Source organism: Dactylosporangium sp. CA-139114 (genome assembly GCF_050955725.1).
In the GTDB taxonomy this organism is placed as follows: Bacteria; Actinomycetota; Actinomycetes; order Mycobacteriales; family Micromonosporaceae; genus Dactylosporangium.
This window is the reverse complement of record NZ_CP192080.1, coordinates 6,142,680-6,197,212: the sequence shown is the minus strand read 5'-3', so window position 1 is coordinate 6,197,212 and position 54,533 is coordinate 6,142,680. Positions and strand designations below refer to the sequence as shown.

The 54,533-nt window shown below is 72.2% G+C and carries 59 protein-coding genes (1 of these 59 only partly in view); 34 read left to right on the top strand and 25 right to left on the bottom strand.

Annotated elements, in window-relative coordinates; genetic code table 11:
* The first annotated feature begins 116 nt into the window (after window positions 1–116).
* The 3 genes from ACQP2P_RS27380 to ACQP2P_RS27370 all read left to right on the top strand — a co-directional run bounded on the left by ACQP2P_RS27380 (window position 117) and on the right by ACQP2P_RS27370 (window position 1,816).
* Window positions 117–1,112, top strand: coding sequence for a sigma-70 family RNA polymerase sigma factor (locus ACQP2P_RS27380; protein WP_433605457.1), 996 nt, complete (start codon window positions 117–119; stop codon window positions 1,110–1,112).
* A 273-nt stretch (window positions 1,113–1,385) separates the two neighbouring features.
* Window positions 1,386–1,550: a hypothetical protein gene (locus tag ACQP2P_RS27375; protein WP_433605455.1), complete on the top strand. Its 165-nt coding sequence runs from the start codon at window positions 1,386–1,388 to the stop codon at window positions 1,548–1,550.
* Window positions 1,547–1,816: a hypothetical protein gene (locus tag ACQP2P_RS27370; RefSeq protein WP_433605453.1), complete on the top strand. Its 270-nt coding sequence runs from the start codon at window positions 1,547–1,549 to the stop codon at window positions 1,814–1,816. The genes ACQP2P_RS27375 and ACQP2P_RS27370 overlap by 4 nt, the downstream gene beginning before the upstream one ends.
* Here ACQP2P_RS27370 and ACQP2P_RS27365 read toward each other — a convergent pair.
* Together ACQP2P_RS27365 and ACQP2P_RS27360 are read right to left on the bottom strand one after the other, a co-directional pair.
* Window positions 1,763–2,191, bottom strand: a complete 429-nt coding sequence (locus ACQP2P_RS27365) for a site-specific integrase (protein WP_433619286.1) — start codon at window positions 2,189–2,191, stop codon at window positions 1,763–1,765. The genes ACQP2P_RS27370 and ACQP2P_RS27365 overlap by 54 nt on opposite strands.
* Before the next feature lie 20 nt (window positions 2,192–2,211).
* Window positions 2,212–3,105 (bottom strand): DUF72 domain-containing protein, encoded by an 894-nt coding sequence (locus tag ACQP2P_RS27360; protein WP_433605452.1) that lies wholly within the window; start codon window positions 3,103–3,105, stop codon window positions 2,212–2,214.
* Window positions 3,106–3,195: 90 nt separating this feature from the next.
* Here ACQP2P_RS27360 and ACQP2P_RS27355 point away from each other — a divergent pair, with 90 nt between their 5' ends.
* Together ACQP2P_RS27355 and ACQP2P_RS27350 are read left to right on the top strand one after the other, a co-directional pair.
* The gene (locus ACQP2P_RS27355; protein ID WP_433605450.1) at window positions 3,196–3,591 is read left to right on the top strand and encodes a MerR family transcriptional regulator; all 396 of its coding nucleotides are present in this window, start codon (window positions 3,196–3,198) and stop codon (window positions 3,589–3,591) included.
* 108 nt (window positions 3,592–3,699) lie between these two features.
* Entirely contained in the window at window positions 3,700–4,623 is a 924-nt protein-coding gene (locus tag ACQP2P_RS27350) for an NADP-dependent oxidoreductase (RefSeq protein ID WP_433605448.1), read from the top strand.
* A 36-nt stretch (window positions 4,624–4,659) separates the two neighbouring features.
* Here the strand turns inward: ACQP2P_RS27350 and ACQP2P_RS27345 are convergent, their stop codons facing one another.
* Window positions 4,660–5,841, bottom strand: a complete 1,182-nt coding sequence (locus ACQP2P_RS27345) for a cytochrome P450 (RefSeq protein ID WP_433605446.1) — start codon at window positions 5,839–5,841, stop codon at window positions 4,660–4,662.
* A gap of 48 nt (window positions 5,842–5,889) precedes the next feature.
* On the opposite strand from ACQP2P_RS27345, the gene ACQP2P_RS27340 reads away from it, so the two are divergent.
* The 5 genes from ACQP2P_RS27340 to ACQP2P_RS27320 are packed head-to-tail and all read left to right on the top strand — an operon-like array spanning window position 5,890 to window position 11,243.
* Window positions 5,890–6,912: a 3-oxoacyl-ACP synthase III family protein gene (locus ACQP2P_RS27340; protein ID WP_433605444.1), complete on the top strand. Its 1,023-nt coding sequence runs from the start codon at window positions 5,890–5,892 to the stop codon at window positions 6,910–6,912.
* The gene (locus ACQP2P_RS27335) at window positions 6,909–7,661 is read left to right on the top strand and encodes a glycosyltransferase family 2 protein (RefSeq protein ID WP_433605443.1); all 753 of its coding nucleotides are present in this window, start codon (window positions 6,909–6,911) and stop codon (window positions 7,659–7,661) included. The genes ACQP2P_RS27340 and ACQP2P_RS27335 overlap by 4 nt, the downstream gene beginning before the upstream one ends.
* Window positions 7,658–8,833, top strand: a complete 1,176-nt coding sequence (locus ACQP2P_RS27330; protein WP_433605442.1) for a cytochrome P450 — start codon at window positions 7,658–7,660, stop codon at window positions 8,831–8,833. The genes ACQP2P_RS27335 and ACQP2P_RS27330 overlap by 4 nt, the downstream gene beginning before the upstream one ends.
* Window positions 8,830–10,371 (top strand): class I adenylate-forming enzyme family protein, encoded by a 1,542-nt coding sequence (locus ACQP2P_RS27325; RefSeq protein WP_433605440.1) that lies wholly within the window; start codon window positions 8,830–8,832, stop codon window positions 10,369–10,371. The genes ACQP2P_RS27330 and ACQP2P_RS27325 overlap by 4 nt, the downstream gene beginning before the upstream one ends.
* The gene (locus ACQP2P_RS27320) at window positions 10,356–11,243 is read left to right on the top strand and encodes an NAD-dependent epimerase/dehydratase family protein (protein WP_433605438.1); all 888 of its coding nucleotides are present in this window, start codon (window positions 10,356–10,358) and stop codon (window positions 11,241–11,243) included. The genes ACQP2P_RS27325 and ACQP2P_RS27320 overlap by 16 nt, the downstream gene beginning before the upstream one ends.
* Before the next feature lie 40 nt (window positions 11,244–11,283).
* Here ACQP2P_RS27320 and ACQP2P_RS27315 read toward each other — a convergent pair whose 3' ends face one another.
* The gene (locus tag ACQP2P_RS27315; protein WP_433605436.1) at window positions 11,284–12,201 is read right to left on the bottom strand and encodes a helix-turn-helix transcriptional regulator; all 918 of its coding nucleotides are present in this window, start codon (window positions 12,199–12,201) and stop codon (window positions 11,284–11,286) included.
* A gap of 125 nt (window positions 12,202–12,326) precedes the next feature.
* Here ACQP2P_RS27315 and ACQP2P_RS27310 point away from each other — a divergent pair, with 125 nt between their 5' ends.
* The 3 genes from ACQP2P_RS27310 (at window position 12,327) to ACQP2P_RS27300 (ending at window position 16,305) form a co-directional block, all read left to right on the top strand.
* Window positions 12,327–13,274 (top strand): aldo/keto reductase, encoded by a 948-nt coding sequence (locus ACQP2P_RS27310; RefSeq protein ID WP_433605434.1) that lies wholly within the window; start codon window positions 12,327–12,329, stop codon window positions 13,272–13,274.
* 419 nt (window positions 13,275–13,693) lie between these two features.
* Entirely contained in the window at window positions 13,694–15,577 is a 1,884-nt protein-coding gene (locus ACQP2P_RS27305; RefSeq protein ID WP_433605432.1) for a DUF4118 domain-containing protein, read from the top strand.
* Between the two features lie 71 nt (window positions 15,578–15,648).
* Complete coding sequence (locus tag ACQP2P_RS27300) at window positions 15,649–16,305, top strand: hypothetical protein (protein ID WP_433605430.1); 657 nt, start codon at window positions 15,649–15,651, stop codon at window positions 16,303–16,305.
* On the opposite strand, the gene ACQP2P_RS27295 is transcribed toward ACQP2P_RS27300, so the two are convergent.
* Complete coding sequence (locus tag ACQP2P_RS27295) at window positions 16,289–16,759, bottom strand: ATP-binding protein (protein WP_433605428.1); 471 nt, start codon at window positions 16,757–16,759, stop codon at window positions 16,289–16,291. The two genes, ACQP2P_RS27300 and ACQP2P_RS27295, sit on opposite strands and share 17 nt — an antisense overlap.
* Window positions 16,756–17,715, bottom strand: a complete 960-nt coding sequence (locus ACQP2P_RS27290) for an MEDS domain-containing protein (RefSeq protein WP_433605426.1) — start codon at window positions 17,713–17,715, stop codon at window positions 16,756–16,758. Before ACQP2P_RS27290 ends, ACQP2P_RS27295 begins: the two co-directional genes overlap by 4 nt.
* A 63-nt stretch (window positions 17,716–17,778) precedes the next feature.
* Here ACQP2P_RS27290 and ACQP2P_RS27285 point away from each other — a divergent pair, with 63 nt between their 5' ends.
* Window positions 17,779–19,608 carry a hypothetical protein gene (locus ACQP2P_RS27285; RefSeq protein WP_433605424.1) on the top strand — a complete coding sequence of 610 codons (1,830 nt, stop codon included), beginning with the start codon at window positions 17,779–17,781 and terminating at the stop codon, window positions 19,606–19,608.
* 170 nt (window positions 19,609–19,778) lie between these two features.
* The gene (locus ACQP2P_RS27280) at window positions 19,779–20,585 is read left to right on the top strand and encodes a polysaccharide deacetylase family protein (protein WP_433605422.1); all 807 of its coding nucleotides are present in this window, start codon (window positions 19,779–19,781) and stop codon (window positions 20,583–20,585) included.
* A gap of 105 nt (window positions 20,586–20,690) precedes the next feature.
* Here ACQP2P_RS27280 and ACQP2P_RS27275 read toward each other — a convergent pair whose 3' ends face one another.
* Window positions 20,691–21,995 carry a cellulose binding domain-containing protein gene (locus ACQP2P_RS27275; protein ID WP_433619284.1) on the bottom strand — a complete coding sequence of 435 codons (1,305 nt, stop codon included), beginning with the start codon at window positions 21,993–21,995 and terminating at the stop codon, window positions 20,691–20,693.
* 47 nt (window positions 21,996–22,042) lie between these two features.
* The gene (locus ACQP2P_RS27270) at window positions 22,043–24,439 is read right to left on the bottom strand and encodes a ricin-type beta-trefoil lectin domain protein (protein ID WP_433605420.1); all 2,397 of its coding nucleotides are present in this window, start codon (window positions 24,437–24,439) and stop codon (window positions 22,043–22,045) included.
* A 402-nt stretch (window positions 24,440–24,841) separates the two neighbouring features.
* Between ACQP2P_RS27270 and ACQP2P_RS27265 the strand changes: the two genes are divergently transcribed.
* Window positions 24,842–26,230 carry a ricin-type beta-trefoil lectin domain protein gene (locus tag ACQP2P_RS27265; RefSeq protein ID WP_433605418.1) on the top strand — a complete coding sequence of 463 codons (1,389 nt, stop codon included), beginning with the start codon at window positions 24,842–24,844 and terminating at the stop codon, window positions 26,228–26,230.
* 57 nt (window positions 26,231–26,287) lie between these two features.
* Here the strand turns inward: ACQP2P_RS27265 and ACQP2P_RS27260 are convergent, their stop codons facing one another.
* From ACQP2P_RS27260 to ACQP2P_RS27235, 6 genes are all read right to left on the bottom strand, one after another.
* On the bottom strand, window positions 26,288–28,273 hold the full coding sequence (locus tag ACQP2P_RS27260; protein ID WP_433605416.1) for an ABC transporter permease subunit: 1,986 nt from the start codon (window positions 28,271–28,273) through the stop codon (window positions 26,288–26,290).
* A 5-nt stretch (window positions 28,274–28,278) separates the two neighbouring features.
* Window positions 28,279–29,709 carry an extracellular solute-binding protein gene (locus ACQP2P_RS27255; RefSeq protein WP_433605414.1) on the bottom strand — a complete coding sequence of 477 codons (1,431 nt, stop codon included), beginning with the start codon at window positions 29,707–29,709 and terminating at the stop codon, window positions 28,279–28,281.
* A 247-nt stretch (window positions 29,710–29,956) separates the two neighbouring features.
* A complete protein-coding gene (locus ACQP2P_RS27250; protein ID WP_433605412.1) occupies window positions 29,957–30,727 on the bottom strand; it encodes an IclR family transcriptional regulator in 771 nt (256 codons plus the stop codon).
* Between the two features lie 92 nt (window positions 30,728–30,819).
* A complete protein-coding gene (locus ACQP2P_RS27245) occupies window positions 30,820–31,650 on the bottom strand; it encodes an alpha/beta fold hydrolase (protein ID WP_433605410.1) in 831 nt (276 codons plus the stop codon).
* A gap of 2 nt (window positions 31,651–31,652) precedes the next feature.
* Window positions 31,653–32,123, bottom strand: a complete 471-nt coding sequence (locus tag ACQP2P_RS27240) for a MarR family winged helix-turn-helix transcriptional regulator (RefSeq protein ID WP_433605408.1) — start codon at window positions 32,121–32,123, stop codon at window positions 31,653–31,655.
* 35 nt (window positions 32,124–32,158) lie between these two features.
* Complete coding sequence (locus tag ACQP2P_RS27235) at window positions 32,159–32,728, bottom strand: dihydrofolate reductase family protein (protein ID WP_433605406.1); 570 nt, start codon at window positions 32,726–32,728, stop codon at window positions 32,159–32,161.
* 217 nt (window positions 32,729–32,945) lie between these two features.
* Between ACQP2P_RS27235 and ACQP2P_RS27230 the strand changes: the two genes are divergently transcribed.
* Window positions 32,946–33,566, top strand: coding sequence for a CGNR zinc finger domain-containing protein (locus tag ACQP2P_RS27230; RefSeq protein WP_433605404.1), 621 nt, complete (start codon window positions 32,946–32,948; stop codon window positions 33,564–33,566).
* Window positions 33,567–33,599: 33 nt separating this feature from the next.
* Here ACQP2P_RS27230 and amaP read toward each other — a convergent pair whose 3' ends face one another.
* Genes amaP through ACQP2P_RS27195 form a run of 7 tightly spaced genes read right to left on the bottom strand, consistent with a single transcriptional unit; the run spans window position 33,600 to window position 36,408 of the window.
* Window positions 33,600–34,187: an alkaline shock response membrane anchor protein AmaP gene (amaP, locus tag ACQP2P_RS27225; RefSeq protein WP_433605402.1), complete on the bottom strand. Its 588-nt coding sequence runs from the start codon at window positions 34,185–34,187 to the stop codon at window positions 33,600–33,602.
* The gene (locus ACQP2P_RS27220) at window positions 34,187–34,723 is read right to left on the bottom strand and encodes a DUF6286 domain-containing protein (protein WP_433605400.1); all 537 of its coding nucleotides are present in this window, start codon (window positions 34,721–34,723) and stop codon (window positions 34,187–34,189) included. The genes amaP and ACQP2P_RS27220 overlap by 1 nt, the downstream gene beginning before the upstream one ends.
* A 22-nt stretch (window positions 34,724–34,745) precedes the next feature.
* Window positions 34,746–35,105, bottom strand: coding sequence for an Asp23/Gls24 family envelope stress response protein (locus tag ACQP2P_RS27215; RefSeq protein ID WP_433605398.1), 360 nt, complete (start codon window positions 35,103–35,105; stop codon window positions 34,746–34,748).
* Window positions 35,105–35,284: a hypothetical protein gene (locus ACQP2P_RS27210; RefSeq protein WP_433605396.1), complete on the bottom strand. Its 180-nt coding sequence runs from the start codon at window positions 35,282–35,284 to the stop codon at window positions 35,105–35,107. Before ACQP2P_RS27210 ends, ACQP2P_RS27215 begins: the two co-directional genes overlap by 1 nt.
* Before the next feature lie 46 nt (window positions 35,285–35,330).
* Window positions 35,331–35,579 (bottom strand): hypothetical protein, encoded by a 249-nt coding sequence (locus tag ACQP2P_RS27205; protein ID WP_433605394.1) that lies wholly within the window; start codon window positions 35,577–35,579, stop codon window positions 35,331–35,333.
* Window positions 35,567–35,926, bottom strand: coding sequence for a hypothetical protein (locus tag ACQP2P_RS27200; RefSeq protein WP_433605392.1), 360 nt, complete (start codon window positions 35,924–35,926; stop codon window positions 35,567–35,569). Before ACQP2P_RS27200 ends, ACQP2P_RS27205 begins: the two co-directional genes overlap by 13 nt.
* Window positions 35,923–36,408, bottom strand: a complete 486-nt coding sequence (locus ACQP2P_RS27195) for an Asp23/Gls24 family envelope stress response protein (protein WP_433605390.1) — start codon at window positions 36,406–36,408, stop codon at window positions 35,923–35,925. Before ACQP2P_RS27195 ends, ACQP2P_RS27200 begins: the two co-directional genes overlap by 4 nt.
* A 117-nt stretch (window positions 36,409–36,525) precedes the next feature.
* Between ACQP2P_RS27195 and ACQP2P_RS27190 the strand changes: the two genes are divergently transcribed.
* The 5 genes from ACQP2P_RS27190 (at window position 36,526) to ACQP2P_RS27170 (ending at window position 41,107) form a co-directional block, all read left to right on the top strand.
* The gene (locus ACQP2P_RS27190) at window positions 36,526–37,110 is read left to right on the top strand and encodes an RNA polymerase sigma factor (RefSeq protein WP_433605388.1); all 585 of its coding nucleotides are present in this window, start codon (window positions 36,526–36,528) and stop codon (window positions 37,108–37,110) included.
* 601 nt (window positions 37,111–37,711) lie between these two features.
* Window positions 37,712–38,014 (top strand): MerR family transcriptional regulator, encoded by a 303-nt coding sequence (locus ACQP2P_RS27185; RefSeq protein WP_350627042.1) that lies wholly within the window; start codon window positions 37,712–37,714, stop codon window positions 38,012–38,014.
* Between the two features lie 501 nt (window positions 38,015–38,515).
* On the top strand, window positions 38,516–39,346 hold the full coding sequence (locus ACQP2P_RS27180; RefSeq protein ID WP_433605386.1) for a DUF4397 domain-containing protein: 831 nt from the start codon (window positions 38,516–38,518) through the stop codon (window positions 39,344–39,346).
* Window positions 39,346–39,966 carry a class F sortase gene (locus ACQP2P_RS27175; RefSeq protein WP_433605384.1) on the top strand — a complete coding sequence of 207 codons (621 nt, stop codon included), beginning with the start codon at window positions 39,346–39,348 and terminating at the stop codon, window positions 39,964–39,966. The genes ACQP2P_RS27180 and ACQP2P_RS27175 overlap by 1 nt, the downstream gene beginning before the upstream one ends.
* A 187-nt stretch (window positions 39,967–40,153) precedes the next feature.
* Window positions 40,154–41,107: a ketopantoate reductase family protein gene (locus ACQP2P_RS27170; RefSeq protein ID WP_433605382.1), complete on the top strand. Its 954-nt coding sequence runs from the start codon at window positions 40,154–40,156 to the stop codon at window positions 41,105–41,107.
* Window positions 41,108–41,152: 45 nt separating this feature from the next.
* Here the strand turns inward: ACQP2P_RS27170 and ACQP2P_RS27165 are convergent, their stop codons facing one another.
* Complete coding sequence (locus tag ACQP2P_RS27165; protein ID WP_433605380.1) at window positions 41,153–41,503, bottom strand: hypothetical protein; 351 nt, start codon at window positions 41,501–41,503, stop codon at window positions 41,153–41,155.
* On the opposite strand from ACQP2P_RS27165, the gene ACQP2P_RS27160 reads away from it, so the two are divergent.
* Complete coding sequence (locus ACQP2P_RS27160; RefSeq protein ID WP_433605378.1) at window positions 41,472–41,978, top strand: TetR family transcriptional regulator; 507 nt, start codon at window positions 41,472–41,474, stop codon at window positions 41,976–41,978. The genes ACQP2P_RS27165 and ACQP2P_RS27160 overlap by 32 nt on opposite strands.
* Window positions 41,979–42,093: 115 nt before the next feature.
* Here the strand turns inward: ACQP2P_RS27160 and ACQP2P_RS27155 are convergent, their stop codons facing one another.
* On the bottom strand, window positions 42,094–42,369 hold the full coding sequence (locus tag ACQP2P_RS27155) for a DUF2795 domain-containing protein (protein WP_433605376.1): 276 nt from the start codon (window positions 42,367–42,369) through the stop codon (window positions 42,094–42,096).
* 153 nt (window positions 42,370–42,522) lie between these two features.
* Between ACQP2P_RS27155 and ACQP2P_RS27150 the strand changes: the two genes are divergently transcribed.
* The 8 genes from ACQP2P_RS27150 to ACQP2P_RS27115 are packed head-to-tail and all read left to right on the top strand — an operon-like array spanning window position 42,523 to window position 49,238.
* Window positions 42,523–43,059 carry a chemotaxis protein CheW gene (locus ACQP2P_RS27150; protein ID WP_433605374.1) on the top strand — a complete coding sequence of 179 codons (537 nt, stop codon included), beginning with the start codon at window positions 42,523–42,525 and terminating at the stop codon, window positions 43,057–43,059.
* Window positions 43,056–43,889: a CheR family methyltransferase gene (locus ACQP2P_RS27145; RefSeq protein ID WP_433605372.1), complete on the top strand. Its 834-nt coding sequence runs from the start codon at window positions 43,056–43,058 to the stop codon at window positions 43,887–43,889. The genes ACQP2P_RS27150 and ACQP2P_RS27145 overlap by 4 nt, the downstream gene beginning before the upstream one ends.
* Window positions 43,882–44,352 (top strand): hypothetical protein, encoded by a 471-nt coding sequence (locus ACQP2P_RS27140; protein WP_433605370.1) that lies wholly within the window; start codon window positions 43,882–43,884, stop codon window positions 44,350–44,352. Before ACQP2P_RS27145 ends, ACQP2P_RS27140 begins: the two co-directional genes overlap by 8 nt.
* Window positions 44,349–45,377, top strand: coding sequence for a protein-glutamate methylesterase/protein-glutamine glutaminase (locus ACQP2P_RS27135; protein WP_433605368.1), 1,029 nt, complete (start codon window positions 44,349–44,351; stop codon window positions 45,375–45,377). The genes ACQP2P_RS27140 and ACQP2P_RS27135 overlap by 4 nt, the downstream gene beginning before the upstream one ends.
* Window positions 45,370–46,401: a methyl-accepting chemotaxis protein gene (locus ACQP2P_RS27130; protein WP_433605366.1), complete on the top strand. Its 1,032-nt coding sequence runs from the start codon at window positions 45,370–45,372 to the stop codon at window positions 46,399–46,401. The genes ACQP2P_RS27135 and ACQP2P_RS27130 overlap by 8 nt, the downstream gene beginning before the upstream one ends.
* A gap of 13 nt (window positions 46,402–46,414) precedes the next feature.
* Window positions 46,415–46,783, top strand: a complete 369-nt coding sequence (locus tag ACQP2P_RS27125; protein WP_395908106.1) for a response regulator — start codon at window positions 46,415–46,417, stop codon at window positions 46,781–46,783.
* Window positions 46,780–47,067, top strand: a complete 288-nt coding sequence (locus tag ACQP2P_RS27120) for an STAS domain-containing protein (protein WP_433605364.1) — start codon at window positions 46,780–46,782, stop codon at window positions 47,065–47,067. Before ACQP2P_RS27125 ends, ACQP2P_RS27120 begins: the two co-directional genes overlap by 4 nt.
* Window positions 47,064–49,238: a chemotaxis protein CheW gene (locus ACQP2P_RS27115; RefSeq protein WP_433605362.1), complete on the top strand. Its 2,175-nt coding sequence runs from the start codon at window positions 47,064–47,066 to the stop codon at window positions 49,236–49,238. The genes ACQP2P_RS27120 and ACQP2P_RS27115 overlap by 4 nt, the downstream gene beginning before the upstream one ends.
* Here the strand turns inward: ACQP2P_RS27115 and ACQP2P_RS27110 are convergent.
* A complete protein-coding gene (locus ACQP2P_RS27110; protein ID WP_433605360.1) occupies window positions 49,145–50,836 on the bottom strand; it encodes a methyl-accepting chemotaxis protein in 1,692 nt (563 codons plus the stop codon). The genes ACQP2P_RS27115 and ACQP2P_RS27110 overlap by 94 nt on opposite strands.
* Window positions 50,837–51,071: 235 nt before the next feature.
* Between ACQP2P_RS27110 and ACQP2P_RS27105 the strand changes: the two genes are divergently transcribed.
* The 3 genes from ACQP2P_RS27105 (at window position 51,072) to ACQP2P_RS27095 (ending at window position 54,184) form a co-directional block, all read left to right on the top strand.
* The gene (locus ACQP2P_RS27105) at window positions 51,072–52,082 is read left to right on the top strand and encodes a hypothetical protein (RefSeq protein WP_433605358.1); all 1,011 of its coding nucleotides are present in this window, start codon (window positions 51,072–51,074) and stop codon (window positions 52,080–52,082) included.
* A 131-nt stretch (window positions 52,083–52,213) separates the two neighbouring features.
* Complete coding sequence (locus ACQP2P_RS27100) at window positions 52,214–52,459, top strand: DUF6401 family natural product biosynthesis protein (protein ID WP_433619282.1); 246 nt, start codon at window positions 52,214–52,216, stop codon at window positions 52,457–52,459.
* A gap of 159 nt (window positions 52,460–52,618) precedes the next feature.
* Window positions 52,619–54,184, top strand: a complete 1,566-nt coding sequence (locus ACQP2P_RS27095; protein ID WP_433605356.1) for a tannase/feruloyl esterase family alpha/beta hydrolase — start codon at window positions 52,619–52,621, stop codon at window positions 54,182–54,184.
* Window positions 54,185–54,254: 70 nt separating this feature from the next.
* On the opposite strand, the gene ACQP2P_RS27090 is transcribed toward ACQP2P_RS27095, so the two are convergent.
* On the bottom strand, window positions 54,255–54,533 hold the 3' portion of the coding sequence (locus tag ACQP2P_RS27090; protein ID WP_433605354.1) for a DUF1931 family protein. It continues 171 nt past the right edge of the window; only the last 279 of its 450 coding nucleotides appear in the window; its start codon lies off the right edge, out of view; it ends in the stop codon at window positions 54,255–54,257.

The following is a 54,533-nucleotide window of genomic DNA, read 5'->3' as shown; positions in this document are numbered from 1 at the left end:
ACGTCGCACAACGGGAGAGCGCGGCCGCGATGCAAGCCGCCGCTGCACCGGGTCACCGCGTATCCGGTGGCGTACGAGGTGGTTGCGGCCTACGACGCTCGATCCGGTAAGGGCCGGTGTTACCTTGGCCGCTCGGTGCGGGTCATGGTAGCGGACGGGGACCCTGCGAGCGCGAGGACGGGACGATGCACGACGACGAGTGGCTGGCCAGTGCGTTCGAGCAGCACCGGCCGCGCTTGCGGGCGGTGGCCTACCGGATGCTCGGCTCGTTCGCCGAGGCCGACGACGCCGTGCAGGACACCTGGCTGCGGCTGAGCCGGTCCCAGGGCGCGCAGGTGCACAACCTCGGCGGCTGGCTGACGACCGTGCTCGCTCGGGTGTGCCTGAACCTGCTGCGTTCGCGCACGCAGCGGCGTGAGGAGTCCCTGGACGCGCACCTGCCCGATCCGATCCTCGCGTTGCCGGCGTCGCCGCTGCCGGACGAGCAGGCCGTGCTGGCCGACTCGGTGGGGCTCGCGCTCATGGTGGTGCTCGACACTCTGAGCCCCGACGAACGGCTCGTGTTCGTCCTGCACGACATGTTCGAAGTCCCGTTCGAGCAGATCGCCGGCATCGTGGGACGGACGCCCAACGCGGCGAAGCAGCTTGCGAGCCGGGCCCGTCGCCGTGTCGCCGGCGCCCAGATCCCGGCCAGTCCGGACGTCGTGCGGCAGCGGGAGGTCGTCGACGCGTTCTTCACCGCGGCCCGGCGGGGTGACTTCGAGGCGCTCGTCGCGGTACTGCACCCGGACGTGCAGCTGCGCACCGACACCGGCACGCCCGCCACGTCGATGCTGATCCGTGGCGCCGCCGCCGTCAGCCGCCAGGTCGGTCAGGGCCTCCGCGGCCTGCTCACCGCCCCGCCGGCACAGCTGCACCCCGCCGTCGTGGCCGGATCGGCCGGAGCGATCCTGACGATGCACGGGCGGCCGGTCAGCGTCATCGCCTTCACCGTCGCTGACAATGCCATCCGGCGCGTCGACGCGATAGCCGACGTCGAAAGACTGGAGCGGATGCTGCCTGGCTTCAGCCCTTTGCCAACCGGGCAACGAGACCGTCGGCCTCCAGCTTGAGGTACCGGCGCATCGGCCGCCCGTTGAGCAGGCCGACGAGCGGCGCCGCCCAGCCGGAGACGGGCCAGGATGAGGTCGATGCGGCAGCGGCGTCGTCGCCGGCGCGGACCCGGTGGTCGCCGACCAGCCGGATGCCGGGCAATGTCGAGGACCATGTGCAGCCGTCCGCCGGTGCCCTTCTGCGTCCCGGCGGCGGCTCCTGCGGCAACGCACCCACGCGCCCGCGCCGGACGAACGGCATCGACGACGAGACGGCGACGGGAGAAGCTCGACATGACAGATCAGCCGGAGAGACGGCCCACGTTGGAGGGTCTCGACCTGGGACCAGGGGAGTACTGGACCCGCAAGCGCCAGTTGCCGTTCATGGACGGCGCCGCGATACAGCAGGTCTTGGAGGAGTACGGCCCGGTCGCCCGGCGCCTGCTCGGCAAGGAATGACCAACCAGCCGCAACAGCGTCCGCCCGAGGCGCTGCCTCCGGAGGTCCACGAGCGGACCTACGTCAATCGGGTTCGCCGCGAGAACCTGGATGTCACCAGCACGGGCGCCGTCCGCGAGCCGGTTCCACCATCAGAACAGATCCAGGTCATCGTGCTCAGCGGACGCCCGGCGGTGGGAAAGTCCTCGGTGATCGCGCGATTGACGCGCTCGTTACCACGCGAACCGGTGATTGCCGTCCCGCGCACGTTGCGAGCATGGCTTTGATGGTCTCCATGCTGACGACGTTGGTGACCGGGTTGTTGGCGGCGGCGTCTTGATGCCCGCGGTCGGATCGTCGGTGCGCTCGCCCTCAGCCGCCGTCCAGCGGAAGAAGTTCCTCAAGCCGGCGAACCATGACCCGGCCGTGCCGCTCGTGGTCGTCTCCCGGACGTGGACCACCCAGCGGCGTACGAGTTCGCGCGTCACGTCCGCGGGCGCGAGCTCTGGATCGATGGTGTGCAGCCATGTGCCGAAGGTGGCGAGGGCCCGCCGGTAGCTTGCGAGGGTGTTCTTCGCGTATCCGTCAGCGCGGAGGGCGAGCTCCCACGAGTCGCCGAGCGTGTCGCAGTCTGCGTGTGCGGGCTGAGTCGTCGAGGGCAGTCTGGACCTTGAGCGGCATGCTAGTGGCTATCCTGCGGCTCGCTTGGCATTGTGGCTGGTAGAAGCTCTATAAGTTCCGCCGCGTTGCGCTGAGCGTAGTCCCGGTAGCAGTTGTTCATCAGGACGTGGGTCTCGGCGGTGCTCGCGGCCAGGGCCTGGAGGCGTGGGGTCCACGCCGACAGTTCCGCGTCGGAGTACAGGTAGCCGAACTTCTCGTGGATGTCCTTGCTCGTCCAGCGCTCGCTGTGCCCGTGGAAGCGCACGACCGCCAGATCGGCGGTGGCCTCGACCACCGGCGGGACCGACGAGCGGTGGCCCTGGGGCATGTCGACGACCACGTACGGCAGGTCGTGCGCGCGCAGGAAGTCGAGCGTCTCGCGCTCGTTGTCGCCGTCGAACCACGACGCGTGGCGGAACTCGATGGCGGCGCGCAGGGGTTTGCAGCGAGCGGCCACCTCGAGCAGGGTTTGTTTGTTGTCGCGGCGGATCGTGAACCACGGCGGGAACTGGAACAGCACCGAGCCGATCTTGCCGGTCAGCGGGTCGAGAGCGGACAGGAAGCGCGCCCAGACCTCGTCGACGACGGCGGGCGGCAGGTCGCGCGGGTACACGTTCGGCTTGTCCGTGTCGGGGCGCAGCTCGCGGGGCAGCGCGCTCACCTTCGTCGGGTGGCCGGTCAGCAGGCTGAAGGCCTTGATGTTGAACGTGAAGCCGGGCGGGGTCCGCGCGGCCCAGAGGCGGGTGGTCTGCGCGTTCGGCGGGGCGTAGTACGTCGCGTCGACCTCGACCAGGGGGAACTGGCGCGCGTAGTAGGCCAGCCGCTCCTGCGCGGTCGTGGCCGACGGCGGGTACCAGCCCGACTCCAGCAGCGTCCGGTCGGTCCACGACGCCGTGCCTACCTTGATGTCGCCCATCAGCCCCGCTGTTTCCCGCGGCGGCCGGGGCAAACGTCAGGCGGACGGCGTGTTGGCTAGTTGACCGATCATGGACGTAGGCTCTCAAGGATGCGGATCGGCGAGCTGTCACAGCGCACGGGCGTGAGTCCGCGCTCACTGCGGTACTACGAAGCGCAGGGCCTGCTCACCAGCTCACGCTCCGGCGCCGGGCAGCGTCACTATGCCGATGCCGAGGTCGAGCGCGTGTCGCTCATCCGGCAGCTGTTCGACGCGGGCTTGTCGAGCCGGGTGATCGCGACGGTGCTGCCCTGCGTGGAGACCCCCGGCGATGCGGGCGTCGTCGAGCTGGCGTTCGCGACGATGACGCGCGTGCGCGACCGGATCGACGCCGACATCGCGCACCTGATCGAGACCCGAGCTGCGCTGGACGCGCTGATCGCGGCCAACAGCCGGCACCGGGCGGAGCTGTCCACGGCGCCGCAACCGCTGGCACGGTCGGCCTGAATGCTGTGACCCGCGCCTCAGCCGGTTGCCCCTGACATCGGTGTGAGCGGTGAGGATGGCGGCAGAGCCCGGAACCACCGCGGCCGGTCACTCGAGAGGCAGCAGAAGATGGGGCAGGCGTGGGGTTTCGGCAGGCACGGCGGGCCCGAGGTGCAGGAGTTCTTCGATCGTCCCGATCCCGTCCCCGGCCGCGGCGAGGTGCTGATCCGGGTCGACGTCGCCGGGGTGAATCCCCTCGACCACATGCTGCGCTCGGGTCTGGTCCCCGGGCTCGACGGCGGGCGTCCGTTCCCCCGCGTGCTGGGCATGGAGGCAGCGGGGACCGTGCTCGCCCGGGGCGAGGACGTCGACGGGCTCGAGCTCGGTGACGCGGTCTTCGGCTTCGCGCTCACCGGTGGCGGCACCTACGCCGAGACGACGGTGCTGTCCGCACCGAACACCGCCCGCATCCCGGCGGGTCTGTCCGCGACCGTGGCGGCGACGCTGCCGGTGGCCGGGACGACCGCGGTGGATGCGCTCGACCAACTCGGCCTCCCGGCCGGGGCCACGCTCCTGGTCAACGGGGTCGGGGGCGGGGTCGGCCTCGCCGTCGCGCGGCTGGCGGCCGGGCGCGGGCTGCGGGTGATCGGCACCGGCAGCAGCGCCAAGCGCGAGCACGCCGAGACCGTCGGGGTGCAGTTCATCGACTACGCCGCCGGTGATGTTGCCGCCGCGGCGCGCGAGCTGGCTGCGGGCGGCGTCGACGGCATCGCCGACCTCGTCGGAGGCGCCTCGCTGCGGACGGTCGCTGCGCTCGCCCGGGACCCCCGCAACGTCGTCGCCGTGGGTGATGCGTCCGTGTCCGAGCTCGGTGGGCGTTTCGTCGAGCGCCGCCTCGACCGTGAGAACCTGGAGCGGTCCGCCCGGCTGGCCCTCGACGGACTCCTCGCACCCGTGATCACCGCGGTCCATCCGCTCGCCGACGCCCCGGCCGCCCTCGCCACCGTCGAGCACGGTCACACCTCGGGCAAGGTCGTCATCAAGGTGGCCTGAGCGGCGGCGCAAGCCTGAAGAAGGCCGGTGCAAGCCTCAGGACAGGGCGATGCGCAGGCGGGCGTACGTCGGGATGAGCACTCGCCGCCCGTAGCGGCGCTCCACGATGCGCCAGGGGCGGCCGGTCGCCAGCAGCGCCCGCAGCAACGCGGTTAGCTCCGCACGGGCCACCGGCGCGCCGAGGCACAGGTGCCGGCCGGCGCCGAACCACAGCTGACGGTTGTCGGGCAGGTACTCGCGGTCGAGGTCGAAGCCGCCCGGCGCATTGTTCGCCGTGTACGTCAGCATCAGCACCCGCTCTCCCGCGCGCAGCCGCCGGTCGGCCACCCGCACGTCGGCGCTCACGGACCGGCCGATCACCGGGGCGGGGGTGGTGACCCGCAGGCCTTCGCGGACCGCGTCGGCGATGCGGTGCGGCTCGGCGCGCAGCCGCTGCTGAGAGGCGGTGTCGTGCAGCAGCGCGACCGTACGCGCCATCGCGCTCGCCGCGGTCTCGGTGCCGGCCACCATCAGCAGTACCGCCAGGCCCTCGGTCTCGCGCAGCCCCAGGCCCAGCTCCCGGCAGCGGCCCAGCAGCCGGTCGGCGGGCGCGTCGCGCCACGCGGCGGCGACCCCGCCGGTCATCCGGGCCACGATCGCGCGGGCGGCGGCGACGGTGGACTCGGGCAGGTGCGTGGAGGCGGTGCTGCCCAGGGCGAGCGCGGCCAGGCGCTCGCCGGTCTCGAAGATGTCGCGGTACGCCGCGTCGTCGTCCGGCGCCGCGACGTGCAGGCCGAGCAGGTCGGCCACGATCCGCCCGACGACGACCCGGCCGAGGTCGGCGATGTCGACCGTCTCGCCGGCGGCCAGGGCGGCGGTGCACTGCTCGAGCCGCGGCCCGGCGACCCGGGCGACCAGCGCCGCCGCGTTGTCTTCGGTGAACAGCTCGCGGGCCTTCGTGCGCAGCGCGTGGTGCCCGGCGCCGTCGAAGGCGTCGTACACCCAGTCGCCGAGGACCTGGGCCCACAGGTGGCCGACACCGCCCTCGCCGAGCAGCGTGAAGTGCTCGGGGTCGTTGAGGATGCGCCGCGCGGTCACCGGGTCCGCGACCAGCCAGCCCAGGCCCGGCATCCGGCGGATCGGGCGGGCGAAGCGGCCGAGCGTGAGCAGCACGGGCAGTGCGGGCCGGCTCGCCGCCAGTAACCGCAGCTCATGACGCCGGGCAAGATCGAGGGCCACGCCGCCACGCTATTACAATGACGCACTGGCCGAAGTGGGGGTAGGGGTGTGGAGCGACGGATCACCGCGCTCGGCGGGGTCGCGGTCCACCTGCCCGAGGACCGGCTGTCCAGCCGAGACGTCGAACGGCGCGTCGCCGCGCTCAGCGACGGGTTCGCCCCGCCGGCGGGGCTGATCCGCCGTCTCACCGGCGTCGAGCACCGATACCTGATGCCGGCCGACTGGCAGGCCTCCGACCTCGCCGTCGCGGCCGCGCAGAAGGTGCTGGCCGACACCGGTACCGCACCCGCCGACGTGGACCTGCTCATCTTCGCCTCGGCCAGCCAGGACATGGTGGAGCCGGCGACCGCGCACATCGTGGCCGAGAAGCTCGGCCTGGGCTGCCCGGTGTTCGACGTCAAGAACGCGTGCAACAGCGTCCTCAACGCGATGGAGGTCGCCGACGCGTTCATCGTCTCCGGACGGTACCGCCGGGTGCTCATCGCCTGCGGGGAGTCCCCGTCCCGGGCGACGCGCTGGCGGGTGCCCGGCATCACCGCGTTCCGCACCGCGTTCGCCGGCTACACCCTCTCCGACGCCGGCGCCGCGCTGCTGCTGCACGCATCGCCCGCCCGGCTGGGCGGCCCCGGGATCCTCGGCTTCGGCGCCGCCGCGAACTCGAGCGTGTGGGACGTCGGCACGCTGCCCGCCGGCGGCTCGGCGCACCCGCGCGAGGAGGAGTACACCTATTTCCGCATCGACGGCGGGCGGCTGCGCGACGCGTTCTGCGCGCTCGGCCCGCAGGTGCTCCACGACACCGTGGAACGGCTCGGGCTGCGCTGGGACGACTTCGCGGTCGTCGGGGTGCACCAGGTGTCGCTGGCGTTGCTGGAGGCGGTGCGCTCGGGCATCGGCGTGGCCGCCGACCGGCTTGTGGTGACCCTGCCCGAGCACGGCAATCTGGCCTCGGCGAGCCTGCCGCTGCAGCTGTCGCTCGCGTTGCGCTCCGGCCGGGCCGGCCCCGGCGACCTGGTTGCCCTCGTCGGGCTCGGCGGCGGGATCAGCCTGGGCATCGCGGTGATCCGGCTGTGAGGCTGTGGGTGGTGGTGCCGGCGTACAACGAGGCCCCGGGCATCGCCGCGACCCTGGAGGCGCTGGCCGCGCAGGCCGACCGCGACTTCACGGTCGTGGTCGTCGACAACGGCTCCACCGACGGCACCGCCGACGTGGTCCGCGGGTTCGCCGGGCCGGTCGGTGCCGGGCCGGTGCAGGTCATCGCCGAGGCGCGCAAGGGCACCGGCGCGGCCGCCGACTCCGGCATGCGGCACGCGATCAGCCACGGCGCCACCCACCTGGCGCGCACCGACGCCGACTGCCTGCCGCACCCGGACTGGATCGCGCGCATCCGCGCCGCGTTCGGCGACGGCCTCGAGCTCGTCGCCGGGCAGCTGCTCCCACGCACGGACGAGGGGCCGCTGCCGCGCCGGTACCGGTGGCTGCTCGTCGGCGCCGTCGAGGTGGCGGCGTGGTTCGGCAAGTTCCGCCCCGCCAACCGTGACCCCGCCTATCTGGGCCCGTACGTCATGGCGCCCGGCTGCAACATGGCCATCGAGGCCGGGCTGTACGAGCGGGCCGGCGGCTTCCCCCGCACCGCGATCGAGGAGCTGCACGAGGACCGCGCACTGGTCAACGCGGTGCGCCGGCTGACCCCCGCCTACGGGCTGCGCCGCGACGTGAAGGTCCGCGGCTCGACCCGGCGGGTGCGGGCGTGGGGGATGCGCCGGACGCTGGCGTGGTACGCCGACCACCGTTATCGGCCGTCCATTGTAGACATTCGATGACCGCCCGATGGGAGCGGCGCATCCAGCTCGCGGCGCACCCGCTGACGTACCCGCTCGCGCGCGCCCTGGCCCGGCTCGGCCCGGTGGTGCGGGTGCCGGGGCTCGGGGTCGTGGTCAACGACGCCGCGACCGCGCGGGCGGTGCTCACCGACACCGACACGTTCAGCAAAGCCGCGCCGGGTTCGCCGGCCGACCTGTGGACCCCGGTCCTCGGCCGCAGCGTGCTGCTGAACATGGCCGGCCCCGACCACGCCCGGCTGCGCCGCCAGCTGTCCGGCCTGTTCACCCCGGCCGCGGTGCGCGGGCTGTGCGAACGGGTGCTCGCCGCCACCCTGACCGGCATGACCCGCCGCCTCGCCGGCGGGGAGGGCGTCGACGTGGTCACGGAGGTCCGCCGCTGCGCGGGTGCGGTCATCGCCGAGCTGGTCGGGTTGCCGGCCCGCGAAGCCCGGGACGCAGCCCGCTTCGACGAGATGTTCGCCCGCGGCACGGAGGTCACGTCGATGGTGCGGCTGACCCGGCGCGGCCTGACCCCGCGCCAGGTCGTGCGAGCCCGAACGGTCATGGCGGAGCTCACCGCGCCGGCCGTGGCCGCGTACCGCGCCGCCGACGCGAGCACCGTGCCCGGCCGGATGCGCGAGCTGGGCCTGACCGAGGACGAGGCGCGCGGCGCCGTCGCCGCGTTCGTCCTCACCGGCACCGAGACCCTCGTGTCGTTCGTGCCCCGGCTGGTCGCGCTCGGCATCGACAGCGGCTGGCTGGCCCGGCTCACCGACGATCCGTCGCGGTCGGACGCGGTTGTGGCCGACGCCCTGCGCTACACGGTGCCGTCGCCGGTCATGCTGCGCGGCGTCACGGTCGCCGGCCGCGTCGGCCCGGTCGCCGTCGCCCCCGGCGACCGGGTCGTCATCATGACCCTGTCCTGCGCCCGCGCCTACGGCCCGTTCGACCCCGAACGGCCGCACCCGGCGGAGCTGCGCCGGCTGTGGTTCGGCGCCGGCGCGCACTTCTGCCTCGGCATGCCGCTCGCGCTGGCCGAGATCCACGCCTTCCTCGACGCGATCCTCGACGCCTGGCGGCAGGCCGGCCCGCTCGTCATCCGCGAACGCCGGGCCGCCGCGCGCGTGCTCATTCCCGGGTACGCCCGGCTCGTCCTCGGCCGCCCGTCGTGACCGACCTGCTGACCGCGCTGCTCGCCACCTGCGACGCGCGCGGCGACGCCCCGGCACTGCGGGCGGACTCGGCGCGCCTGACCTACCGCGGGCTGGGCGCGCGGATCCGGGCGACGGCGGCGGGGCTGCGCGCCGCCGGGCTGGCCGACGGCGACCGGGTGCTGTTCTCCGTACGCCCCGAGCCCGCCGGCGTCGTGCTCGCCCTCGGCATCGTCGCGGCCGGCGGCACCGTCGTCTTCGCCGACCCCGGCGCCGGCCCCGAACTGTTCGCCGCCCGCCTCGCCCACACCGCGCCCCGCTGGGCCGCCGCCGAGTCGCTGCTCTACGGCGTCAGCGCCTGGCGGGTGACCCGCCGCCTCGCCCGGCGCCGCGGCGTGCTGCTGCCCGCGTACGACCGCCTGCCGGTCCGCCACGTGTACGCGGGCCGATGGCTGCCCGGGGTGCCCCGCGGCGCGCTGAGCGCGGCCCGCCTCGCCCGCTATCCCGGGATGTCCGCAGTGGACGACGCCGCCGGCCGGGAGGCGCTCATCGTGTTCACCTCCGGCACCAGCGCGGCACCGCGCGCCGTCGTGCACACCCGCGGCTCGCTCGGCGCCGGCCTGTCCGTGCTCGCCGGCCGCTGCGCCGTCGGCCCGCACGACGTGGTGCACACCGACCAGCTGATGCTGGGCCTGCCCGCGCTGGTCGCCGGCGCACTGTGGACCATGCCGCCGTACGGCCTCGCGCCCGCCGCCGACCCGGTCCGCTACGCCGCCGGCCTGAGCGGGGTGAGCCACACGTTCTGCGTGCCCGCCGACTTCGCCGCGGTCCTCGACGCGATCGACGCCGGGCGGGTGGCCGCGCCGGCCGGCCTGCGCCACGTCCTGCTCGGCGGCGCACCCGTCGGCCAGCCGCTGTTGCGCCGGGCCCGGCAGGTGCTGCCCGGCACCGAGATCCTCAGCGTGTACGGCATGACCGAGATCCTGCCGGTCGCCACCGCCACCGCCGAGGACAAGCTTGCCCATCGCGGCCCCGGCGACCTCGTCGGCGCGCCGCTGCCGGGCGTGCGGGCCCGCCTCGCCGACGACGGCGAACTGCTGGTCCGCGGGGCGAACCTGTGCGCGGGGTACCTCGGCGAGCCCCCGATGACCGAGCACGCCACCGGCGACCTGGCCCGCCTCGACGGCGACCGGATCGTCCTCATCGGCCGCAAGAAGGACATGATCATCCGTGGCCGGGTGAACATCTACCCCGGCCTGTACGAACCGGCGATCGCCCGCCTCGACGGCGTCGCGCAGGCCGTGCTCGTCGGCCTGCCGGGCCCGTTCGGCGACGAGCGCGTGGCCCTCGCGGTGGTGCCCGCCGACCCCGAGGACGCCGCCGGCGCGCCGGAGCGCCTCGCCGCCGCGGTGCGGGCCGCGCTGCCCGCGGTGCTCGACGCGGGCGCGCTGCCCGACGAGGTGTACGTCGTGCCGGCCATCCCGGTCACCGGCCGCACCAGCAAGCCCGACCGCGACGCCCTGCGAGCCATGCTGGAGGCGCGGTGCGCGTCGCGGTGACCGGCGCGGCCGGGTTCGTCGGCGGCGCCGTGGCGCGGGCCGCGGCCGGCGCCGGCTGGCAGGTGCACGCGTTCGGCCGCGCGCAGTGGGACATCGACCGCGGCCCGCTGCCGGACCCGCCGGCCGTGGACGCGGTCGTGCACTGCGCCGCGAGCGTCAACGACTGGGGCCCGGCCGCGCCGACCTGGCGCACCAACCTCGACGGCACCCGGCACGTGGCGCAGACCTTTCCCGGTGTACGCCTGGTGCAGATCTCCTCGGCCAGCGTCTACGACCCGTTCGTGCCGACGGTGTGCGCCCGCGAGGATGCGGCCCCGGTCTCGCGGTACCTGACCGCCTACGCCGCGTCGAAGGCCGCGGCCGAGCGCTTCCTCGCCTCCCGGCCGGCCACGGTGGTGCTGCGCCCGCACGCGGTCTACGGCCCCGGTGACCGGGTCCTGCTGCCCCGGATCCTCGGCGCGATCCGCGGGCGCAACCTGTGGATCGTCGGTGACGGCCGCACCCGGCAGTCGCTGACCGCGATCGGCAACCTGGTCGGCGCCGCGCTGCGCGCCTGCGAGCCCGACGCCCCGCCCGGCGTCTACAACGTCGCGGACGCCGAGCCGGTCGCCGTCGCCGACGCGCTGCGCGAGCTGCTTGCCGCCCGCGGCCTGCGGGTCGGCATCCGCACCCTGCCGGCCCGCCCGGCGTGGGCCGTGGCGGGTGCGGCCGAGGCGGCCTGGCGCCTGGCCCGCCGCAGCCGGCCACCGCGGCTGACCCGGTATGCGATCGCGCACCTGGCCATGGAGCGCACCCTCGACCTGACCGCCCTTCGCACCCGCATGGGCCTGCACCCGGCGCCGACGTCCTTCGCCGGCGCCGAGACCTGGTGAGCCGCGGCAGCGGGTCTCGCCGGCGCAGGGGCGCCGTGGCTCATGAGGTCGCAGCGCCGCTCTGATGCGGCGGGTCGGCCGCCCGAGACGGGGTGGCTGACCAGCTGGCGAGGAGTTTGAGCCGGTCTTCGGACGCGGTGCCGGGTTCGGCGGTGTAGATGATCAGGTTGTGCACGGCTCGGCTGGACAGGGGCAGGTCGAGGTGCTGGAAGGTCAGTTCCAGGTGGCCGACCTCGGGGTGCCGGAGTCGTTTGATGCCGTCGTGGCGGATCAGGACGTCGTGCGCGGCCCAGTGGGCGCGGAACTCGGGGCTGAGGGTGGACAGCTCGCCGATGAGGTCGCGCAGGGCCCGGTCGCGGGGCTCGCGAGCGGCCTCGGCGCGCAGCAGGGCGGCGGTGGCGTTGCCGGCGGCGTCCCAGTCGACGAAGAAGTCGGGTGCGCCGGGGTCGAGGAAGATGTAGCGGGCGATGTTGGGCCGGCCGTGCTTGTCGATGGTGGTGCTGCCGAACATCGGCGCGTACAGGGCTCGGGCCAGGGGGTTGCCGGCGATGACGTCCGTGCGGCCGTTGCGCACGAACGCCGAGGACATCGTCATCGAGTCGAGCAGCCACTGGACCCGCGGCGGGACCTCGACGTCCCGGCGACGCGATGGCGTGCGACTGCCGGCCCGCGATGCCTGGGCCAGGTCGAACAGGTAGGTCCGTTCGTCGTCGTCCAGGCGCAGGGCGCGGGCGACCGCGTCGAGGACGCCCTCGGACACGCCGCCGATATGACCCTTTTCCAGCCGCGTGTACCACTCGGTGCTCACGCCGGCGAGGACGGCGACCTCCTCGCGCCGCAGCCCGGCGACCCGGCGGCGGGCGCTGGTCGGCAGTCCGGCCTGTGCCGGGGTGATCCTGGCGCGCCGGCCGGCGAGGAAGTCCCGAATCTCGTTGCGGTTTCCGGGCTGCTGGTCCATGTCGTTCACGGTATCCGCTGGTCACGGCGCGAAGGGGGTAGAGGTTGTACCCCCATGAACGCGACCTTCTCCGGCGGCGGCGATCGCGGTCTTCTGGGATCGAACCTGTGACGGAGGTAGGAGACATGACGAGCAAGACGCTGACCGTGCCGCCGGTGGCGATGGGCACGTGGGCCTGGGGAGACAGTGGTGAGGCGGGCGACGGTTACTTCGGCAGTGAGCTGACCGCGTCCGGCCTGCGTGAGGTCGTCGAGAAGGCGCAGGCGAGCGGGTTCACCTTGTGGGACACGGCGGTGGTGTACGGCATGGGGCACTCGGAGACGGTCCTCGCCCAGGCACTGCAGGGCTACGCCCGCAGCGAGTACCAGATCTCGACGAAGTTCACCCCGCAGGCCGCAGGCGACGGCGACGATCCGGTCGCGGAGATGCTGGAGCAGAGCCTCGACCGATTGGGTACGGAATATGTGGATCTGTACTGGATGCACAACCCCGCCGACGTGGCCCGCTGGACCCCGCTGCTGATCCCGCTGCTGCGCAGCGGCAAGATCAAGCATGTCGGCGTCTCGAACCACAACCTGCGGCAGATCGCGCTGGCCGACCAGATCCTCGGCGAGGCCGGCTTTCGGGTGGAGGCGGTCCAGAACCACTACAGCCTGCTGTACCGCGGCTCCGAGCGCGCGGGCATCCTCGATCACTGCCGCGAGCACGACGTGCGGTTCTTTGCCTACATGGTCCTCGAGCAGGGAGCGCTGACCGGCAGGTACGGCCCGGCCCACCCGTTGCCCGCGGGCAGCAACCGGGCGGCCGCGTACAACGGCATCCTGCCCAAGCTCCAGGCGCTGACGGACCGGATGCGCGCGATCGGCATGGACCGGGGCGCGTCCCCGGCTGACGTCGCCACCGCCTGGGCCATCGCCAAGGGGACCACCCCGATCATCGGCGTCACGAAGGCGCGGTACATCGACGGGTTGGTCCGGGCTCGCGGCATCGAGCTCGCCGCGGAGGAGATCGCGGAGCTGGAGGCGCTGGCCGACGCCGCGGACGTCGACACGCGCGGCTGGTGGGAGCACTGATCGGGCGGGCGACGGCGGCCCGGGCGGCCTCGAGGACCCGGGCTCGACGGCGAGGAGGTTCTGCTCGATGATGCGGCTCACCGCGAACGCCGCGCACACTGTGGTTGCGGATCAGGCCGGCCCGGCGGCACCGAGCGCGAAGCCCTGCGCCGGGCTGTCCTTGCTCAAGGCGCCGGCGTCGATCCCAAGGACGCCGGGGCGGCATCCGGCCTGCTTCAGGCCATGCGGCAGATCGGGGCGTCGCTGGGTCTGGCCATCCTGGTGACCGCGCCGAGGTGAATCATGGGATGATCCGCCGCGCCCCGACCGCGACGAGGCCGGGGTTCGATGCCTGCCGCCCTAGCATCGACTGGTTGCCTCCGGCCGCTGCACCTGCCCAGCCCGGCCGGATTTGCCGCGTTCGACCAGAGGACCGATTGATGCGCGGACGCCTTGCGTCGTGGCTGGTGCGGTTCAGCCGGCCGTCGACCGCCGTGGGGATCGCGGTCGGCGGCGGGTTCACCGTCGTGGAGACGCTGCTGGTCGTGCCGCTGCGGCAGGTTGCCCCGACAGAAGCTCTGGCCCTCGTCTACTTGCCTGGTGTCCTCGTGGTCTCCGTGGTGTGGGGGCTGTGGTCGGGTGTGGCGACGTCGATCCTCGGCGCGCTCGCGTTCGACTACTTCCACACCCCGCCGATCGGGCGCTTCCAGGCCGGGGACTGGCGGGACTGGCTCGGGCTTTCGGTGTACCTCATGGTCGCCGTGGTCTCCGGTTCGCTGGCGCAGCTGGCCCGCGTGCGGGCGCTCGAGTCCGTCGAACGAAAACGGGAGGCCGACGCGGTCGCCGAGATGACCCGGCTCATCCTCGGCGCCGACGATGTGCGCGCGGTACTGCCGGAAGCCTCCGATCGGATCGCGTGCGCCATGCGGCTGCCGTATGCGGCGATCGTGCTCGACCCGGTGCCGCGGCGTGAGGGCCAGATCCAGCTGCTGCTGGACCCGGGCGCGCTCGTGGTCCCCGCAGACGTCCCGGACCGTGTCCTGCGGCGCCTGCAGGACGGGGTGGTGCCCGGGCTGGCGACCGTGCTGCGGGCCGGGCGGTCCCTGCAGGCGAACCGGGCCGGGCTGCAGGCGCTCCTCGCCCAGCAGGCGGCGTTGCGCCGGGTGGCAGTCCTGGTGGCCAACGGCGTCGCCTTCGCCGAGATCGTCACAGCGGTCGCCGCCGAGGCGGCCGACCTGTTCCACGCGGACGCCACGCGGGTCTGGCGCTGGGACCGTCCCGGGTCGGTGACCGGCGTCGCCGAGTACAACAGGGAGCCAGGATCCGAATCGACGGTGGGCAGACAGGTCGGCTTCGCCGGTGGCGTCGCGGAGCTGGTGCTGCGCGGCTCCCGTCCGGCCCGCTTGGACTCGTATGAGGGCCGCAGCGGCGCGCTGGCCGATTTCGCCCGCGCGGGGGGCATGCACGCCTCGGTCGGCGCGCCGATCGTTGTCGAGGGCCGGGTCTGGGGCGTCGTCGTCGCCCTGTGGCGCCGGGCCGGCGCGCCGCCACAAGGCATTGAGCATGAGCTTGCGAAGTTCACCGAGCTCGTCGCGACCGCGATCGCCAACACCGAGAGCCGGGCGGAGCTCACCGCGTCGCGGGCCCGCCTCGTCTTCGCCGCGGACGAGGCCCGCCGCGGCATCGAGCGCGAGCTGCACGACAGCGTGCAGCAGCGGCTCATTTCGCTCGGGCTGGAGCTGCGCTTCGCCGAGGCGATGATCCCCAAGGAGTTCGGCGAGGTACGGTCGCGGTTGTCGGCCACCTCCGCGGGGCTGTCAGCCACGTTCGAGGACCTTCAGCGGATCGTCCGCGGCATCCATCCGGCGCTGCTGTCCCAGGGCGGACTGGTCCCCGCGGTCAAGGCGCTCGCCCGCCGCAGCGCGGTCCCGGTGGCGGTGCACGGGGGGCCGAACCATCGCCTGCCCGGCTACGTCGAGGTCGCCGCCTACCACGTCATCTCGGAGGCGCTCGCCAATTCGGCCACGCACGCCGACGCCTCGGAGGTCTCCGTGGAGATCGACGTCGTCGCGGACGAGTCGGCGGTGGACGGGTCGTCGGCCGGTGAGATCCTCACCGTGACGGTCCACGACGACGGCGCCGGCGACGCGGACCCGAACCAGGGCGTCGGCCTGGCCGGCCTGCGCGACCGGGTCGAGGCGCTCGGCGGCACGTTGACACTGGCCAGCCCGGCCGGCCGTGGCACGTCCGTCAACGTGAAGCTGCCCACGGGCGGCCAAGGCCCGCAGGATGCGCAGGCCGGCCGGTCGATCGGTGGAACGTGACGAAGCGGAAGCCGGTCCGCGCGCTCATCCCGCGGGCGTCGCGACTTGTGGCGGCGTGGCAGAGTGATCCCGTGCGTGCCGTCGACGTCGCGGTGGTGAGCGCGGCGCCCGCCCTGCTGAGGCTGCTGGCCGGTGACCGCGAGACGGTCCATCGTCCGGGCGGCACCACCGTCGTCGCGCGCATCGGCCCGCTGCTCGTCGCGGTCGAGCCGCCGTCTGCGTCCTCGCCGACCAGCGGCGTGCCGTACGCGCGTCGCCGGTTGTTCGCCGGTGTGGCCCGCGGCTTGCCACCGGTGCGCCCCGGCGACGTCCTGGTCCCCGCCGAGGTCGTCGGGCGGCCGGCGTACCGGCCCGACGCCGAGCTGCTCGCCCTGGCCCGAGCGATGCGGCCCGACGACTGGACTCCGGACCACTTCGCCCACAGCCCCGCCGTGCACCTCGGATCCGTGCTGGGCCGGTCCGAAGCACGCTCGCTGCCGGCCGGCGGCTTCTCGCTCATCGTGCTCGGCGCGGTCGATGCCGGCACGGACCCGGTGCTGCGAGCGGACGCCGTCGACGCGGCGGCGGCCTTCACACTCGCGCTGCTGCGCCGCCTCGCGGCCGACAGCCACGTCGCGGGCCGGCCCGGCAGGGTGTCGCCGAATCCGGCCCACCGCGTCAGCAGCGGCGTCACGCTCAGTGACATGCGGGACGGCGACTGCGGCGGCGGCGTCACACGTCCCGGCTGACGGGAGCTGTGGCCGGGATGGTCAGGAACACGGTGACCGTGCACCCGGGGTTGCGGTTCACGACGGTCACACCGTCGCAGAACTGCCGGCACAGCCACAGGCCGCGCCCACCCTCGGCGGTCAAGGGAATCGGACGGGTGCCGACCTCGTCGGGGTCCGCGATGCCGGGCCCGTCGTCGCTGACCTCACACCAGACCGCGTCGCCGTCGCTCCACAGCCGCAGCCGGCCCGTACCGGCCGCGTGTCGGATGCTGTTGGATGCCAGTTCACTCGCCACGACCAGCAGCCGGTCGAGCGTCGGTCCGGTCAGGCCCCATTGGGCGCCATGCGCGCCGACCGCTGCGCGCATGGCGTAGAGGTTGTCGGCATCGACGGTCAGGCTGAGCACCGCTGCGGCGGCGTCGGCGGCGCCGGGCGACTCGGCAGGCCGGTTGTCCCCGATTGTGTCGCTCATGCCTGGCGCCGTAGGTCGAGTTGCGTGGCCTGGCCGGCCCCGATGGCGTCGAACACCGCGGCGACCGGCGGCCGGCAGGTGACGATCATGCGGCGGTCCGTGGGGAGGGTGAGGGCGGCCTTGGCGACGATGGTGGCGCTGGCGACGTCAATGAACCGAAGCTTAGCCAGGTTCAGGTGAATCACGGAATCGAGTCGAAGCGCCTCGGCAAGGGCCTGCTCCAGCGGCTCGGCGTGGGTGAAGTCGAGCTCACCGGCGATGCGGATGCCCGCCGGCCGGTGCTGGCGGCAGATGCGCAGCAGGGGCGTGTCGTGGTATGCCAGCGCGGCGACGGCTCGGCCGTGCGCCTCGGTGACGAAGGCGAGCGACACCGGGTCGAACCGGTCCCGGTCGTACTGACACATCGCCGTCAGCCGTGCCCCATCGAACAGGTGGGCGCAGTGGCGTTCGAAGGCGATGAGTTGCTCGGCGGAGGCGACCGGCCGGGTCGCCCAGCTCATGTCGGCGCTGACCCGCAGCCCGCGGAATCCTCGGGCCGTGGCGTCGGCGAGATCCGAGGCCAGCGCGGCGATCATCTGCTCGGCGTGCGGCTCACCGCCCAGCCAGTCCGCCTGCCCGGAGCGAAGGTCGAGCTGGCCCCGCTCGATCGCCCCGTGCACGTCGACCTCCCGCAGCGCGAGGTCGAGCGCAAGGTCGTCAGGCGTGCTGGCGTCGGCGAAGCAGACGACCTTCTGCCCGCGCAGCAGGCCGGCGGTGACGAACTCGGCGACCACGTCGCTGCACTCGTCGTGATCGGTGAACGTCAGGCAGGCGTGGTCGCCGTCCTGTAACTCGTCGACCCTGACCGTATCCGCCATGACCACCGCCGCGCTCGATGCATCCGACACCGACCGGGGCCTTACCCGATCGTCGAGGAACGCAAACGAGGACGTACGGCGCACCACGGCCCGAGCCACGAGGGGATGAACCTCCTGGCCGTGGGTAGCGTCGCGAGCCGGGACTCGCTGAGGAGGGGCCGCATGGCGGATAGCTCGGACACGTCGGATACCGATGAGGGTGACCTTGCCTTACTCCGGGCGTATGAGCCGGTGGTCCGGTACACGGCGGGGGAGCTGTTCCTGCCCACAGCCGTCGGAGCCTACGTCGGCCGGGCCGCCCTGTGGCGACGGCGCCCGGGTGAACGACGCGACGAATGCCTGGCTCAGGCCGGGGAGCTGACGCTCGAGCGGTTGGCCGAAGCGGGGGAGCGGTTCGCCGGGGACGGGCTGTACCTGCGCCTGGTCGACCGCCCGATGCGTGGTGGCGAGTACCGGCGGTGGCGCCGTGATGCGGCGCAGCCGTCGTTCCGGCCGAGCAGCCGCTTCGCCGCCGTCGGGCTGTTCGCGCGGCTCGTCGACGCCGGACTCCGTGTGTCCCTGCTCGTGCGAGGCACGGTGCCCGGCGGCACCCGGGCGGCGGCGCACCACCTGTACGCCACGCACATGCAGGGCAGCGATCATCCCTACTACGCGAGAGTGTTCCGGGACGGCGGCTACGTCGCGCTGCAGTACTGGTACTTCTACCCGATGAACGACTGGCGCTCGACGTTCAGTGGCATCAATGACCACGAGGCCGACTGGGAACAGGTGACGATCTTCCTCGCGGAGACCCTCGGCGGCTCCTTGTGCCCCGCCTGGGTGGCGTTCTCGGCCCACGACGAGGTCGGCGACGACCTGCGCAGGCGCTGGGACGACCCGGACATCGAGTTCGTCGGCACGCATCCAGTGGTGTACGCGGGGGCCGGATCGCACGCCGGTGCCTATTTGCCCGGTGAATACGTGACGACCGTTGCCCTGGCGTGGCTCAACCGTCTGCGGGCCGTATCGCGGCAGGTGCTCCGGGCTCTGCCCTGGACCGGGGACGCGCCGGAAACGAGCGCAGGGGTCCCGTTCATCGACTACCACCGCGGCGACGGCGTGGGCATCGGGGTCGGCGAGCGCAGCGCCTGGCATCCGGTGCTCTTTGACGATGACACGCCGTGGGTCCGCGACTATCGCGGCTTGTGGGGGCTGGACACGCGCGACCACTTCGGCGGCGAGCGGGCACCGGCCGGCCCCCGCTACGAGCGGGATGGCGCGGTCCGGTCCGGCTGGGCGAATCCGGTGGCCTGGGCCGGCCTCGACGAGGAGTACCCGACCGCCGAGCACGGTGCCGTGTTGCTGGAGCGTCGCGCGAGCCGGCTGGAACGTCGCCTTGCCCGGCTCGCCGCCGAGATCGACGGCCGCCGTCGGGCGGCGCGTGAGTCGCGCGCCAGCAACCGGGCCAGGGCGGCCTTCGCGAGCCACACCGGCGCAGACAAGCCCCGCCGGCCCCGGACCGGCCCCGACCGGCACGGCGTAGAAGCCCTCGCGCGGTTGCGCACCGAGCAGACCGCCCTGCGCGAGGAACTCGACGCGATCGTCCGGGCGGGAACCCGGCCGCCCATCGATACTCCGCACGCCCACCTGCGCCGCCGCGCTCTCCCGCTCACCGCCGACACCCCACGCCAGCGGTTCCTGGCGATATGGTCGGCGGCATCGGTGTCGGTCATGCTGGCCGGGATCGCGCTCGTCGTGATCAGCCCACCCGTCGGAGTGCTCTGGTCATCCGCCGGTCTCATCGCGCTCATGCTGGCGATCGAGGCGGCCGCACGCGGCCGGCTGGTGCGGTTCACCGCGACCATGGGCGCGGCCGGTGCCGTCGTGTTCGCCGTCCTGGGCGCCGTCGAGGTCGTCGTCCGCAACTGGCGAGCCGGGGCGGCCGCCGTGCTGATTCTCGCATCATGCGCTCTGCTGGTCGCGAATCTGCGCACGTGGATGATCAACCGCTGAGCGGCATGGAGCCACGGCGGCGCGGCAGGTCTTCCCGGCGGCGGCGTGCAGCGCGTCATCAGGGTGGGCGGATCGGGGTAAACCCCGGGGCCGGACCGGCAGCGCGGAGGATGATCGCCGGTGCTCGCCGTGACACGATGCCACAACGGATCGATGGGGGGAGCGGCGAAATGGTGCTGTCGCGGCGGCAGATCCTGGCCGGAACAGGGCTCGCGGTGGCCGGGATGGCCGTCGGGGCGCTCGGCCGGCCCCTCGCCCAGGACGTGTTCGGCCTGAACCAGCCGCCGCTGGCCGGGGGCTACGCCTCGGCCGCCGACGTGCTGACCGACGCGGAGTCGCCGAGCACGACCATCACCTACCACGTGCGCACCGACGAGCCGGTCGTCGCGTTCACCTTCGACGATGGGCCCGCGCCGGAGTGGACGCCGATGGTGCTCGACGCCCTCGACGCGTGGCAGGTGCCGGCGACGTTCTTCATGGTCGGGCGCAACCTCAGCCAGCACGCCGCCGTCGTGCGCGGCCGGCTCGACCGGCACGAGGTCGGCAACCACACCTGGTCGCACGCCGACCTCGCCACCCTCGACCTCAACCAGGCCACCGCCCAGATCAACCGCGGCGCGGCGGCGATCCGCACGGTCACCGGCCGCACCCCGACCCTGCTGCGGCCCCCGTACGGCCACCTCGGCGGCTCCACCATCCTCGCCGCCGACAAGCTCGGCTACCGGCTCGTGCTGTGGTCGCAGCAGATGCGCGAGGCGCAGTACGAGAAGAACCCCCAGGGCGAGGTCCGCGACATCGTCGACACCGTCCGGCCCGGCTCGATCGTGCTGGCCCACGACGTCGGCGACCAGCGCCGGCTGGTGGCGCTGCGCCACCTCGGCGAGATGTTCGCCGGGTTGCGCGCCCGCGGCTTCCGGTTCGTGACCGTGTCCGAGCTGCTGGCCCTCGGCGCGGACGGCTCGGCCACGCGGTCCTGACGTCAGCGGCAGCGGCCGGCTCGGCCCGGGCCGGCCGGACGAACGCGGCTGGCCCGGGCCGGCCGGTGCCCCCGTTGTGGCGCACCGGCCGGCCGGGACCGGCGGTCAGGGGCTGGTGCAGGTGATGCCGCTGGGCGCCGGCGTGCTGGGGCCGGTGGCGGTGAAGCCGAACGTCGTCGTCGCGCCGGCCCCGAGGGTGCCGTTGTAGGCGGCGTTGCGGACGGTGACGTTGCCGGTGGTCCCGGTGTTGGTGCCGTTCCAGAGGCTGCTGATCGCCTGCCCGCTGGCCAGGGTGAGCCGGGTGGTCCAGCCGCTCAGGGTCGATGAGCCGCCGTTGGTGACCGTGACCTCGCCCTGGAAGCCGCCGGGCCAGCTGTTCACGGCCCGGTAGGTCGCGGTGCAGGCACCGGGCTGGCCACTGGGCGGCGGGCTGCTGCTCGGCGGGGTGCTGCTCGGCGGGGTGCTGCTCGGCGGTGGCGACGACACCGGCGGGCTGCTCGGCGGCGTCGTGTTCTGGAACTGCGAGAAGAACTTCCAGATCTCGCCCGAGGTCCACGTCCGGGCGTCGTTCGGCGAGCCCGAGCCGTCCACGGGGCTCGGGGTGTGGTCACCGTCGAACGCGGCCCACTGCACCGGGTATCCGGCCCGGCAGCCGGAGTACGCCGTGGTGATGTGGGTCAGGCTGCCCTGTGCCGGCTCCCGCGGGCTCTGCGCGGTGCAGCCGTTGTTGCGCACGAACGTGTCCCGCAGCGAGCGGCCGTTGCTGATGTTCAGCACGCTGTCGTGGGTACCGTGAATCCCGAAGTACGCCACCGGCTGGGTGCCGCCGTTGCAGCCGCTGAGGTTCGCCCCCGACAGCACCGTGACCGCCCGGAACACCGTCGGCCGCGCACACGCGATCGCGTAGCTCATCGCGCCGCCGTAGCTCCAGCCCAGGGCGAACACCTGGGTCGTGTCCACGCACAGCCCGCCCTCGACCAGCCGGGTCAGGTCGTCGACCAGCGTGAGGTCCCGCCCGTTGGTGTTGGCCCAGCCGTTGTCGATGCCCTGCGGCGCCACGAAGATGGCGCTGTTGCCCGACAGCGGCTGCAGCCCGTAGAAGCCCGCCGACGACACGTTCTGAGCCGTGCCGTTGAGCCAGTGCAGCGCGAAGATCAGCTTGTAGGGCCGGCTGCTGTCGTAGTTGTCCGGTACCCGCAGGATGTAGGTGCGGTTCTGGCCGCCGCTCTGGATCGTGCGGGTGCCGCTGGTCAGCGCCGGCGCCTGCCCGCACCCGGCGGTCGTGGCGAGCACGCCGCTGGTGGCGGCGGTCGCTGTCGCGCCGCGGCCGCTGAGCGCCTGGCCGGTCGTGACCGCGACGAGCACCGCGAGGGCCGCGAGTATGGGCACCGCGTGTCGACGTTGCAACACCGTCTCCTCCTTGTCGTTGCCGGTCCGCCATGCGGGCCGGATCTGGCTCAGTTGCGGATCCACTGCTGGTTGCTGCCGCCGTTGCAGGTCCACAGCTGCACGGCGGTGCCGTTGGCCGTGCCGGCGCCGTTGACGTCGAGGCACAGGCCGGATGCGACACCGGTGATCGTGCCGTCGGTGTTGACGCGCCACTGCTGGCCGGAGCTGCCGTTGCAGGTCCAGATCCTGGCCCGGGTCCCCGAGGCGGTGCCGGGCACGTCGAGGCACTTGTTGCCGTAGACGGTCAGCTGGTTGCTCGAGGTGGCGCTCCACTGCTGGTTGGCGCCGCCGTTGCAGTCCCAGATCTGCACGACGGCCCCGTCGGCCTGGCTGGCGCCGTTGACGTCCAGGCACCGGTTGGCGGCGGCGCTGCGCAGCTCGCCGGTCGGGCTGCCGGAGCCGCCGAGCGGGGTGACGGACAGGTTGTCGAACTGGGCGGTGACGCCCTGGCCGGTGCCGTAGCCGACCTGGCCGGCCACCCAGGCGGTATCCGAGACGCTGCCGACGGTCGTGCCGTCGATCGCCGCGGTCAGGCTGCTGCCGTTGACAGTGAGCGACAGCGTGTGCCAGCGCCCGGTTCCCAGGGCCGTCGTCGAGCCGGAGGCCAGTGTCCGCCAGTTGCCGCTGGTGTTGTTGCTGCGGATCGACCACGCACCGGAGTCGGTCACTCGGAAGTAGTAGCCGTTGAGGTTCTGCGGGCCCTGGTGGTTGTAGGTGTTGCCGCGCGCGACGAGCTGGGCGTAGCCGGACTTCTCGAGCATGACGTCGGAGGAGAAGGTGTAGTTGCGCCAGGTCAGGTCGCCCAGCAGCGTGTACGGCTCGGCCTGGCCGCTGGTCCAGTAGATCGGTGCCTGCTCCGACATCTGGCGCACGCACTGCCCGGTCCGCCCGCCGCCGCAGCCGGTGACCTCGAACGAGCCCTGCTGGTCCATGAGGTACTTCGCCTCGCGCCCGGTCGCGTAGCCGTCGAACGTGTCGCTGTAGGGCAGCTTCAGGTTGCCCGCCGCCGGACTGGCCGCGGTGCCCTTGCCCTGCCCGGACGTGGTCGTGATGCTGTACACGTAGCCGGGCTGGACGGTGAGCGAGAAGCCGCCGCCCGAGGGCGTGATGTCACTGCCGCGGACGAAGAAGTCGGCGGCGTTGCCGGAGCGGACGTTGGTGGACCACACGTGCACGGTGCCGGTGGACAGGCCGCCGGTCACGGTGAAGTTGAGCGTCTGGGCCGCGGTGGCGTCCATCGTCTCGATGACGGTGCTGTAGTCGCCGGAGCCGGGCGCTCGCAGCGAGACGTAGCTGCCGTTGGTGCGGTTGCCGCCGATGTAGCCGCTGGAGCTGTCCAGGTAGCGCCAGCCGGAGGCGGTGAACTGCGTCGTCTGCGCCATCACCCAGGCGTTGCGCCCGATCGAGTAGGCGCCCGACCAGGGCTGCCCGGCGACGGCCACGCCGGTGGTGGACCATGGGATGTTCGGCGTGATGGCCGCGATGACCGGCCAGTTGATGTACGCCGTCATCTTGCCGTCGATGTAGCCGCGGTTGATGCCCCGGGCGAGCGCGGCGGCGCCGGCGTTGTAGTCGTCGGAGCCGTTCTCGCTGGCCCACAGCGCCTTGCCGGTGGCCACGGCGTTGCCGGAGCTGGGGCAGCTGCTCTGGGCACTGCGGTACCCGCACACGTAGTGGCTGCCGAAGACCGACACGGCGCCGGCGAAGGCCGGGTCCCGCAGCGCCTCGTCCGCGGCGGCCCAGCCGAAGTCGTCCGACGCGACGAGCTTGACGTTCGGGTAGCCGCGGGCGTTGAGCGTGGAGCGCAGGTTCTTGTACCAGCCGGCGTTGTACCCCTTCTCGTTCCAACCGCCGAGATAGTCGATCGTCAGCCCGTGCCGGCCCGCGCAGTCGAGCCATGCCGTCAGGTAGTCGATCGCGTCATTGGTGAAGAAGGTGCCGTTGCCGACCCAGCCGGGAGCGCCCCAGGCCAGGCCCACCAGCCGGATGCCGGGGTTGCGGGCCTTGGCCTGCTCCATCAGCCACCACTCGTAGCCGCGGTTGCAGTCGATGACGCCGCGGGTGTGCTCGTGGCTCGGCTCGGCACCCGAGGTCGAGTTCGTGTCGCCGCCGATCTCGACCTTGAGGATCTGCATCGCGGCGCCGTAACCGGGCTTGAACAGGTAGTCCAGGATGTCGCTGCGCTGCGGCTCCGGATAGTCGACCAGCAGCCGGCTGTTGCCGCCGCCGCCGCTGACCGCGCCGATGCCGTCCAGCGTCCGCCCGGCTGATGCCCCGTTGATGGTGATCGCCGTCGCCGCCTGCGCCGGTGAACCGGCGCCGACGAGGGTGCCGGCGGCCGCGAGCACGATACCGGCCAGCGCGGCCAGGGCACGGCGGCCGGGCCGGTGATTTGTTCGCTGCATGCGAATACCTCGCAGTGTCGAGAGCGGTAACTCGCATGGAGTCTTGTCGATTTCGCGACATCGACGACAGGTGTGGGGCGAAATCCGCGTGTAATACGCGGCCGACCGTGAAAGTTGCACGCTGCGGGAGGCCGCTCGGGAAAAAGTGTTATGGACGGCGCGAAGGGAGGGTCGGCGCTCCCGCGTCAAGGGAATTGCAGCCGGACGGCCATGCAGGGGCCTGACCGGCCCCGGCCCAGCGCCGCGGCCACCATTCCCGGCCGTCGCAGATGCCCCTGGGGAAGTTACATTCGCCAATTGCCGTCGTCATCGCCGAATCGTGTCGGCCCCTTGAGTTGAGGCGCGTTCTCTGGCACTGTCGGCGGTGCTGTGAGCGCTCACACGCCAGCCCTGGGAGAACCCGTGAAGCCGCTGCATCGACTGCTGCTCGCCGCCGCAATGACCTTGGCCGCCGGGCTCGTCACCGGGATCGCCGCACCCGCCTTCGCGGCGCCGGTCACCATCACGCCCGGCGCGGTGTGGACCGACACCGCCGGGCGGGCCATCCAGGCGCACGGCGAAGGCATCACCAAGGTCGGCGGCACCTACTACTGGCTCGGCGAGGACAAGACGAACGGGTCGCCGTTCCAGAACATCACCTGCTACTCGTCGAGCGACCTGAAGAACTGGACGTTCGTCGGCAACGTGCTCACCCGTCAGGCAAGCGGCGACCTCGGCCCTAACCGCATCGTCGAGCGGCCGCACGTCATCTACAACGCCGCCACGGCCACCTACGTGATGTACATGCACATCGACAACACGAGCTACTCGGAGCGCAGGGCCGGCGTCGCGACGAGCCCGAGCGTCTGCGGCCAGTACACCTACCGGGGCAGCTTCAAGCCGGCCGGCCACGACAGCCTCGACGACACCCTGTTCCTCGACGGCAGCACCGCCTACCTGCTCAGCGAGGACCGCACCAACGCCAAACTGCAGATCTACCAGCTCTCGGCGGACTTCCTGAGCGTGACGGCGCTGGTCAAGACCCTCAACCAGTACGAGTCGCCGGCGATGGTGAAGATCGGCGGCACGTACTACCTGTTCGGCTCGCACCTCACCGGCTGGAACACCAACGACAACCAGTACGCGACCGCCTCCTCGATCACCGGCACCTGGAGCGCGTTTCGCAGCTTCGCACCGACCGGCACCAACACCTGCAACTCGCAGACCACGGCGATCCTGCCGGTGCAGGGCAGCGGCGGCACCGCCTACCTGTTCCTCGGCGACCGCTGGAACCCCGGCAACCTGCCCGACTCCCGCTACGTCTGGCAGCCGCTCACCATCAGCGGCACCACCGTCACCATGACCTGCCGGTCGAGCTGGAGTATCGACACCGCGACCGGCACGGTCGGCCCGGGCGACGGCGGCGGCGGCACGGTGCTGCGCGGCACGGGGTCCGGCCGTTGCCTGGACGTGCCCGACCGCTCCACCACCGACGGCACCCGGGTCGCGATCTGGGACTGCAACGGCGGCGCCAACCAGTCGTGGACGTACACCACGAACCGCCAGCTGACCGTGTACGGCACCAAGTGCCTCGAAGTCGCCGGCCAGTCCACCACACCGGGTGCGGCGGTACAGATCGCCACCTGCACCGGAGCCGCCAACCAGCAGTGGGCGATCAACGCCGACGGCACCGTCACCGGCGCCCAGTCCGGCCTGTGCCTCGACGTCACCGGCGCCGCCACCGCCAACGGCACCAAGGTCGAGGTCTGGACCTGCAACGGCGGCAGCAACCAGTCCTGGAGCCGCACCTGATCGGCGCCTCGCGGCTGGGCCGGACGGCTCCAGCTGCCGGTGATCGAGCAATCGGCGTCAGCCCTTGACCGCGCCGGCGGTGAGCCCCTCGGTCAGGTAGCGCTGCCCGAATGCGTACATGACGACGACGGGGATGCTGACGAGCAGCGACGCGGCGGCGAGCTGGCCCTGCGGCACCACGTCACCGATGATCATCGACTGCATGCCGACGGGCAGCGTCTTGTACTCGTCCTTGGTGATGAACACGAGCGCGAACAGGAACTCGTTCCAGGCGTTGGTCAGGGTGAACATCGCGACCGCCAGCAGCCCCGGCCGGGCCAGGGGCAGCACGACGCGGCGCAGCGCCTGGACGCGGGTGCAGCCGTCGACCAGCGCGGCCTCCTCCAGCTCGACCGGGATCGACGAGAAGTAGCCGGTCAGCAACCATGTGGCGAACGGCAGCGTGAACGTCGGATACGTCACCACGAGGGACCACAGCGAGTCGGTCAGCCGCGTCCCGATCAGCAACTGGTACAGCGGGATGAACAGCAACGCCCCGGGCATCACGTAGGTGAGCAGCACCGTCACGGTGAACCCCTGCGCGCCGCGGAACCGCAGCCGGGCCAGCGCATACCCCGCCAGGGCGGCACAGACCAGCGCCACCGCGGTCGAGGCCACGGACACGAGCACCGTGTTGAGGTACCAGCGGCCGAACGGCTTCGTGGTGAACAGGTCGCCGAACTGCTCCAGGGTCCACGGCGTCGGCCACAGGTCGTGCACCCGCATGACGATCTGGCCCTCGGACTTGAAGGCGGTGACCGCGATCCAGTACAGCGGGGCCAGCACGAACACCAGCAGCGCGGCCAGCGCCAGACCGGACCCCAGCCGCGACACCACGGCCGACGCCCGGCGCTGGCCCCCGGCCTGCAACGCCGAGGTCACCCGGCCGACCGCCGCCGCGATCAGCGCGATCACGCCCAGCACCACCGCGGCCTTCCAGAAGATGTGTGGCGACGCCCAGGCCAGCAGGCCCGTGACGACCGCCGCCACGACCCACGGCACCGCCCTGCGCACCGCCGTGGGCCGCCCGCGGGGCTCGGCGTCGGCGTCCCGGCGCAGCAACCGGACCAGGAAGAACACCAGCGCGCCGATGACCGGCAGCATCACCAGCGTCACCGCCGCGCCCGCCCCGTACTGCAGCTGCAGGATCGCCTTCGAGTAGGCCACCAGCACGTACGGCGTGGTCGCGTCGCCCGGGCCGCCCTGGGTCAGCAGCCAGATCAGGTCGAAGTTGTTGAACGTCCAGATCGACGACAGCGTCACCGTCACCGTGATCACGTGGCGCAGGCCGGGCAGCGTCACGTGCGAGAACCGCTGCCACGCCGAGGCGCCGTCGACGGTCGCCGCCTCGTAGCGGTCGGCCGGAATGGCCTTGAGCCCGGCCAGGAACGCGATGGTGAAGAACGGCACGCCCTTCCACACGTTGACGAGGATCACCGACGGCATCGCCAGGGCCGGATCGGACAGCCACCCGGCGGGCCACTCGTCGACCAGGTGCACGGCGGCCAGCAGCGGGCCGATCCCCGAGCCGGTGAGCAGGGCGTTGACGCTGCCGAAGATCGGGTCGAGCAGGGAGCGCCAGCTGAACGCCGTCACCACGGTCGGCACGACCCACGGGAGCAGGAGCAGACCGGCCAGCAGCGCCCGCCCGCGCCGCCGATGGTGCAGCAGCAGGGCCGCGGCCAGGCCGAGCACGACCTTGAACACCTCGGCGTACGTGGTGAAGACGAAGGAGTTCGTCACCCCGGTGCGGAACTGCTCGTCGCCGGCGAGGGCGAGGTAGTTGTCCAGGCCGACGAAGACGCTGTCCGGGCCGTGCCGTTCGGTGGTGCTCGTGACGATCGAACGGGCGATCGGCACGAGCACGAGCGCACCGACCAGGACCGCCGTCGGCGCGAGGAACAGCGCCGCCAGCCGCCAGTCGCGGCCGAGGCGCCGCTGGGCCGCGGTGAGGGAGCCGGGCCCCGGCGGCGCGGACGGCCGGCGCGCCGGTGCGGTGCGCACCGTGGTCACTGCGTCAGGCCCTGCTGGTTGAAGATCTGCACCATCTTCGTGTGCGCGGCCTGCACCGCCTGGGCCGGCGCCGTGCCCTGGATGACCTGCTGCATCATGTCCGTCAGCACGTACGCGCCGACGGCCGCCTGCTGCCCGGCACTGGCCTTCTGCGGGAAGTTCAGGCCGTTGCTGGTGGACAGTGGCAGTGCCTGCTGGGTGATCTTGCGCATGATCGGGAACGCCGGGTCGCCGCTGGTGAAGAACGGGTCGGCGTCCCAGACCTTCTCCCAGGCCGGCAGCGCGAGGCCGGGCGCCTCCTTCGCCACGCCGACCAGGGCCGGGGCGCTGACCAGGTACTGGGCCAGGAGCTTGGCCAGCGCGGTGTTCTTGGCCCCCTTGAACACGACGAACCCCTGGGACTGGCCGAGCAGCAGCGGCTTGTCGGTGGCCGGGCCGGTGCAGTCGGCGAAGACGTGGGTGTTGTCGTAGACGGGATTCTTCTTCGTCTTGGAGTCGGCGTAGACGCTGAACTGGTTGCGGGTGTAGCCGAGGATGCCGGCCAGCCAGTTCTCGTTGTTGCTGGAGTCGGTCCAGGAGGCCACCCCGGGCGGCAGCATCGGCTTGTACTTCGGGTTGGTGTAGATGTCGCCCAGGAACGCCACCGCCTGCACGGTCTCGGGGGAGTTGAACGTGACCTTCCGGCCGTCGTTGGAGGCGATCGACCCGCCATACGCGTTGATCAGCGCCTCGATCATGCCGTTGGCGTCCCCGGACCGGTTCACCGTCATGCCCCAGCCGAACCGGCGCTTGCCCGGGTCGGAGATCGCCAGGCACAGGTCCCGCAGCTCCTCCCAGCTGTACACCTCCTTGGGGGAGATGCCCTTGTCCCGCATCCAGTCCTTGCGCAGGAACGACCCGATGCCGATGAAGTGGTACGGAATGGCGAACCATTTTCCGTCGAAGACGCAGAAGTTCTTGGACTCCGCGGTGGGCTCGCCGTAGATGGCGGTCAGGGCCCGCACGACGTCCGACACGTCCTCGAGGTCGCCCAGCGCCTGGAACTGGGCGACGAACCGCGAGTCGGTCATGAACGCCAGGTCGCGGGCCGTGCCGCCCTTCACCTCGGCGTCGATCTTGGCCACCACGTCGCCGGCGTCGGCCTGGACCAGGCTGTTGCCGATCGTCGTGCCGGTGGCGTCGGCGAACTTCTTGATCGAGCTGTTCAGGGCCGCGTTCGCCGCCTCCGAGTACAGCTTCTGCGACAGCATGCCCATCGACGTGCCCTTCAGCGACGCCGCCGCGTCGAGCAGTTCCTTCGGCACCTCGGCCGGCGCCTGCGGGGCCGGTGTCGTGCCGCCGCCGCACGCGGCCAGGCCGGCCGCGCCGAGCACGCCCGCCCCCATCGCCAGAAAGCTGCGCCGGGTCCACAATGGATGGTCTTCCATGGCCGTTCGCCTCCTCCACGTTCCGAAACTCTCGGGGCATTTTCGATATGTTTCGGATGTGCGCCGAACGGTACGACGATGAAATGGCAACGGTCAATACCGAAATTCCCTGCGGCGTCTCAATGAATGCATTTATCGCAGAAGGCATTGGCGCATGCACCCGAGGCGCCGCGCTGTTCGAAATTTCGAACACGGTTCGATATTTCGATCCGAGTGGTGGCGACCATAGAGGACCGAGTGAGCAGTGTCAATGCGTGGGCCGGTCGCGGTACCCGAGCCGGGCCGACAGCTCCGCGGCCCCGTCGCGCACCAGCCGCGTCCAGTCCGCGTGCGTCGCGGGCGTCCAGCGCATGATCGGCGCCGAGATGCTCATCGCCGCGACGGTCGCACCCGTGTGGTCGCGCACCGGCGCGCCCACGCAGCGCACCGCGCCGTCGGACTCACCGTTGTCGACCGCCACGCCCGCGGCCCGGATCTCGTCGAGCTCGGCCCGCAGCCGCCGCGGGTCGGTGATGCTGTCCGGGGTCATGCCGGGCAGCTGGGCCGGCAGCCGGGCGTCGAGCTCGGCCGGGTCGAGGCTCGACAGCAGCATCTTGCCCACCGCCGTGCAGTGCGCGGGCAGCCTCCGGCCGACTGCGGACACCATCCGGACGGGGTGGGTGCTGTCGGCCTTCACGAGGTAGATCACGTCGGCACCGTCGAGCACCGCGGCGTGCACGGCCTCGTGCGAGGCGGCGGCGACGCTCTGGGCCACCTCCTGCGCCTCCCGCACCAGGTCCAGCCGTCCGGCGAACGCGGCGCCGAGCTGGAACAGTGGCATCCCGAGCCGGTAGCGGACCGGCTGGCCCGGCACGGAAACCAGGTAGGAGCGGGCGACGAGCGTGACGAGCAGCTCGTGGACGGTGGTGCGCGGCAGGCCGAGGCCCTCGGTGATCTCGCGAGCCGAGAGCTCGGGGCGATCCAGGAACAGTTCGAGAATGTCGAGGGCGCGGGTGACCGCCGGTACCACGCGGGGCATGTGGGTATCCTTTCGCAGCGTTTGCGTCCGGATATTGTCCTCGGCCATCAGCGCGGACGATGCTGCCGCGCTGCCGCATGCCGGCGGTCGGCTCAGCGGAGCAGGAACGCGGTGACGGCTTCGGCCACCTCGGCCGCGCCCTTGTGTTCTGGTCCGAAGTGGTCCAGCTTCGGGAATGTGCGGACGCGGGCGGACGGCAGGACCTCGGTGAGCCGGTCGAAGGCGGGGGCGACGTGCGGCAGTCCGCTCTTGCCGCCGGCCATGAGCAGGACGTCCGCGGACACCTCGCGGTAGTTGGGGTAGCTGTCGTCGAGCCGGCCGACCTGCTCGTGTTCGTGCAGGTTGGCCTCGAGCAGCTGGAAGATCTTCGCTCGTTTCGCGCCGCGGAACGCCAAGCGCAGGATGGCGGCCATGAGCCATCTGGGGTTGCGGCGGGCCGCGGCGGGGCCGGTGCTCATGGCGAAGGTGGCGAAGGCGTCGAACGGGCGCCCCTGGTCGAGGAGCCGGCGGTACGGTGCCGTCCAGTCCATCGGGAACAGTCCCTGGACGCTGACGCCGGGCTCGTACAGGGCCAGCTTGGCGATGCCCGGGTCGCGGCGGGCCGCCTCCAGGGCGACGAGCCCGCCGTAGCTGTGGCCGAAGACGTATCGGGCGCCGGTGGCCGCGCGCACCGCGGCGAGGTCGGCGCATTCGGTCTCGATGCTGTAGCCGGGGCCTTGCGGGCCGCTCCCGGTCCGTGCGCGCCGCTGGACGGTGTGGACGGTGAAGTGGGTGGCGAGCGCGGTGGCGAGTGCGGTGTAGTCGCCGGCGTCGTTGAGGGCGCCGGGGATGATCAGGATGTCCGGCCCGGTGCCGGTGGTGTGGTAGCTGATCGTGGTGCCGTCGGGGGAGTTGGCGGTACGCACGGTGGTCGTGGCGATCATGGTCAGCTCCTCGGGATGTGGTGGGTGTCGCGGTGGGCGGCCCGGGTGCCAGGGCTGTCGAGGGCGGCGTTCAGCTGCCGGGTGTGGGCCAGGTAGGTGTCGAACGGCACGCCGGTGGACTCGACCAGCTCGGTGAGCCGTCGGATCAGGTCGGTGCCGGCCTGTTCGACCAGCGCCCGGCCGGTGTCGGTGAGGGCGATCTGCCGGCGGTTGCCGCCGGCGGGGTCGGGCGCCACGGTGAGCAGTCCCGTTTCGGCCAGAGCGGCGACCATCCGGCTCATCGACGGCTCGGTCACGGCCAGGCTGTCGGCCAGCGCCCGCTGGGTGGACACGCCCAGCTCGCCGAGCATGACCAGGACCATGAACCGCCGGTAGGACAGCCCGTGTCCGGTGCGCAGGATCTGGTCACCGGCCCGTTCGAGGCGGGACAGCAGCGTGTGCAGCTCCAGCCCGAGATTCTTCGAGTGGTTCACGCCGCTAGCTTAGCATTCTAAGTTAGAACTGCAAGTTACTCGCTCCGCAATGGCGGCCGCCCGACCTCGTACCGCAAGCAGGCGAAGTCCCCGTTGCGCCTGACGTCGTGCAGCGTCAGGTCGAGCGGCCGCGGCAGCAGCGCGGCGCCCGATCCCAGCGTTGCGGGCGCGACGGCCACGAGCAGTTCGTCCAGCAGCCCGGCGTCGGCGAACTGGCCCGTGAGGTCGCCGCCGCCCATGACCCAGACGTTGCGGCCCGCGGCGGCCGCGACCATCTCGGCGTGTACCGTCGCGACATCACGGCTGGTGAAGACGATCGGCGCCGACGAGCGCAGCCGCGGCAGCTCGCGATGGGTGAAGACCCAGCACGGCTGGTCGTACGGCCAGGCGGGGTCCGCCGGATCCGTGCCCGGGCTCGCGTGCGCGACGATCCACTCGTAGGTGTTCGCCCCCATCGCGATCGCGCCGACCGAGGAGATGAACGCGCGGTAGCCGGGCGGACCGCCGTCGTCGCTGCGGGCGGTGAACAGCCACTGCAGCGAGTGGTCGCGATCGGCGATGAAACCGTCGAGGGTGGCGGCGACGTAGTACTGGGTGAGGCTCATCGGTCCGGCTCCTTGTCGGGTTCGCGTTTGGACCGCGGCTCAGTCGACGGCCGCGGTGAGTGTCGGCCGGCGGGCCCGCCAGGTGGGCACCGCGGGTCCCCGGGGGCGAGCGGCAGGCCACGCGCATCCCCGTCGGCTCATGACGAGCGCCCTCCCTTCGGCGACGGATGTAACCGATGTAGCCTTCGTCGTCAGTGACACCGTAGGGCGAGATTGGGTGACCGGTCAAGTGAAGTTAGACAGTTACACCGATGCCGGCGTGATCGTCTCCATCGATCTCGTCAACCAGCTGACGGCCGCTGGCGGCCATGCCGTGCCCGCAGCCGGAGACGAACTGGGCGCGCTCACGCGGATCCTCGCGTTCGATCCGCCGTCGCTGGCCGCTCTGGGCGCGGATGACGTGCCCGGCTTCGTCGCGCTGGCCCGGGTGCTCCGCGAAGTCTTCGACGACCTGCGCGGCGATGATGTCGATGCTGCCGCGCAGCGGCTCAACACCCTGCTCGCGCGCTCGCCGGCCCAGCCGCACCTGGCCAAGGAGGAGGGGCGCTGGCGCCTGCATCACCATCCGGTCCACGCCGAGCTGGTTGCGATGTATACGGCGATCTGCGCCGAGGCGCTGGCCCGCGTCGTCAGTGCCGGGGACGCCGACCGGCTCGGCACCTGCCAGGCGCCGGACTGCGGACGGGTCTTCGCCGATGTCTCCAAGAACGGCAGCCGCCGCTTCTGCACCACGACCTGCCAGAACCGGGTCAAAGTCACAGCCTTCCGCCGCCGCCGCGGCGGGGCCGGCACGCCGCCGGCCGAACAGCCACTGGACCAACGACGTCAGCCACGGTGACCTGGCCCCCAGCAACCCCGGCCAGACCACGCGTCAGCTGACCCGGGGGCCGCCGTGCCTTGCGGTGGTGACGTCCAGCCGGATGGGCAGGGCGGGCGCGTCGAGAGCGTGCCTGGCGTGGGTGAGGGCGTTGTCCTCGATGTTGTGCCGCAGGCCGGCCAGGTCGGCGTCAAGGTCGGCGTGGACGGTGACGGTCAGCCGCGGGTGGGCCGGGTTGCCTTCCACGTGGGTGCGGGCGGAGCTCACGCCGCGGTACTGTTCGATCTCGCCGGAGACGGCGTCGCGCAGCGCGGCGGAGATGAGTGTGGTGCGGCCGGCGGCGCGATCGCCGGCCACACCGCCGGCCACGCGGATGCCGGCGAGCCGCCCGGTGGAGAACAGGATGGCGTGCAGCCAGCGCAGCGCCAGAAGCGCGACGACGATCGCGAACACCGCCACGGCCGGCCACAGCCAGCGGCGTTGGGCGATGGCGAAGCGGACGACGTCGTTGTCCACCAGGGTTCGGTGCGCCGCGCGGGCGCCGAAGAACTCCGCCCCGAGCAGCAGTCCGGTCACGCCCATGCCCAGCAGGATCAGTCCGAGGACGGCCAGCGCGACGCGGTTGGTGCGGTCGGCGTGCATCAGTGCGCCTTGGCGGAGATGCGCACGGTCACTTTCGGGGGCCGGTGCAGTTGGAGCGCGTCGAGGCGGGATCGCGCGGCCTGCGTGACGCTGTCGCGCAGCGAGGCCGCCGGTACCGCTTCGCGGGCGATGGACTTCGCGTGGACGCGGAGGTGCCGGCGCCGGATGGTGACGTCGGCGTCGTCGACGCCGTCGACGTCGGTGACCGCGTCCCGGACCGTCTGCCTGACGCAGCGGCGGGTGTACGCGGCGTCGGTGGCGGGGTTGTCGCTGTCGGTCCTCAACCTCGCCGGCCGGCGCGGCTTGAGCTCCATGCCCAGCAGGGCCAAGCCGACCACCGCGAGCAGCACGCAGATGAGCCGGACCTCACCACTGGCCCACGTCATGTGGCTGCCCCACCGGTACACGGCGAGCCAATCCACCGCGATGGGCCGGTGGCCCGTCAGGACCGCGACGACGTCGACCACGATCACCACCGCGCCCGCGACGAGCGCGAGGCTGACGATCAGGGCAAGCAGCCGGTTGACCAGTCTCACAGCGCCCTCCTGCCCATGGTCGTCACCGCACCCGCAACGACGGGATTCCCGTGGCCAGGTCGGTCACGACGATGCGGACCTCGGCGATCGTCAGGCCGGTCAGGGAGGTCAGCCGTTCCCGCACGTGACGGCGGACCGCGGCCGTGACCCTCGGCACCGACGCCGGCCAGCGCACGCTGATCTCCAAGTCTATGACGGCGACATCGCCCGCGACGCGGGCCGATGCCTTGGGCCTGGCCCGGCCAAGGACACGCCGGGCAGTGGCCACGGCGTCGGGCAGTTCCAGCGCCGCACGTGCGGCGAGCTTCGCCACCACCCTCTCGGCGACGGTGATCGAGCCGGGCGGCTGCTCGGCCGCATGGAGCTGCGGATGGCCCGGCATCACTTGCCGCTGCGGGTGATGCGGTAGCTGCGCAAGTCCACGTCGCCGGCGACCACCTTGGCAACGCCGTAGCCGACGGCCGTGAACAACGCGACGATCAGCATCTGGCCGAAGCTGCCGAAGGCCACCGCGAATCCCAGCGCCATGCCGATCGCGGTGCCGAAGGCGATACGGTTCATACCCTCACGTCCCTGGAGAAGGCCTCTCTGCGGAAATGCGGATCGGCTAGCGGACCCGTGTCACCCGGCTCACCCGGCGCTGCCGGGCCAGGACCCGCAGCAGCCGGACCAGCAACGGCCGACGGCGCACGACGGTCACCCGGACCCGCCGGGCCGCCCCCGCCGCGGCAGGCTCGTCGAACGCCGCCAGGCCGGCGATGAACACCGCCGCGTCACCGCCGAGGTCGGGATGGTGGGCCCGGATGAAGGCCCGTCGCCGCGCCCGGCGCTGCAGGTCATCGCTCAGTGCTTCCACTCCACCGTCTCCCGGCCCGCCGGCCCGGCAACTGCCGGCGGTGGGTCGGTCAGGTCGGCGATGACGACGTCGACGCGCCGGTCCGCCGCGAGCGTCCGCAGCGCCTGGCGAACCTGCACGGCGACCTCGGCGGCGGGCACGCCCCACCGCGCCCGGATCGCGATCTCCAGCCGGTGCGGCCTGATGCGCACACCGCCGACCCGCTGCCCGGGCAGGTAGGTTGCCGGGCCGCCGAGGAGACCGGTGACCAGGCCGGCGACGGCTGGGCAGGTGTCCACCGCGGCGGCCACCGCCGCCACGTCGACGCCGTGCACCACGGCCCGCGGCGAGGCGGACGCGGTGGTCATGACACCCGCGACTCGCCGGATGCTTCGTCGGACTCGGGCAGGTGGACGTCGTCGACGTTGACGTTGACCTCGACGACTTCCAGCCCGGTCATCCGCTCGATGGTCTGCTTGACGTTGCGCTGGATGCCACGGCCGAGATCGGCGATGCCGACCCCGTATTCGACGACGACGTCCAGGTCGACCGCGGCCTGCGTCTCGCCGACCTCGACGCCGACGCCCTGGGCGACGTTGGGCCCGCTGCTGCCCGGAATTCTCTCGCGCAGCGCTCCGAACGCGCGGCTGGTGCCGGCACCCATGGCGTACACGCCGGCGACTTCCCGGCACGCGATACCGGCAATCTTCTGTACTACGCCTTCGGCGACGCTGATCTTGCCCTCCTCGGTGGCGAGCCGGTTGTGCTGCGTCGGGCCCTTGACGTCCGTGCCGCCGCGGGCCGCCGGCCTCGTCTCGCCGGTCCTCGGCGGGTTCTGGGTCTGGGTCATGAGACGTGCGCTCCTTCGTGATCGAGGGCCACCGTCATGTGTTAGACACCCGAGCCGGCGAAACCTCGCGCACCGGCGGCAGGTTTTCTCTATGTGCTCGCGGGCACCTCAGCGACCATGGGCCCCCGTTCCCCGGACGTCAGACGGCAGGCCCGGACCGTGGTCGGCCCCACCGACGACACGATGCTGGTGCGGCGCGCCCGGGACGGCTGCCTCGACGCATACCGTGTCCTCGTCGAACGCCACGCCCCGCGCGCCTACCGGGTCGCCCTCGGCGTGGTCGGCAGACACGAGGATGCCGAGGACGTCACCCAGGAGGCGCTGCTGGCCGCCTGGCTCGCCCTGCCGACCTTCCGAGGCGACGCCAGCTTCGCCACCTGGCTGCACCGCATCGTCGTCACGCGGGCGCTGAACAGGAGCACCCGCGCCGCGCGGACCCGCCCGCTGGACGCGATGCCCGAACCGGCCGATCCGGCCCGTGGCCCAGCGGAGCAGGCCGAACAGCACCTGGCCGCCGTCGCGGTCACCGAGGCCGTCGCCGGGCTGCCCGCCGCGCAACGCGTCGCACTTGTCCTCTACCAGTTCGAGGGGCTCAGCTACGACGACATCGCCGCGATCACCGACAGCACCGTCCCGGCGATCCGCAGCCACCTGTACCGCGCCCGGCGCACGCTCGCCACCAGGCTGCACGACTGGAGGTGACGGCCGCGTCCCGGCCACCCCTCCGGGAACTTCGGTGGATCACCCAGAGAATCTGGGCTCAAGACACTAGACATGCTCTCCAGGGCCGGCTAGTCTTCTTAGCGTAGAGAACAGGGAGTACGAGAAACGCTGACGAGCCGCCCCGACAGTTGGGCGGAGAGCTGAGCCGGCAACACCACGGTTCGCTCGGCACGGTAGTACGAGGTAGAAGCCCCGGATGTTCGGGGTGCAAGTGGGCGGGCCGGAGATTCGTTGGCGGCGTCGCCCGGAGAGCAGCTCCGCCGGCGGTGGGTTCGTGAATTTGCGTGGTCCCCAGCATCGGCGGAGTGCAGCAAAGAGCAACACAAGAGAAGACAGAGGAAAGGGAGGGCTCTGCACCGTTGGATCGCCCGCACCGGCAGCAGTTCAGCTGGGCGGACACCGTTGTTTCCATCGAACGAGAGGTGGTCACCGGTCACGCTTATGCGATCCTCGCACCCGACGCCGTCTGTGGCGTACGGGGCGGAAAAGACAAGCCGACGGATACGTCGGTAGATGGTGTTCGACCCATAACCCTTGGGCCCCGGCGCGACAGTGCCGGGGCCCTCGACTCGGAGGCGCTATGGCCCAACCCGATGACCTGTTCGGCGACGAGGATTACCCCGCCTACACGATGGGCCGTGCCGCGGACATCGTCGGCACGTCACAGGACTTCCTTCGCCGTCTTGACGAGCTGAAACTCATCACCCCGCAACGCTCCGCCGGCGGACACCGCCGGTACTCCCGCTACCAGCTGCGCCTCGCCGCCCGCGCCCGGGAAATGGTCGACCAGGGCACCGCCGTCGAGGCCGCCTGCCGGATCATCATCCTCGAAGACCAGCTCGAGGAAGCGCTGCGTATCAACGCAGAACGCCACCCCACCTGACCTCCATCCGGCCCGACCAGCATTCCACCGGCCGCTGTGGCTCGGGTCTCCAGCGACATCCACGCATCGCGGTGCGGCTCAAACAACGCAGACCGTGTGCGTCCGGGTCGGCGGCCAGCGGTACGTCGATGGGGCCGCACCAGGCCTACCCGGACCGACTGTTCGTCCGGTGCCGCCAGGAGGTCCAGACCGGCGCTGCCGGGCCGTTGCCATCCGGGACGCGCCGTTTGAGCGTGACTTCACCGCGAAGCGCCCGAACGGAGCTGTGGGTCACCGTCGACGCGCTGCTGGCGACCTGGGGGTGTTGCCGTTGTCGCCGCCGGCGGCGACGACCACGATGCCGGCCTTCTCGGCCACCCGAAGTCAATTCGTGTCGCGGCCCTCGGCTGGATGCGATTCGTGGCATGTTCCACCGGCTGAATCCGCGACGCCCTCCGGCGCACGAAGGACACGGCGACAGAGCAAGCCGCTCGCGTGTCCGGAACCTGGAAGGGCTTCCCCATGAGCATTCGTCTGACGTTGCGCCGCGCCGCTGCCGGAGCCGGGGCGCTCGGGGCCGTCGCCGCCGCCACACTGCTGGTCGCGCCGCCGGCGCATGCGGCCGGGCCGAGCAAGGTGTCGGTGGTGCACGGGATCCCGGGACAGCCGGTCGACGTGTACGTCAACGGCAAGAAGACCCTCGACAACTTCCAGCCGTCGAAGGTCGCCGGCCCGCTGGACCTGCCGGCCGGCAACTACGACATCGTCATCGTCAAGCCCGGCGACCCGGTCACCAGCCCGATCATCAAGGTCGACCAGGCGGCCGTGCCCGCCGACGCGAACATCAGCCTGGTGGCGCACCTGACGGCCGACGGCAAGCCGACGTTGACCCCGTTCGTCAACGACACCACGACCCTGGCCCCCGGCAAGGCCCGGCTGGTCGTGCGGCACACGGCGGCGGCCCCGGCCGTCGACGTCCGCGCGGGCGGCCAGCCGGTGTTCAAGAACCTCACCAACCCGAACGAGGCCAAGGCCGACCTGCCGGCGGGGACCGTGCGTGCCGACGTCGTCCTGGCCGGGACGAGCACGGTGGCGATCCCCGCTGCCGACCTGAGCCTGGCCGAGGGCACCTCGACGATCGTCTACGCCGTCGGCTCCGCCGAGGGCAAGACGCTCGGCGTGGTCGCCCAGACCATCACCGGCCTGCACGGCACGCCCGGCGGCGTCCCCTCCGGCAGCGGCGGCGCGGCCGACCGGGGCCCGGCCGCCTGGGTGTACCTCGCCGGCGCCCTCGGCCTGCTGACCGCCCTGGCCGGTGGCTTCGCGCTGCGGAAGTCCCGGGTCCGGGCCTGATGTCACGGACCCGGGCTGCGGCCTGGTCCGCCGTCGCCGCCGGCATTGTCACGATGCTGGCGGCGGCGGTGACCGCCTGCGCCCAGCAGCCGGCACCCCCGACCGGCACGCCACCCACCGTGGCCAGCTCGGCGGGTCCGGCACCGCAGGTGAGCGCCGCACCGGCGGCTGTCGCGCCGACCGGCCTGAACATCGACCGGCTCAAGCTCGACGTCAAGGTCGCCCCGGCCGGCGTCGATGACAAGACGGGCGACTTCGCCGTCCCGCCCAGCGTCGACGTCGTCGGCTGGTACAAGTGGGGCCCGGCGCTGCATGCCACCACAGGATCGATCGTCATCGCCGGCCACGTCGACAGCGCCGAGCAGGGGCCCGGCGCCTTCTTCCACCTGCGCGATCTCGAACCCGGCGACCCGGTCACCGTGACCGGTTCCGACGGCAGCACCCGGCGGTTCACCGTCACCGCCCGGGAGGTGTACCCCAAGGCGAAGATCCCGCTCGAGCGGTACTTCGCCCGCGACGGCGCTGTGCGGCTCACCCTCATCACGTGCGGAGGCCCGTTCGACGCGAGCACCCGGCACTACCGCGACAACGTCGTCATCACCGCCCAGCCCGCGGCGTGACGCCCGGCAGCCCCGGCCCCACTTCGCTGGGCGTCGGCACGCAACGGCCTGGCAGTGGCCACCTGGCGCCTCCTTTGACAAATGGAGATTGTGTCCATATCTTCGAAGTGGAAACAATCTCCATTTTTAGGCCTCATCGACCGTGACCACGTCACCGGCGACCGGGGTCATGACCGTGAGGCGCGGTATGAAGGTTCTGATGTTCGGCCGGGGCGTTGTCGCCGTGGCGTACGGGTGGGCGCTGGAGCGGGCCGGGCACGAGATCGAGTTTTACGTACGCCCCGGTCGAGCGGCGAAGTACGCAACGACAGTCGACCTCGAACTGCTCGACGCGCGGCGCCGGCTGCGAGGGCGGCGCGTCACCGAGAAGTGGCCGGTGCGTTACCGCGAATCGCTGGAGCCGGACCACGACTTCGACCTGATCGTGGTGAGCGTGCAGCACTACAGTTTCGCTCAGGCCGTGTCCTTCCTGGCGCCGCGCGTAGGCAAGGCAACGGTGCTCGTCTTCAACAACCTGTGGGTCGAGCCGTCGGCCGCGGTCGACGCCCTGCCCGCCAACCAGGTGGCCTGGGGCTTCCCCGGCGCTGGTGGCGGCTTCGGCGACGACGGCGTGCTGCGCGCCGCCCTGCAGCCCGTGACCTTCTTCGGCACCCTCGGCGCACCGCCGACCGAGCGCGAGCAAGCCGTGCGCACGGCGTTTCGCCAGGCCGGGTTCAGAACCCGGGAGAGCACCGACTTCCGGGGCTGGCTGATGATCCACTTCATCCAGAACGCGGGCCTGCACACGCAGAGCTTGCAACTGGGCTCCCTTGCCGCGCTGGCCGGGAAACCACGCCACGTACGCGAGGCGATTCTTGCCACCCGCGAACTCCTGCCCCTCGCCGAGGCGCGCGGCGTCGACCTGCGGCGACATCGCAGCGACGTGCTGCCGTTCACGGCGCCCATCTGGCTGGCAGCGCCGGTGCTCAGCTGGCTTTTCGGTCACTTCCCGCCGGTGCGCACGGTGATGGAGGCGCACGCCAACCCCGACGAACTGCGTGCGGTTTGCCGCGACACCCTGGCCGAAGCGCGCCGCCTGGGCGTATCAGTGCCGCGGTTGGAGGCAGCCGAGCCCTACTTCGCTGCTGGAAACGACATTTGACGGCACCACGCTGTCGTTTCCGCCGACGCTCCCTCCGCCGATGAGTCAGTCCAGGTCGGCGAGGTCCAGCACCAAGCGGTACCGCACGTCGCCGCGGCCGAGCCGGGTGAGGGCCTCCCCGACGCGGGCCGAGGCCAGCAGCTCGATGTCGGCGGTGATGCCGCGCTCGGCGGTGAAGGACAGCAGCTCGGCGGTGTGCTTGGTGCCGCCGGTGCCCGACGAGGTCAGGTTCTTGCGCCCGAAGGTCAGCTCCATGATGCGCACCGGAGTCTCGATCGGGGCGCCGAGCACGTTGAGGGTGCCCTCCAGCGCGAGCAGGCGCAGCAGCGGCGAGAGGTCGTGCGGCGCGGCGATGGTCTCGAGGATGAGGTCGAACGGCATCGCCGGCGCGCGCATCGACCGCATCATCGCGGCGGCCCAGACCAACAAGGCGCAGTTGTACGGCTACTTCGGCAGCAAGGACGGCCTGTTCGACGCGGTCATCGACGACCGCACCGCGCGCATCCTCAGCGCCGGGCCGTTCGACGCCGACGACCTGCCCGGCTGGGCCGTCGGGCTGTACGACGAGAACCTGCGCCACCCCGACCTGGTCCGCCTCATGGCCTGGCTGCGGCTGGAGCGGCGCCCGGCGGGCCGGCTGGGCGACCAGCGCTACGACGACGCGAAGCTCTCGGCGATCACCCGGGCCCAGGCGGCCGGCCGGGTGCGCGCCGGCGACCCGTTCGACCTGTTCGTCCTGGTGCTGGCCATGGCGATGGCCTGGTCGCCGGCGAGTGGCAGCTACGCGGCCACGCCGGAGGAGCCGGAGGCCGACCACGACCGCCGCCGTGCCCTGCTGCACGACAGCGTCCGGCGCGCCGTGACACCGTGACGCCGCGCCATCGGCGTGAAGTCGCGAAGCGGACGCTGTCCGGACGGCCGGCGATCCGGTCGGCCGCGCGAGACGGGGTTTGGCCCAACGGTGGTGCTCGAGCCCTGCGGGGGTGTTACGGCCCGGGCCGGCGCAGGTACTCAGCAATGTGCTGGTGCTTGCGGTCGCGGGCCTTCGCCCCCTTCTCCGCGGGCGTCTCCTCGGCGATCGGGGTCTTCACCGAGCGCGCGACCTCTTCCTTGTTGCGGTAGACGACCGGTGGCATCCCGCGAATCGCCTTGAGGACGTCGGGTGGTGCACCCTCCCGCTCCGCCTCCCGCAGCAACGCATCCCTGTCCGCCGGGTAGTCAACCGCGTTCAGGTACCGCAGTACCTCCTGCGTAGTAGCCATGTCTGGTGCGGTACCCAGGAGGGGCCGCTCAACCCCTCCCGCTCGGGATGCGCGGGCACGCGATGCGTGCTCGCGCCGGAAACGCTACAGACCGGCCCCGGCGCGCCGATCAGCCGGAAGGACGAGATCGTTGCGCACAGAACGGGCAGGCCGGTGAGTGTCACCCATACCGCCACCGAGGACGCGGAGCGCCCCGGAGGTCGCGAGGCCGGGCGATTCCTGACGTTCACGCTGCACGGCGAGGCGTACGCGCTGGACATCTTCCACGTCATCGAGATCATCGAGTACCGGGCGCTGACCGCGGTGCCGATGGCGCCCGACTTCGTGCGCGGGGTGATCAACCTGCGCGGCCGGGCGGTGCCCGTTGTCGACCTGGGCATCCGGTTCGGCCAGGGTGCCACGGCCGTTGCCCGGCGTACCAGCATCATCATCGTGCGCAGCGGTGACATCGGCGGCACCGACGGCCAGGACGTCGGGATCCTCGTCGACATGGTGAACAAGGTCGTCGGGTTCGGCCCCGGCGACGTCGAGCCGCCGCCGACGTTCGGCACCGGCATCCAGCCCGAGTTCATCAGCGGCATGGCCCGCCGCGAGAACGACTTCATCATCGTGCTCGACCTGGAGCGGGTCCTGTCGCCGGCCGAGTTCGCCGCGATGTCCAGGGCCGGCCGCGAGGACGACGGCCCGTGACCGGGTCGCTGGAGGCGCCACCGGAGATCACCGGCGCCGACTTCGCCGCGATCAGTGCGCTCCTGCAGCAGCGGACCGGCATCCGGCTCCAGCCGGGCAAGGAGACGCTCGTCATGGGGCGGCTCAGCAGGCGGCTGCGGCAGCTGGGGATCGCCGGCTACGACGAGTACGTCCGGCTGCTGCACGCCCCCGACGGCCGCGAGCTGCGGCAGGCGATCGACCTGCTCACGACCAACGAGACGTCGTTCTTCCGCGAGCCGCAGCACTTCGACTACCTGCGCGACGTGATCGTGCCCGCGCACCGGCCGGGGCGCATGTTCCGGCTGTGGAGCGCGGCCAGCTCCAGCGGCGAGGAGGCGTACACGGCCGCGATGGTCCTGCTGGAGCGGCCCCCGGCCGGCGGCTGGGAGATCCTCGGCACCGACATCTCGACCCGGATCGTGACCGGGGCGCGCCGCGGGCTCTACCCGCTGGAGTCGGCCGGGCGGATTCCGCAGGAGCTGCTGCGCCGGTACTGGCTCAAGGGCCGCGACGAGTACGCCGGGCTGATGGCGGCCGGCTCGACACTGCGGGAGCGGGTCGCGTTCCAGCACGCCAACCTGCTCGACGACCTGAGCGACCTGGGCCTGTTCGACGTCATCATGCTGCGCAACGTCATGATCTACTTCGACCATCCGACGAAGGTGGCGCTGGTCGCGCGGCTGCAGAAGATGCTGTACCCCGAGGGCCACCTCGTCGTGAGCCTGTCCGAGACGCTCAACGGCATCCCGTCGCGGCTGCGGATGGTCAGCCCGTCGATCTACCGGCTCCCGGCGGGCACTCGTGACTGACGACGTGTTCCTGTACCCGGGTGGGTTCCACTTCGCGCGCGCCGGAACCCGCATCTCGACGCTGTTGGGCTCGTGCGTGGCCGTCTGCCTGTGGCATCCGCGGCGGCGCATCGGCGGTATGTGCCACTTCATGCTGCCCAGCCGCCACCGTGGCCCGGGCACGCCGGGCGACGGCCGCTACGCCGACGGGGCGTTCGAGCTGTTCCTGCGTGAGCTGACGGGGACCGGGACGAGCCCCGCGCAGTACCAGACGAAAATCTTCGGCGGCGGCGCGCAGCTGACCGAGGGCCGGGTCGCCGGCGCCAACGTGACGGCCGGGCTGACGCTGCTGGAACGGCACGGCTTCGCGGCCCCGACGGGGGACGTCGGCGGCGGCGGAGCGCGGTTCCTGCGCTTCGACCTGGCCACCGGCGATGTGTGGGTGCGCCGCAACGAACGCTTCGAGCTGGACGTGGCGTCGTGAGCATCCGCACGCTCATCGTGGACGACTCGGCCGTCGTGCGCCAGGTGCTGTCGGCCGTGCTCGGCGCGGCGGCGGGCATCGAGGTCATCGGCGCGGCCGGCGACCCGCTGCGCGCCATGACCCTGATGCGGCGCAGCTGGCCGGACGTGATCGTGACCGACATCGAGATGCCGGGCATGGACGGCCTGGCGTTCGTCAAGCAGGTGATGTCGATCCGGCCGACGCCGATCGTGGTGTGCTCCTCGCTCGTCGGCCCGGGCGCCCGGGCCGGGCTGGAGGCGCTCGCCGCGGGCGCGGTCGCCGCCGTCGCCAAGCCGGCGAGCGGGGTGAAGCGGTACCTCGAGGACGACAGCGGCCACATCGTGCCGGCCGTGCGCGCCGCGGCGGCGGGCACGGCGCGGCGCCCGCAGCGTCCAGCGGCCCCTCCGGCGGACCCGGCCAGCGCGCCCCGCCGGGCGGAGCGGCGGATCGTGGCGATCGGCACGTCCACCGGCGGCACCCAGGCGCTCGAACGCGTCCTCACCGCGCTGCCGGCCCGCCCGCCGGCCGTCGTCGTCGTGCAGCACATGCCGGAGAAGTTCACGGCCGCGTTCGCCGAACGGATGAACGCGCTGTGCGCGGTCGAGGTACGCGAGGCCGCCGACGGCGACCGGGTCCGTGACGGCCTGGTGCTCGTCGCGCCCGGCGGCCGGCACCTGGAGCTGCTGGCCGACCCGCTGGCCGGCTACCGGGTGCGGGTCTTCGACGGCCCGCCGGTCAACCGGCACCGCCCGTCCGTCGACGTGCTGTTCCGCTCGGTGGCCAAGGCGGCGGGCCCGGACGCGCTGGGCGTGATCATGACCGGTATGGGCGACGACGGCGCCCGCGGCCTGCTGGAGATGCGCCGCGCCGGCGCCGCGACCGTCGCCCAGGACGAGGCGACCTGTGTCGTGCACGGCATGCCGAAGGAGGCCGTGGCGATCGGCGCCGTCGAACGCGAGGTGCCGCTTCCTGCGATTGCAGAGGTGATCCGTAACCATGGCTGAGGTCTGGTACGTCATTGTGGCCCTGCTGGTGGGCCTCGGGATCGGCTTCGCGGCCGGCCGGCGCCGCCCGGCGCCGCCGCCGTCGCCCGGCCCGGCTCCGGACGCGTTCCGCCGCGGCGTCGGCGAGTTCGCCGAGGCGGTGGCGCCGGTGTGGTCGGCCCAGATCGAGTCGTCGCGGGCGCAGATGGAGGCCGGGATCGGCGCCGTCACCCAGCAGTTCAGCCAGATCGTCGACAACGTCGACGCGGTCCTGGCCTCCTCGGCCGACGCGCTCGGCCCGCACGGCGGCGGCGCGGGGTCCTTCGACCGCGGCCGGGAGCGCCTCGGCAACGTCGTGCACATCCTGGACAACGCGATGCGGGCCAAGCGCCAGGCCGTGCACGATCTGGCCGGGCTCGCCGGGTTCAACGACGAGCTCAGGCAGATGACCGCCGACGTGGCCCAGATCGCCGCCCAGACGAACCTGCTGGCCCTCAACGCCTCGATCGAGGCGGCCCGGGTCGGCGCGGCCGGCGCCGGCTTCGGCGTCGTGGCGCTGGAGGTCCGGCGCCTGGCCGACCGGTCGCTGCAGACGTCGGAGCAGATGGCCGAGAAGGTCGGCGGCATCGGCTCGGCCATCGCGGGGGTGCTGGCCGGTGCGGAGGGCGACGCGGAGCGGGAGAGTGTCGCGGTGGCCCGGGCCCACGACGACGTCCAGGAGGTCATCGACGACCTGCAGGAGGTCGTCAACCGGTCGCGGGAGTCCTCGCAGCGGCTGGAGCGGGCGGCGGTCGAGATCCGCTCGTCGATCTCCGACGCGATCGTGAGCCTGCAGTTCCAGGACCGGGTCGGCCAGGTGCTGCAGCACCTGGAGGACAACATCAAGAGTCTTCCCCGCCACGTCGCCGAGGCTCCGGACGCCGGGCCGCGGGCGCAGAAGCTCCTGGCCGAACTGGAGCACACGTACACCATGCAGGGGGAGCTGCAGGCGCACCGAGCCGGTGCGGTGACGGAGGCTCCCACCTCAGAGATCACGTTCTTCTAGGAAGGTGGCACGCATGTCCAAGACCGTTCTGATCGTCGATGACTCGGCCTCGGTACGACAGGTCGTCACGATCGCGCTGAAGGGCGCCGGTTACGAGGTCATCGATGCCGTCGACGGCCAGGACGCGCTGCGCAAGCTCGCCGGCAAGCGGGTCCACCTGATCATCTCGGACGTCAACATGCCCAACATGGACGGCATCACCCTCGTCGGCGAGGTCCGCAAGCAGCCCGACCACCGGTTCACGCCGATCATCATGCTGACCACCGAGTCGCAGGAGGAGAAGAAGCGCCAGGCGCAGGCGGCCGGGGCGAAGGCGTGGGTCACCAAGCCGTTCCAGCCGGCGCAGATGCTCGCCGCCGTGTCGAAGCTGATCGCTCCGTGACCGGCCCGGTGCCGGCCCGGCTGGAGATCGAGGGCGAGCTGACCATCATCTCGGCGGCCGAGCACCACGAGCGGCTGCTGCGCTTCCTCACCGGCGGCCCGGACCTGGAGATCGGGCTGTCGGGCGTGATCGAGCTGGACACCGCCGGGCTGCAGGTGCTGCTGATGGCCCGGCGCGAGGCGCAGCGGCGGGCACTGCGGCTGCGGCTGACCGACCACAGCCCGGCCGTGCGCGACGTGCTGGCCCTGGCGTGGCTGACCCCGGACCTGGAGGCGGCGGCATGAACGACGACGACTTCCGCGATGCCCTGGACACGTTCCTCACCGAGGCCCGCGAGCTGGTGCAGGACTTCGAGGAGGGGCTGCTGGAGCTCGAGTCCGCGCCCGACGGGCCGGAGGCGGTCCGGGCACTGTTCCGCGCGATGCACACGCTGAAGGGCTCCGCCGGGCTGTTCGGGCTGCACCACCTGGTGTCCTTCACGCACGTGCTCGAGTCGGTCCTCGACGAGCTGCGCGAGGGCCGGCTGCAGGTCAGCGCCGGGCTGGTGAGCGCGCTGCTGCCCTGCGCGGACCACATCACCGCCCTGGTCGACGCGGTCGCCGAGGGCCGGCAGGAGCCGACCGCGGCCGAGCAGGAGGTGAGCGCGCGGCTGCTCGCCGGGCTGGCGCCGTTCCAGGCCGGCGGCGTGTCGCCGGCGCATCCGGCCCCGGCCCCGCCGTCCGGGCCGCGCACCTGGCTGCTGAGCATCTGGTTCGGGCCGGACTGCCTGCGCAACGGGATGGATCCGCTGTCGTTCGTGCGGTACCTCGCCCGGATGGGCACCGTCACCCGCCTGGCGACCCGCACCGACGCCCTGCCACGGGCCGACGAGGCCGACCCCGAGGTCTGCTACCTCGGCTTCGACCTGGAGTTCACGAGCGACGCGTCGAAGGCCGACATCGAGAGCGTCTTCGAGTTCGTCCGCGACGACAGCACGATCCGCATCCTGCCCTCCGACGAGGCCGCCGAGGTCATCGCGGCGCTGGAGGAGGAGGACCGGCTCGGCGACCTGCTGCGCCGCGGCGGAGTCGTCACCGACCGGGAGCTGGCCGAGGCGCTGGCCAAGCAGCACACGGGGGAGTCGGCGGGCCGCCCGCTCGGCGAGATCCTGGTCGAGGAGCAGATCGTCCAACGGCCGGTGGTCGAGGCGGCGCTGAGCAAGCAGCGCAAGGCCGCCGAGGGCCGGGTGCAGGACACCCAGACGATCCGGGTGTTCGCCTCCCGGCTGGACAGGCTCATCGACCTCGTCGGGGAACTGGTGATCGCCCAGTCCGGGGTCGCGCTGGTCGACGGCTACTCCGAGGAGCAGGCGCACGTGCTGCGGCTGGTCGAGGAGGTCCGCCACACCGCCCTGTCGCTGCGAATGGTGCCGATCGGCACCACGCTGCGCCGCTTCGAGCGGGTGGTCCGCGACGTGTGCGTCGAGCTCGGCAAGGACGTCGACCTGGTGATCACCGGCGGCGACGCGGAGATGGACAAGGCGCTCGTGGAGCGCATCGGCGACCCGCTGACGCACCTGGTCCGCAACGCCCTCGACCACGGCATCGAGACCCGCGCGGAGCGCGAGCGGCTCGGCAAGCCGCCCCGGGGCCGGCTGGCGCTCAACGCGTCGCACGACGCCGGCAGCATCGTCATCGAGATCTCCGACGACGGCCGCGGGCTGGACCGCGAGCGCATTCTCGCCAAGGCCCTGGAGCGGGGCCTGGTCGCCCGCGGCGAGACGCTGAGCGACCAGGAGGTCTACGCCCTCATCTTCGAGCCGGGCTTCTCCACCGCCGAAACCGTGTCCAACCTCTCCGGACGGGGCGTCGGCATGGACGTCGTCCGCGGCGCCGTCACCGCGCTGCGCGGCAGCATCGACGTGCAGACCACCCCGGGCGCCGGCACGGTGATGCAGATCCGGCTGCCGCTGACCCTCGCGATCATCGACGGGTTCCTGGTCTGCGCCGGCGACACGTACTTCATCGTCCCGCTGGACCGGGTCGTGGAGTGCGTGGAACTGCCGGCCGGGGCAAGCGGGCGGCAGTTCATGGACCTGCGTGAGCAGGCGCTGCCGTTCGTACGGCTGCGTGACGTGTTCGCCCTCAGCGGGCAGCCGCCGCGCCGGCAGAGCGTCGTCGTCGTCGAGCACGCCGGGCAGCGCGCCGGGCTCGTCGTCGACCAGCTCCTCGGCCAGTCGCAGACGGTCATCAAGCCGCTGGGCAAGCTCTTCCAGGATGTGCGGTGCGTCGTCGGGTCGACGATCCTCGGCAACGGCAGCATCGCGCTCATCCTCGACATCGACGCGCTGGTCTCGCAGTACATCGCGCGCGACCGGGTCGCTCAGAACCGGTCGAACTTGCTCTCGTCGATGGTGGACATGTCCTCGGCCGAGCGGCTCGCCCCGGCCGGGACCAGCGCGGGCGCCGGGCGCTGAGCCCGGCCGGTGCCGCCGCCGGTGCGGTGCGCGCCGCGCTCGTAGGAGGCGGGCAGTGCCGGCGCCCGCCCCGCCCGGCCCGGGTCGGTGACGAAGAACGTCATCATGTCCTGCAGCTGGTGGGTCTGCGCCGCCATCTGCTCGGCGGTGGCGGCCAGCTCCTCGCTCGACGACGCGGTCTGCTCGGTGACCTTGCCGATCTGGGTCATCGCGATGTTGATCTGGCGCACGCCGGTGGCCTGCTCGCTGCTGGCCGCCGCGATCTCCTGCACCAGGTCGGACGTCCGGGTGATGCTCGGGATGATCTCGCTGAGCAGGCTGCCGGCCCGCTCGGCGGTCTGCACGCTGCCGGCCGCGAGCTGGCTGATCTCCTGCGCGGCGATCTGGCTGCGCTCGGCGAGCTTGCCGACCTCGGTGGCCACCACCGCGAAGCCCTTGCCGTGCTCGCCGGCCCGCGCCGCCTCGATCGTGGCGTTGAGCGCCAGCATGTTGGTCTGGAACGCGATGTCGTCGATGATGCCGATCTTGCTGGTGATCTGCTTCATCGCGTCGACGGTGCGCTGCACCGCGTCGCCGCCCTGGTCAGCCTCGGTCGCGGCCTGCGTGGCGATGCTCTCGGTGGTGGTGGCGTTCTCGCTGTTCTGGCTGATGCTGGCGGTCATCTGCTCCATGCTCGCGGTGGTCTCCTCGACGCTGGCCGCCTGCTCGGTCGCGGCCTGCGACAGGCTCTGCGACGCACCGCTGATCTGGTTGGAGGCGTTGGCGAGCTGGTGCGTGGAGTCGATGACCGTGCGGACCGTCTCGGAGAGCCGGTCCAGGGCGCTGTTGAGCGCGGTACCCATCCGGCCGACCTCGTCCTGGCTGGTGACCTCCAGACGCTGGTCGAGCCGGCCCTGCGCGAGCCCGGAGAGCACGGCGACGGTCTCGCGCAGCGGGCGGGACACGGCCCGGACCACCAGCGTCACCATGCCGAACGTGACGACGATGGCGACCAGGGTCAGCGCGAGCAGCAGCAGCCGGGCGGTGCCGTAGTCGCGCTTGGACTCGTCCAGCGCGGCCTGCGCCGCGGCGTTCTGCCGCTGCACCAGGCTGCCGATTGCCGTGGCCAGGTGCTGCGCGATCGGGTCGACCTCCTCGCGGCTGATCCGGTTGTATTCGACGTAGTTGTTCGCCCGCGCGGTCGGGATCGACTTGCCGTTGAGCACCTTCTGGTAGTCCGACCACGCCGCCTCGAACGCGGCGCGGTCCGCCTTGGAGGCCGCGTCGGCGTTCCTGGCCACGTACGCCTGCCAGCTCTGGTTGAGCCCCGCGACCGCCTCGGTGATCTTCTGCTCGGCGGCCGCGGTCTCGGTGTCGCCCTGGGCCAGGGCCAGGCCACGGACCTGGAAGCGGACCTGCAGATAGTCCCCCGCGACGTCGTCGAGCAGTTGAACCGACTGCAGGTTGCGGTGGTACAGCGCGTTGAGGCGGTCCTGGCTGCTGCCGAGGTAGAACAGCCCGATCAGGCCGACCGCGGCCAGCAGCGCACACACCACGATGGCGACGATGCGCAGCTTCCACGCGACGGACACGTTGCGGAATGCGGACCCGATACTCACAGCTGGTGCTCCCCCCGAACGGCGCATTTCAACCGCACCAATCGGACCGCGCCCGCCTCACCTGAGCGTTCTGCCGCCGAGTGTGTCCTGGCCTGTCGGGACGAATGCCCCTGGCCGCTCGGGACGATCGCGTGCAACCGTACGCGATGCACCACCCGGGCCCGCGCCGTCGCGCGGTTCCGGGCAACCGTCGTGCCCATACCCGGCCCCGCGAAAGTCGAGGACGTCCGCGACCATGTATGACACTGGGTTTGCCGCCCCGCACACGCTGCGGGCGGCCGGCATCGTGATGTTGAGCGGTGTCCTGGGCCTGGCTGGTTGCACGAACAACCGGTTGCCGGCCGAGACGCAGAGCAGCCGACCGGCACCAAGCGGCGGCGGCACCGTGCCGCCGGGACCGGACGTTCCCCGCCTGCCGGCCGGCCTGGTCTGGTTCAACTGGGAAAACAACAGTGTGAGCGTCTACGACCCGGACGACGGCCACACCGTGTACCAGGCGCCGGTGATCGGCGGCGACAACGTGGTCGGGCTGACCGTGGCGACCGACGGCGCCTCGGCCGTCGGCGAAGACCACTGTGCCATGCTCGTCTTCCGCTGGGCCGGTCACCAGTTCACCAAGGTCGCGGAGCACCCGAAGCCCGGCGACGGCTGTTACAGGTTCGTGGAGCACCGCGACGGCCGGTTCTGGGCCGAGTCTGGCGACAAACCGCAGGGCAACCTGCAGGTCTCGCTGGACCCCGCGCAGCCGCAGACCCTGCGCGCGGAGGCGACCGTGGACTCCCTCGTGACCGGCGACGTCACCGTCGCGGGCCTGGCCGAATCGCACAGCACCATGACCGCGAGCAGCCGGCGGGTCGGCTCGATCGACATCTCCGGCCACGACGGGTCGGGCCGGCCGGTCTCCTACACGTGCAGGTTCCCGTTCGACCACGCGATGGTGCTGTGCACCGCGACGCTGCCGCTGGACCTGCCGGAGGACGGCTGGGCCGAGCCGTGGGGCAACGTGGCGGTCGCCAGGGTCGACCTGGCGGCGAAGGTGGTCACCCTCGAACAGGTCATGCCGCCCTCGGCGACCACGGTGATGCAGATGTTCATCTCGCCGGACCGCAAGGAGATCTTCATCCAGACCAGCGGCGGCTGGTTGCGGGTCGACCGCGCCAGCGGCCAGGCGCGACGGGTGGCGTCGCGGCTGCCCGCCCAGGAGCTGCAGCCCTGGGAGGACACCCCGTGGCTGGACTGGCTGTGAAGCGTCGCGCCCGCGCCGGCCTGCGCACCAGGGCGCCGGGCGGCGGGCAGGTCTTCGGACCCGGATGACGCCGGTGCGAAACAACGGGTCAAACCCTGGCCGGGCGATCAGGGTAGGCCCACGTCCCGGGACTGCTCGCCGCCGTCGATCAGCACGCCGCCGCCGTCCGCGACCGGATCACCGCGGGCGCCGGGATGCTCACCGAGCTCGCCAGCTATGCCGACGGGCTCATCGACCGCGCCACGCAGCTCGGCTGGCGCGAGCCCGACGCCGCCACCGCCGACTGGCGCGGGGCGCCCCCGGTCACCGTCCGGCTGCTCGCGGTCTGTGCCCTGCACCGCCACAGCAGCCTTCCGCACCGCGCGGCGCCGGCCTGACCCGTCTGAGCGCCACCCGTCCATGTGCCACAGCCTCGCTGGCCAAGATCGGTGGGCGGCGGTCGTGCGGCCCGGAGTGAGTGTGCCGCGGGCCGCGGCGGGTACCTGTGGGGCGTTCGGCGCACACCCGCCGGCGCGGCCGTCCCCGCGGAAGCTGCGATGCGAAGACCTGTGCTCAACCTCGGCGCGCTCCTGCTGGCAGTGGCGCTGATGGTGTCCGTTGCTGTCGCGGCCGTGCTGCTCACGGGATCCGGCGGCTGCCCGCTCCCGCCGCGGCCGTACCTGCCCGGTGCGCGGGTGCTCGCGATGTCCGCGGCCGGCCGGCCGGCCGGGATGGGTGCTGCGGCCCCTCGCCTCGGCCGGCTCGGTGCCGGCGGGGTCCCGGCGTTGTGCGACGTCACGATCGTCTTGACGCACCCGCCGCTTCGTGACCGGGTGCGCATCGAGGTGTGGCTGCCACGGTCGACGTGGAACGGCCGCTTCCAGGCCACCGGCGGCGGTGCTCTTGCCGCGGGCGAGTTCGGGCGCGCCCTCGTCCCGGCGGTCCGGCAGGGTTATGCGGCGGCGTCCACCGACGCCGGATTGCCGGGCTCCCTGAGGCGCCCGCCCGTCTGGGCCCTGCGGCATGACGGGACGATCAACGAGGGGCTGCTGGTCAACTTCGGTTACCGCTCGGTGCACGACATGAGCCAGGTCGGCAAACAGGTGGTTGCCGGGTTCTACGGGCGGCCGGCCGCGTACTCGTACTTCACCGGCTGCTCAACCGGCGGCCGGCAGGGCCTGGTCGAGGCGCAGCGCTACCCCGGCGACTTCGACGGGATTCTCGCCGACGCGCCCGCCATCGCCTGGAACCGCCTCACCCTGGCCCAGTTCTGGCCGCAGGTGGTCATGAACGAGGCCGGCGTCCACCCTTCCGGATGCGAGTTCGCCGCCTTCAACCGCGCCGCGATTGCCGCGTGCGACGGCGACGACGGGCGCCTCGACGGGATCATCGGGCGGCCCGACACCTGCCGGTTCGACCCCAGCCGGCTCGTCGGCACGAGTGTGCGCTGTCACGACCGGACGATCCGGATCACCTCGGCCGACGCCGACATCGTCCGCAGGATCTGGGACGGCCCGACGACCCGCGCCGGCGAACGGCAATGGTATGGCCTGCCGCGCGGCGCGTCCTTCACCTGGCTGGCCGGCACGGCGAAGCCGATGTTCGGCCCGCGGCACGGCGCGCCGTTCCCCGTCGCCGCGGACTGGATTCGCTACTTTCTGCTCCGCCAACCGCACCGCGACGTCTCCACCATCGGCTACGCCGAGTTCGAGCGCCTGTTCGCCATGTCCAGGGCCCGGTACGGCGCCGTGATCGGCTCCGACAATCCCGACCTGTCCGCCTTCCGTGCCGCCGGCGGGAAAATGCTCACCTGGCACGGCCTGGCCGACCCGGTGATCTTCCCGCAGGGCACGGTCGGCTACCGCCGCCGCGTCGAGTCCGCCATGGGCGGAGCCGAGGCCACCGACCAGTTCTACCGCGTCTTCCTCGCCCCGGGCGTGGGGCACTGCTCCGGCGGGGCCGGACCCGCACCCACCGATCCGCTCGCGGCGCTCGTGGACTGGGTCGAACGCGGCCACGCGCCCGACACGTTGCCGGCCGCCACCACCGGCGCGCATCCGAACGTCGGCGGTGTCCTGTGCCGCTACCCGCAGCGGGCCACCGCCGACCACACATGCCGCTGACGGATGGAGCCGACCGCGGGCCCGACAGCGCCGGGCGCGCGCCGCGTCAATACGCGCCTGTGCCTTCCGATCACAGCAGAAGGTCGAAGATCCGCAGTGCTGCCTCCCATTGTGCGGTCTGCGGGTTCTTGAGGTCCGGTTCAATGATCTTGAAGGTGTGCGCGAGCGCGACGCTCAGGCCACCGACGATGCCCGGCAGCCGGCGCTCGGTCTCGTCGCCCAGCGCGAGGTCCAGCGGTGGCCTTGGGGCGAGCGCGTCCAGGATGGGGCGCAGCTCAATCTCCTCGTCGAGGTTCCGGAACTCGTGGATGCGCTCCTGCAGGCCCTTCGTGACCGGCAGGTCGTGCGG

Coding starts and splice junctions, on each gene's coding strand:
- ACQP2P_RS27330 (WP_433605442.1), top strand. CDS start 7,658: ATGACCGCCCGATGGGAGCGGCGCATCCAGCTCGCGGCGCACCCGCTG.
- ACQP2P_RS27105 (WP_433605358.1), top strand. CDS start 51,072: ATGTATGACACTGGGTTTGCCGCCCCGCACACGCTGCGGGCGGCCGGC.
- ACQP2P_RS27310 (WP_433605434.1), top strand. CDS start 12,327: ATGACGAGCAAGACGCTGACCGTGCCGCCGGTGGCGATGGGCACGTGG.
- ACQP2P_RS27315 (WP_433605436.1), bottom strand. CDS start 12,201: ATGGACCAGCAGCCCGGAAACCGCAACGAGATTCGGGACTTCCTCGCC.
- ACQP2P_RS27255 (WP_433605414.1), bottom strand. CDS start 29,709: ATGGAAGACCATCCATTGTGGACCCGGCGCAGCTTTCTGGCGATGGGG.
- ACQP2P_RS27245 (WP_433605410.1), bottom strand. CDS start 31,650: ATGATCGCCACGACCACCGTGCGTACCGCCAACTCCCCCGACGGCACC.
- ACQP2P_RS27280 (WP_433605422.1), top strand. CDS start 19,779: ATGGTGCTGTCGCGGCGGCAGATCCTGGCCGGAACAGGGCTCGCGGTG.
- ACQP2P_RS27295 (WP_433605428.1), bottom strand. CDS start 16,759: ATGAGCGACACAATCGGGGACAACCGGCCTGCCGAGTCGCCCGGCGCC.
- ACQP2P_RS27250 (WP_433605412.1), bottom strand. CDS start 30,727: ATGCCCCGCGTGGTACCGGCGGTCACCCGCGCCCTCGACATTCTCGAA.
- ACQP2P_RS27125 (WP_395908106.1), top strand. CDS start 46,415: ATGTCCAAGACCGTTCTGATCGTCGATGACTCGGCCTCGGTACGACAG.
- ACQP2P_RS27350 (WP_433605448.1), top strand. CDS start 3,700: ATGGGGCAGGCGTGGGGTTTCGGCAGGCACGGCGGGCCCGAGGTGCAG.
- ACQP2P_RS27210 (WP_433605396.1), bottom strand. CDS start 35,284: ATGAACCGTATCGCCTTCGGCACCGCGATCGGCATGGCGCTGGGATTC.
- ACQP2P_RS27165 (WP_433605380.1), bottom strand. CDS start 41,503: ATGCGCGCGCCGGCGATGCCGTTCGACCTCATCCTCGAGACCATCGCC.
- ACQP2P_RS27375 (WP_433605455.1), top strand. CDS start 1,386: ATGACAGATCAGCCGGAGAGACGGCCCACGTTGGAGGGTCTCGACCTG.
- ACQP2P_RS27270 (WP_433605420.1), bottom strand. CDS start 24,439: ATGCAGCGAACAAATCACCGGCCCGGCCGCCGTGCCCTGGCCGCGCTG.
- ACQP2P_RS27160 (WP_433605378.1), top strand. CDS start 41,472: ATGAGGTCGAACGGCATCGCCGGCGCGCGCATCGACCGCATCATCGCG.
- ACQP2P_RS27195 (WP_433605390.1), bottom strand. CDS start 36,408: ATGACCCAGACCCAGAACCCGCCGAGGACCGGCGAGACGAGGCCGGCG.
- ACQP2P_RS27095 (WP_433605356.1), top strand. CDS start 52,619: ATGCGAAGACCTGTGCTCAACCTCGGCGCGCTCCTGCTGGCAGTGGCG.
- ACQP2P_RS27360 (WP_433605452.1), bottom strand. CDS start 3,105: ATGGGCGACATCAAGGTAGGCACGGCGTCGTGGACCGACCGGACGCTG.
- ACQP2P_RS27215 (WP_433605398.1), bottom strand. CDS start 35,105: ATGCCGGGCCATCCGCAGCTCCATGCGGCCGAGCAGCCGCCCGGCTCG.
- ACQP2P_RS27305 (WP_433605432.1), top strand. CDS start 13,694: ATGCGCGGACGCCTTGCGTCGTGGCTGGTGCGGTTCAGCCGGCCGTCG.
- ACQP2P_RS27115 (WP_433605362.1), top strand. CDS start 47,064: ATGAACGACGACGACTTCCGCGATGCCCTGGACACGTTCCTCACCGAG.
- amaP (WP_433605402.1), bottom strand. CDS start 34,187: ATGCACGCCGACCGCACCAACCGCGTCGCGCTGGCCGTCCTCGGACTG.
- ACQP2P_RS27175 (WP_433605384.1), top strand. CDS start 39,346: ATGTCACGGACCCGGGCTGCGGCCTGGTCCGCCGTCGCCGCCGGCATT.
- ACQP2P_RS27130 (WP_433605366.1), top strand. CDS start 45,370: ATGGCTGAGGTCTGGTACGTCATTGTGGCCCTGCTGGTGGGCCTCGGG.
- ACQP2P_RS27355 (WP_433605450.1), top strand. CDS start 3,196: ATGCGGATCGGCGAGCTGTCACAGCGCACGGGCGTGAGTCCGCGCTCA.
- ACQP2P_RS27190 (WP_433605388.1), top strand. CDS start 36,526: ATGGGCCCCCGTTCCCCGGACGTCAGACGGCAGGCCCGGACCGTGGTC.
- ACQP2P_RS27180 (WP_433605386.1), top strand. CDS start 38,516: ATGAGCATTCGTCTGACGTTGCGCCGCGCCGCTGCCGGAGCCGGGGCG.
- ACQP2P_RS27170 (WP_433605382.1), top strand. CDS start 40,154: ATGAAGGTTCTGATGTTCGGCCGGGGCGTTGTCGCCGTGGCGTACGGG.
- ACQP2P_RS27200 (WP_433605392.1), bottom strand. CDS start 35,926: ATGACCACCGCGTCCGCCTCGCCGCGGGCCGTGGTGCACGGCGTCGAC.
- ACQP2P_RS27185 (WP_350627042.1), top strand. CDS start 37,712: ATGGCCCAACCCGATGACCTGTTCGGCGACGAGGATTACCCCGCCTAC.
- ACQP2P_RS27285 (WP_433605424.1), top strand. CDS start 17,779: ATGGCGGATAGCTCGGACACGTCGGATACCGATGAGGGTGACCTTGCC.
- ACQP2P_RS27155 (WP_433605376.1), bottom strand. CDS start 42,369: ATGGCTACTACGCAGGAGGTACTGCGGTACCTGAACGCGGTTGACTAC.
- ACQP2P_RS27370 (WP_433605453.1), top strand. CDS start 1,547: ATGACCAACCAGCCGCAACAGCGTCCGCCCGAGGCGCTGCCTCCGGAG.
- ACQP2P_RS27235 (WP_433605406.1), bottom strand. CDS start 32,728: ATGAGCCTCACCCAGTACTACGTCGCCGCCACCCTCGACGGTTTCATC.